At 39.6% G+C, this 57,671-nt stretch carries 53 protein-coding genes and 1 pseudogene (1 of these 54 cut by a window edge); 44 read left to right on the top strand and 10 right to left on the bottom strand.

The genetic code is table 11. The features are described from left to right. Positions 1-45: 45 nt before the first annotated feature. The 11 genes and pseudogenes from K8L98_RS13060 (at position 46) to K8L98_RS13010 (ending at position 14,799) form a co-directional block, all read left to right on the top strand. Positions 46-1,242 (top strand): ROK family transcriptional regulator, encoded by a 1,197-nt coding sequence (locus K8L98_RS13060; protein ID WP_223435300.1) that lies wholly within the window; start codon positions 46-48, stop codon positions 1,240-1,242. A 178-nt stretch (positions 1,243-1,420) separates the two neighbouring features. Beyond that, entirely contained in the window at positions 1,421-7,675 is a 6,255-nt protein-coding gene (locus tag K8L98_RS13055) for a TIM-barrel domain-containing protein (protein WP_223435298.1), read from the top strand. Positions 7,676-8,502: 827 nt separating this feature from the next. Continuing rightward, entirely contained in the window at positions 8,503-8,730 is a 228-nt protein-coding gene (locus K8L98_RS13050; RefSeq protein ID WP_223435295.1) for a hypothetical protein, read from the top strand. A 251-nt stretch (positions 8,731-8,981) separates the two neighbouring features. Next, positions 8,982-9,557, top strand: coding sequence for a bifunctional transcriptional activator/DNA repair enzyme AdaA (locus tag K8L98_RS13045; RefSeq protein WP_223443399.1), 576 nt, complete (start codon positions 8,982-8,984; stop codon positions 9,555-9,557). A gap of 6 nt (positions 9,558-9,563) precedes the next feature. Further along, positions 9,564-10,097 carry a methylated-DNA--[protein]-cysteine S-methyltransferase gene (locus tag K8L98_RS13040; protein WP_223435293.1) on the top strand — a complete coding sequence of 178 codons (534 nt, stop codon included), beginning with the start codon at positions 9,564-9,566 and terminating at the stop codon, positions 10,095-10,097. Next, positions 10,090-10,803, top strand: coding sequence for a 2OG-Fe(II) oxygenase (locus tag K8L98_RS13035; protein ID WP_223435291.1), 714 nt, complete (start codon positions 10,090-10,092; stop codon positions 10,801-10,803). Before K8L98_RS13040 ends, K8L98_RS13035 begins: the two co-directional genes overlap by 8 nt. A gap of 12 nt (positions 10,804-10,815) precedes the next feature. Continuing rightward, a pseudogene (locus tag K8L98_RS13030) lies at positions 10,816-10,974 on the top strand (radical SAM protein); the annotation flags it as partial. Positions 10,975-11,132: 158 nt separating this feature from the next. Then, positions 11,133-11,831 (top strand): ribose-5-phosphate isomerase RpiA, encoded by a 699-nt coding sequence (gene rpiA, locus K8L98_RS13025; protein WP_223435287.1) that lies wholly within the window; start codon positions 11,133-11,135, stop codon positions 11,829-11,831. 104 nt (positions 11,832-11,935) lie between these two features. After that, a complete protein-coding gene (locus K8L98_RS13020) occupies positions 11,936-12,658 on the top strand; it encodes a (Fe-S)-binding protein (RefSeq protein WP_223435286.1) in 723 nt (240 codons plus the stop codon). A 1-nt stretch (position 12,659) separates the two neighbouring features. Continuing rightward, positions 12,660-14,093, top strand: coding sequence for a LutB/LldF family L-lactate oxidation iron-sulfur protein (locus tag K8L98_RS13015; RefSeq protein WP_223435285.1), 1,434 nt, complete (start codon positions 12,660-12,662; stop codon positions 14,091-14,093). Beyond that, positions 14,080-14,799, top strand: a complete 720-nt coding sequence (locus tag K8L98_RS13010; RefSeq protein ID WP_223435283.1) for a LutC/YkgG family protein — start codon at positions 14,080-14,082, stop codon at positions 14,797-14,799. The genes K8L98_RS13015 and K8L98_RS13010 overlap by 14 nt, the downstream gene beginning before the upstream one ends. Positions 14,800-14,841: 42 nt before the next feature. Here the strand turns inward: K8L98_RS13010 and K8L98_RS13005 are convergent, their stop codons facing one another. Further along, positions 14,842-16,143, bottom strand: a complete 1,302-nt coding sequence (locus tag K8L98_RS13005; protein ID WP_223435281.1) for a nucleotide sugar dehydrogenase — start codon at positions 16,141-16,143, stop codon at positions 14,842-14,844. Positions 16,144-16,452: 309 nt separating this feature from the next. On the opposite strand from K8L98_RS13005, the gene K8L98_RS13000 reads away from it, so the two are divergent. From K8L98_RS13000 to K8L98_RS12985, 4 genes are read left to right on the top strand one after another with little or no spacing between them, the layout of a single operon-like run. Next, the gene (locus K8L98_RS13000) at positions 16,453-17,565 is read left to right on the top strand and encodes a DegT/DnrJ/EryC1/StrS family aminotransferase (protein WP_223435276.1); all 1,113 of its coding nucleotides are present in this window, start codon (positions 16,453-16,455) and stop codon (positions 17,563-17,565) included. Continuing rightward, on the top strand, positions 17,562-18,638 hold the full coding sequence (locus K8L98_RS12995; RefSeq protein ID WP_223435275.1) for a Gfo/Idh/MocA family protein: 1,077 nt from the start codon (positions 17,562-17,564) through the stop codon (positions 18,636-18,638). The genes K8L98_RS13000 and K8L98_RS12995 overlap by 4 nt, the downstream gene beginning before the upstream one ends. A gap of 1 nt (position 18,639) precedes the next feature. Further along, positions 18,640-19,578 (top strand): NAD-dependent epimerase/dehydratase family protein, encoded by a 939-nt coding sequence (locus K8L98_RS12990; RefSeq protein ID WP_223435274.1) that lies wholly within the window; start codon positions 18,640-18,642, stop codon positions 19,576-19,578. Positions 19,579-19,581: 3 nt separating this feature from the next. Then, positions 19,582-20,577: a glycosyltransferase family 4 protein gene (locus K8L98_RS12985; protein WP_223435273.1), complete on the top strand. Its 996-nt coding sequence runs from the start codon at positions 19,582-19,584 to the stop codon at positions 20,575-20,577. Positions 20,578-20,691: 114 nt separating this feature from the next. Here the strand turns inward: K8L98_RS12985 and K8L98_RS12980 are convergent, their stop codons facing one another. After that, complete coding sequence (locus K8L98_RS12980; RefSeq protein WP_223435272.1) at positions 20,692-21,687, bottom strand: DUF4855 domain-containing protein; 996 nt, start codon at positions 21,685-21,687, stop codon at positions 20,692-20,694. A 134-nt stretch (positions 21,688-21,821) separates the two neighbouring features. On the opposite strand from K8L98_RS12980, the gene K8L98_RS12975 reads away from it, so the two are divergent. The 4 genes from K8L98_RS12975 (at position 21,822) to K8L98_RS12960 (ending at position 26,080) form a co-directional block, all read left to right on the top strand. Then, positions 21,822-22,805: a glycosyltransferase family protein gene (locus K8L98_RS12975; RefSeq protein ID WP_223435271.1), complete on the top strand. Its 984-nt coding sequence runs from the start codon at positions 21,822-21,824 to the stop codon at positions 22,803-22,805. A gap of 11 nt (positions 22,806-22,816) precedes the next feature. Then, positions 22,817-23,839 carry a glycosyltransferase gene (locus K8L98_RS12970; protein WP_223435269.1) on the top strand — a complete coding sequence of 341 codons (1,023 nt, stop codon included), beginning with the start codon at positions 22,817-22,819 and terminating at the stop codon, positions 23,837-23,839. 13 nt (positions 23,840-23,852) lie between these two features. Beyond that, positions 23,853-24,545 carry an acyltransferase gene (locus K8L98_RS12965; protein ID WP_223435268.1) on the top strand — a complete coding sequence of 231 codons (693 nt, stop codon included), beginning with the start codon at positions 23,853-23,855 and terminating at the stop codon, positions 24,543-24,545. A gap of 452 nt (positions 24,546-24,997) precedes the next feature. Then, positions 24,998-26,080, top strand: a complete 1,083-nt coding sequence (locus K8L98_RS12960; RefSeq protein ID WP_223435266.1) for a glycosyltransferase — start codon at positions 24,998-25,000, stop codon at positions 26,078-26,080. Positions 26,081-26,113: 33 nt separating this feature from the next. On the opposite strand, the gene K8L98_RS12955 is transcribed toward K8L98_RS12960, so the two are convergent. Genes K8L98_RS12955 through pxpB form a run of 4 tightly spaced genes read right to left on the bottom strand, consistent with a single transcriptional unit; the run spans position 26,114 to position 29,808 of the window. Next, entirely contained in the window at positions 26,114-27,304 is a 1,191-nt protein-coding gene (locus K8L98_RS12955) for an NRAMP family divalent metal transporter (protein WP_223435265.1), read from the bottom strand. A gap of 21 nt (positions 27,305-27,325) precedes the next feature. After that, positions 27,326-28,096 carry a LamB/YcsF family protein gene (locus K8L98_RS12950; protein WP_223435264.1) on the bottom strand — a complete coding sequence of 257 codons (771 nt, stop codon included), beginning with the start codon at positions 28,094-28,096 and terminating at the stop codon, positions 27,326-27,328. 13 nt (positions 28,097-28,109) lie between these two features. Further along, complete coding sequence (locus tag K8L98_RS12945) at positions 28,110-29,105, bottom strand: 5-oxoprolinase subunit C family protein (RefSeq protein ID WP_275976707.1); 996 nt, start codon at positions 29,103-29,105, stop codon at positions 28,110-28,112. Between the two features lies 1 nt (position 29,106). Then, entirely contained in the window at positions 29,107-29,808 is a 702-nt protein-coding gene (pxpB, locus tag K8L98_RS12940; RefSeq protein ID WP_223435263.1) for a 5-oxoprolinase subunit PxpB, read from the bottom strand. Between the two features lie 486 nt (positions 29,809-30,294). Here pxpB and K8L98_RS12935 point away from each other — a divergent pair, with 486 nt between their 5' ends. After that, on the top strand, positions 30,295-32,217 hold the full coding sequence (locus K8L98_RS12935) for an endonuclease MutS2 (protein WP_223435262.1): 1,923 nt from the start codon (positions 30,295-30,297) through the stop codon (positions 32,215-32,217). 402 nt (positions 32,218-32,619) lie between these two features. Here K8L98_RS12935 and K8L98_RS12930 read toward each other — a convergent pair whose 3' ends face one another. Further along, entirely contained in the window at positions 32,620-33,249 is a 630-nt protein-coding gene (locus tag K8L98_RS12930) for a homoserine/threonine efflux transporter (RefSeq protein ID WP_223435260.1), read from the bottom strand. Positions 33,250-33,458: 209 nt separating this feature from the next. On the opposite strand from K8L98_RS12930, the gene K8L98_RS12925 reads away from it, so the two are divergent. The 3 genes from K8L98_RS12925 to K8L98_RS12915 all read left to right on the top strand — a co-directional run bounded on the left by K8L98_RS12925 (position 33,459) and on the right by K8L98_RS12915 (position 35,738). Next, positions 33,459-34,286 (top strand): TrmB family transcriptional regulator, encoded by an 828-nt coding sequence (locus K8L98_RS12925; RefSeq protein ID WP_223435258.1) that lies wholly within the window; start codon positions 33,459-33,461, stop codon positions 34,284-34,286. A 240-nt stretch (positions 34,287-34,526) separates the two neighbouring features. Beyond that, on the top strand, positions 34,527-35,075 hold the full coding sequence (locus K8L98_RS12920) for a dihydrofolate reductase family protein (RefSeq protein WP_223435257.1): 549 nt from the start codon (positions 34,527-34,529) through the stop codon (positions 35,073-35,075). A gap of 75 nt (positions 35,076-35,150) precedes the next feature. After that, positions 35,151-35,738, top strand: coding sequence for an NAD(P)H-dependent oxidoreductase (locus K8L98_RS12915; protein WP_223435256.1), 588 nt, complete (start codon positions 35,151-35,153; stop codon positions 35,736-35,738). A 249-nt stretch (positions 35,739-35,987) separates the two neighbouring features. On the opposite strand, the gene K8L98_RS12910 is transcribed toward K8L98_RS12915, so the two are convergent. Next, positions 35,988-37,526: an MDR family MFS transporter gene (locus tag K8L98_RS12910; protein ID WP_223435254.1), complete on the bottom strand. Its 1,539-nt coding sequence runs from the start codon at positions 37,524-37,526 to the stop codon at positions 35,988-35,990. A gap of 557 nt (positions 37,527-38,083) precedes the next feature. Between K8L98_RS12910 and K8L98_RS12905 the strand changes: the two genes are divergently transcribed. From K8L98_RS12905 to K8L98_RS12825, 17 genes are all read left to right on the top strand, one after another. Continuing rightward, entirely contained in the window at positions 38,084-38,731 is a 648-nt protein-coding gene (locus tag K8L98_RS12905) for a pentapeptide repeat-containing protein (protein ID WP_223443392.1), read from the top strand. A 361-nt stretch (positions 38,732-39,092) separates the two neighbouring features. After that, positions 39,093-41,075, top strand: a complete 1,983-nt coding sequence (locus K8L98_RS12900) for a WD40 repeat domain-containing protein (RefSeq protein WP_223435252.1) — start codon at positions 39,093-39,095, stop codon at positions 41,073-41,075. Positions 41,076-41,246: 171 nt separating this feature from the next. After that, complete coding sequence (locus tag K8L98_RS12895) at positions 41,247-41,501, top strand: hypothetical protein (protein ID WP_223435250.1); 255 nt, start codon at positions 41,247-41,249, stop codon at positions 41,499-41,501. Between the two features lie 25 nt (positions 41,502-41,526). Next, positions 41,527-42,543 carry an NAD-dependent epimerase/dehydratase family protein gene (locus tag K8L98_RS12890; protein WP_223435248.1) on the top strand — a complete coding sequence of 339 codons (1,017 nt, stop codon included), beginning with the start codon at positions 41,527-41,529 and terminating at the stop codon, positions 42,541-42,543. Then, positions 42,543-43,607 carry a dihydrodipicolinate synthase family protein gene (locus tag K8L98_RS12885; RefSeq protein ID WP_223435247.1) on the top strand — a complete coding sequence of 355 codons (1,065 nt, stop codon included), beginning with the start codon at positions 42,543-42,545 and terminating at the stop codon, positions 43,605-43,607. Before K8L98_RS12890 ends, K8L98_RS12885 begins: the two co-directional genes overlap by 1 nt. Positions 43,608-43,613: 6 nt before the next feature. Next, entirely contained in the window at positions 43,614-44,474 is an 861-nt protein-coding gene (locus K8L98_RS12880; RefSeq protein WP_243550966.1) for a Gfo/Idh/MocA family oxidoreductase, read from the top strand. Between the two features lie 103 nt (positions 44,475-44,577). Then, positions 44,578-45,849 (top strand): sugar ABC transporter substrate-binding protein, encoded by a 1,272-nt coding sequence (locus tag K8L98_RS12875; RefSeq protein WP_223435245.1) that lies wholly within the window; start codon positions 44,578-44,580, stop codon positions 45,847-45,849. Positions 45,850-45,988: 139 nt separating this feature from the next. Continuing rightward, complete coding sequence (locus tag K8L98_RS12870; RefSeq protein WP_223435244.1) at positions 45,989-46,933, top strand: carbohydrate ABC transporter permease; 945 nt, start codon at positions 45,989-45,991, stop codon at positions 46,931-46,933. A 17-nt stretch (positions 46,934-46,950) separates the two neighbouring features. Continuing rightward, on the top strand, positions 46,951-47,769 hold the full coding sequence (locus K8L98_RS12865) for a carbohydrate ABC transporter permease (RefSeq protein ID WP_223435242.1): 819 nt from the start codon (positions 46,951-46,953) through the stop codon (positions 47,767-47,769). A 26-nt stretch (positions 47,770-47,795) separates the two neighbouring features. Then, positions 47,796-49,223 carry an extracellular solute-binding protein gene (locus K8L98_RS12860; protein ID WP_223435240.1) on the top strand — a complete coding sequence of 476 codons (1,428 nt, stop codon included), beginning with the start codon at positions 47,796-47,798 and terminating at the stop codon, positions 49,221-49,223. 2 nt (positions 49,224-49,225) lie between these two features. Beyond that, a complete protein-coding gene (locus K8L98_RS12855; protein WP_223435238.1) occupies positions 49,226-50,227 on the top strand; it encodes a zinc-dependent alcohol dehydrogenase in 1,002 nt (333 codons plus the stop codon). Between the two features lie 252 nt (positions 50,228-50,479). Beyond that, complete coding sequence (locus K8L98_RS12850) at positions 50,480-50,863, top strand: VOC family protein (protein WP_223435237.1); 384 nt, start codon at positions 50,480-50,482, stop codon at positions 50,861-50,863. 319 nt (positions 50,864-51,182) lie between these two features. Then, entirely contained in the window at positions 51,183-51,359 is a 177-nt protein-coding gene (locus tag K8L98_RS12845) for a VanZ family protein (protein WP_223443389.1), read from the top strand. Between the two features lie 132 nt (positions 51,360-51,491). Further along, positions 51,492-52,004, top strand: coding sequence for a DinB family protein (locus tag K8L98_RS12840; protein WP_223435235.1), 513 nt, complete (start codon positions 51,492-51,494; stop codon positions 52,002-52,004). A 132-nt stretch (positions 52,005-52,136) separates the two neighbouring features. Then, entirely contained in the window at positions 52,137-52,508 is a 372-nt protein-coding gene (locus K8L98_RS12835) for a hypothetical protein (protein ID WP_223435234.1), read from the top strand. A 196-nt stretch (positions 52,509-52,704) separates the two neighbouring features. Further along, positions 52,705-53,025 carry a hypothetical protein gene (locus tag K8L98_RS12830; RefSeq protein WP_223435232.1) on the top strand — a complete coding sequence of 107 codons (321 nt, stop codon included), beginning with the start codon at positions 52,705-52,707 and terminating at the stop codon, positions 53,023-53,025. 41 nt (positions 53,026-53,066) lie between these two features. Beyond that, positions 53,067-53,303, top strand: coding sequence for a hypothetical protein (locus K8L98_RS12825; protein WP_223435230.1), 237 nt, complete (start codon positions 53,067-53,069; stop codon positions 53,301-53,303). Positions 53,304-53,343: 40 nt separating this feature from the next. Here the strand turns inward: K8L98_RS12825 and K8L98_RS12820 are convergent, their stop codons facing one another. Further along, positions 53,344-53,904: a DUF6944 family repetitive protein gene (locus K8L98_RS12820; RefSeq protein WP_223435227.1), complete on the bottom strand. Its 561-nt coding sequence runs from the start codon at positions 53,902-53,904 to the stop codon at positions 53,344-53,346. A gap of 90 nt (positions 53,905-53,994) precedes the next feature. Beyond that, positions 53,995-54,279: a phospholipase A2 family protein gene (locus K8L98_RS12815; protein WP_223435225.1), complete on the bottom strand. Its 285-nt coding sequence runs from the start codon at positions 54,277-54,279 to the stop codon at positions 53,995-53,997. Between the two features lie 240 nt (positions 54,280-54,519). Here K8L98_RS12815 and speD point away from each other — a divergent pair, with 240 nt between their 5' ends. The 4 genes from speD to K8L98_RS12795 form a co-directional block, all read left to right on the top strand. Then, a complete protein-coding gene (gene speD, locus K8L98_RS12810) occupies positions 54,520-55,338 on the top strand; it encodes an adenosylmethionine decarboxylase (protein ID WP_223435223.1) in 819 nt (272 codons plus the stop codon). A gap of 120 nt (positions 55,339-55,458) precedes the next feature. After that, positions 55,459-56,262, top strand: a complete 804-nt coding sequence (fdhD, locus tag K8L98_RS12805; protein WP_223435221.1) for a formate dehydrogenase accessory sulfurtransferase FdhD — start codon at positions 55,459-55,461, stop codon at positions 56,260-56,262. Between the two features lie 68 nt (positions 56,263-56,330). After that, on the top strand, positions 56,331-57,341 hold the full coding sequence (gene moaA, locus K8L98_RS12800) for a GTP 3',8-cyclase MoaA (protein WP_223435219.1): 1,011 nt from the start codon (positions 56,331-56,333) through the stop codon (positions 57,339-57,341). Between the two features lie 22 nt (positions 57,342-57,363). Then, positions 57,364-57,671, top strand: the start of a protein-coding gene (locus tag K8L98_RS12795) for a molybdopterin molybdotransferase MoeA (RefSeq protein WP_223435217.1). It continues 982 nt past the right edge of the window; 308 of the gene's 1,290 nt are visible here — the first part of the coding sequence; its start codon is at positions 57,364-57,366; its stop codon lies off the right edge, out of view.

Genomic DNA, 57,671 nt, shown 5'->3' with positions numbered 1-57,671 from the left:
ATGTTAAATTTACCATATGAAATGAGGGCAGGGGAGAAGTGTGAGATGAATTTATTTAGAATAGGAAATAAGGAACTTATTAAAGAACTGAACCGTTCCCTCGTAATTGATAGGGTTCGCCTGAAAGGAAATATCTCCCGCACTGAAATAGCTAAAGAAACTGGACTAGGTTTATCAACAATTACTAATATTATAGATGAACTTATTAAGGGAAATCTTGTTTCTGAGATTGGAACTGGAGATTCACATGGTGGCAGGAAGCCAGTGTTATTAAAATTCAACGGAGATTTTGGCGTTGTTGTTGGTATGAAAATCGAACAACAACAGGTAAAGATGTGCCTATCTAATTTGGAAGGGGAAATTTTACACAAACATCGATTTTCATACACCCTCAAGGAAGCGAACAGATTAGCAACGGTTATTATTGAACAACTTGATTCTTTTATCAAACAAAATGAATGCGCTGCCAAATTAGTGGGGATTGGCATTGCTACGCCGGGGTTAGTAGATCGAGAAAGTAATGAAGTGGTCTATTCACCTATATTAAAAGTGGATCATGGGGATTTGAAGCCAATTGGCAGGCACTTTGATGTTCCGTTGATGATCGATAATGATGCGAATGTATTTGCACTCGCTGAGAAGTGGATAGGCCAAGGGAGAGACTATAGAAACTTCATTGGTGTTACGGTTGGAGCTGGTGTGGGGGCAGGAATTGTAATTGATAATATGTTGTTTCGAGGAGACTTCGGTGGAGCTGGAGAGTTAGGGCATATCACTATTTATCAGGGAGACCGCCTTTGTTATTGCGGACAGCGAGGTTGTTTAGAATTATATGCTTCTGATGCGTACCTTGTGAATGAGGCTGAGCGTATGGTCTCGATTGGTGTTCCAACATTGTTAGCGTCGTTTACTCCCATTACACCTGAGTGTATCGTAAAAGCAGCACAAAGTGGAGATACGTATGCACAAGAATTGTTGGTAAAGCAAGGAGAAAATCTGGCATTAGGTATTAAGAATATGGTCCATCTATTTAATCCGGAAGCAGTGATTTTAGGTGGGGAAGGATTAAGAGAAAATGAATTTCTGTTAAAAGGAATTCAAAAGGAGCTGGCCGTCCACTTTTTCGTCAAGCATCCTCGAAAACTTCAGTTCCAAACCTCACAGCTAGGTGAGGAAGTATGGTTAATTGGGGCGTGCGCACTAGTCGTTAGCCATTTATTTAAAGTCCCTATTTACAAATAACAAAGGAAACGACTATTGTTGTATCCTTTGGAATAATTACTTTATTCACTGAATAAAGTATCTGTATATTGCACTGGATTGACTGTGATTATATTTAAAGGGGGTGTTAATATAAGTATTTTCGAAAGAAAGATATAGAAAGTAATATTAAATGAGCGAAAAAATAGGGAGGGTAAACATGCAAAGAAGTAAACACAGACTATTTCTGAAAGCCATGATCCTATCAATTATGATTTCGATGGTTTTATCTGTTTTTAACGTTCGTTCTGGGGTTGCAAGAGATAGTGAGTTTACTAGACAGGGTGCAGGGCCGATGTACTGGATTACATATGAGCATCAATTTGGAAAAGACGTGTTCATGCCAGAACATCGTTTAAAAGATAACGTTGATTGGATGGCCAAAAATTTCCTTCCATACGGTTATGACATGATTAGTACGGATGGATGGATCGAGGGTGCTACACTATTAAATGAAAGCGGTTACGTAGTGTCGCATAATGATCGATGGATGAGTGACCCGATTTATATGGATGGCCGCGATAAACCATATCTTAAACCAGGAACATTATTTAACGGTGACTTTGAATACGCGACTACTGAAGGCTGGGATATCAAGGGAAATGCTGATTCTGGAGTTGATAAGTCCGGTGCCCGTAATAACTTTAAGTTTTACTTTTATAAAAATGCCCCTTTTAATGCTAACACGAGTCAAACAGTGACAGGGCTCGATAAGGATAAAACATATCGATTATCCGCGTGGGCAACTCTTCAAGATTTTAGCGGGTCCAATCAGTTTACTGATGATGCTATTGGCAGCAGTGCTGAAATGCGAATCAGCCAGAATGGAGAAGTAGTAGAGAAGGTACCAATCGAGATAAGTTCGAGTTATAAAAACTATTCTTTTGATGTGAAATCGATTGGAACAGAAATGACTGTAGAATTTTTCATTGATTCTAAAAAAGGAAACGCTTCATTGCAGCTTGATGATGTTACCTTTGCAGCTGTAGATTCGGATCAACCTCCAATTCCAGAGGGAAATATTGTAGTAAATGGTGGCTTTGAGCAAGCCGAAACAGAAGGATGGACGTTTGAAGGTGACTTTGCTCACGGCCGAAATGATGACCCTGAAGGAGACAAGTCGTTATGGACTTATAGTGAAAATCCGAACAAACAAATTATTACTCAAACGATAAAGGATTTGCCAAATGGAAACTACCGTGTCAATTCTAATGCTAAAGGGAAAAATGGTTTTGTCGACAAAGGTGTGGCTGTAGAAATGAAAATTTCTGGATACGATAAAGCTAATCCTGAAGCTAATGTAAAAAAGCCAATGACTTCAGAAAATTGGTCAGCGTATACAGAAACTGTTAATGTGACTTCAGGTCAATTAAAAATTGAATTTATTGTCGATCCTACGGAAAAACAAGTGCGCGATGCTGGAATTGATATCGATGATGTCTCTGTCGTCTACGACAATTGGCAGGGTTATCCGGACCAGCGTTATCCAGAAGGACATACATGGAAATACTGGGCAGATTATGTGAAAAGCAAAGGGATGAAATTCGGCATCTATTATAATCCGCTTTGGATCAGTCCAGAGGTTGTTAAAAATCCGGATAAATACAAAGTGAAAGGGACAGATACACCTGTCGCAGATCTTGTTATTACAGAGCCGCAAGACATTGGCGGCGGAAAAACGCTTCAAGGTGACCGGTTTGATGGCGGGCAAGGGGGAGAAAGAGCCCTTTATTGGTTAAATGTGGACCATCCTGATGCCGAGAAATTTTTGAAAGGATATGTCGACTTTTTTGCAGAACAAGGAGCTTCCTATTTACGTGTTGACTTTTTATCTTGGTATGAAAGCGGATATGATAAAGGGCTGGGCCAAATCGGAACAGGTCACACAAGAGAACAATATCGTAAAGCACTTCAATGGATGAATGAAGCGACTGAAAAGAATAACATATTCCTCAGCTTAGTTATGCCTGATTTAAACAACCACGGTGAATATGAACAAAAATACGGCGATATGATCCGAATTGATGAGGATGCATTCAGTGGCGGCTGGGAGCATATAAGCGGCCGGAGACAAGAGTGGACAAAAAATTGGTCACAATGGGCCAATCCATTTCAAGGATTTACTGGATTTGCGGATATTTCGGGACGCGGATCAATGATTAATGACGGTGACTTCTTAAAGCTAAATACGTTTAAAGGCCGTTATGCCGAGGACGAAAAGAAATCAGCTATCTCTTTATTCACCATGGCTGGTTCACCAATTACCATTGCCGATCAATATGACACAATCGGAGATAATTACAAATATTATCAAAACCCTGAATTGATCGAATTGAACAAACTTGGTTTTGCAGGAAAACCAATCTTTTATTCAAATCAGCATTATAAAAACAATGTAAGCCGCGACAGTGAAAGATGGGCTGGTCAATTACCAGATGGATCTTGGGTCGTAGCACTCTTTAACCGCAGTGATACAAGCAAAGGGCTATCAATGGATTTCAAAAAAGATCTTGGAATCAAGGAGGAAGCTTTTGCCCGCAACCTATGGGAGCATAAGGATCTCGGCTACCGTTCGATGTATTCAGAAATGCTCGAGCCTCATGATACGACAGTATTGAAACTCATTCCAAAAAACAACAAGAAAGTATATCAAACCGAAGTAGCTTCATATCAAGGAGGAGCCATCTTTGGTAATGAACAAATGGGATACGATGGATTTGGCTATCTCACAGGGTTGAACAAAAAAGGCTCAAAAGTAACAATTGCCGTTGAAATGGCTGAAGCAGGGCAGTTCCCGCTAGCAATAAAATACGCAAATGAACAGGCAGAAGCTAGTACCTTATCACTTTCCGTAGAAGATAAAAAGAAAAATGTCATTGATGAGCCGACGAAAGTGTCGTTTCCAAGTACTGGAGATAAATGGGCAACAATCCAACAATCTGTCCAACTGAATAAAGGGGTGAATTTAATCACCTTGGAATTTACAGGAGAAGATACAGGTTCGACATTACTTGATTCTATCCAGTTTGGAGCAAGTACAGGACAGCTCGTTAACGGCGATTTTGAAATGGGCAATGAAACTGGCTGGACAATCGAAACCTTTGGCACAACTGTATGGCATGGTGTCGATAAAAACGATGCTTATGAAGGGTATAAGCAATACTTGTATTCTCCTAATGAGAGAGGAAAAGCTTCTTCTAAGCAAACAATTGTGGGTTTAAAGGACGGCGAGTATACGGTTTCAGCGATGGCGAAACTAATGCCGCACTTGGATCCATCATTTGCCGGCGGGGTTGCTAAAATGATTGTTTCCCAGCCTGGTAAAGAGAAGATAGAGGTGAAAATTGAACCAAATCTAAAGGATCCGAATGGTCCTGTAAAGCAGAAATGGTCCGCGGATGAGTTTGAGTATAAAAAATTCAGCACAGACACGATCAATGTCACAGAAGGTGAATTAACTCTAGAATTTTATATGGAAGCACCTAAAGCAGATACATCCTTGCAGCTTGATAATGTGATGCTTCAATCAGCAAACAATGAAGTGCCTGAAGAGGTAGAAGTCAGCCTGTATAACAAAGGTTTTGAGCAAGGATTCACTGGGTGGAGCCGTACAAATATGGTTAACCAATCGATTGAATCAGCAGATGAAAAGTCATTTGTCAAAATCACGGGTAAGGAAGCTTATTCATCTGATCTATGGCAATTTGGTAATGCTCCTGCTGATGGAACCTATCAATTATCAATTACCACTCGTAAATCTGGAAATTTTGACAAGGCTTCACTTTATGTCAAATACTCTGGTGGCACAAAAGAAGTACCGATCCCGGCAAGTGGTGATTGGAAAGAAGTCAAAGTCCCAAATATCCAGCTAATGGCTGATGAAGTGGTAAAGGTTGGCGTGATCGCAGAAGGCCAGGCTGAAAGTGTTCTTGAACTCGATGACGTTAAAATGATAAAAAAAGATCCAGCCGATCATCAAAATGTTTCATATGTTGAAAGTTTAGATGCCGGCAATCCATATACTGTATCAGATGATGGTAAATCGATCGTATTGCATTCTGCTAACCAGGAAAAAGTGAAAGTCGAATTCATTCAAGAGGATATAGCTAAAGTATGGATGGAACCTACTGGAACATTTAAGAAAAAAGCTTCTTTTGTTGTTGATGATGAGGGGGCAAGTGTAGTCCCTAAGGTAACGGATAAAAATGATTATATCTTAATTCAAACAGAAAAAATGAGTTTGAGAGCTTATAAGTCTCCATTTAAGCTTGCATACTATGATACAGCAAATACGGAGATATTAACGGAACAAAGTGAGGGTAAAGGATTAGGGTATGACGGGGATACAGGTATTTATGCTGCCATGAACCTTGATCCAAAAGAGCAATTCTTTGGTCTTGGTATGGATCGTGACTCCCAATCTTTTAACCGCAGAGGCCATAAGATTGTAATGAACAATGGTATGAAAGGCGGATATGGCGGAAACACGTCAGATATTTCTGGAACATTCTTTATGAGTACAAAGGGCTATGGACTTTACTTTGATAACACCTATGAAAATGTCACGTTTGATATGGGTGCCACAGACAGTGGGAAGTATTCTTTCAGTTCACCAAACGGGGAAATGATTTACTACTTTATGTCAGGTGAAAAGAAAAATACTCTAACAGATATCATGGAAAGTTATGCAGAATTAACTGGCAAGGCGCCGATGCCGCCACAATGGGCACTGGGTTATATCCAATCAAAATATGGATATAAGAGCTGGGAAGAAGTAAATAAGGTTGTTGACACGTTCCGCCAAAAACAAATTCCCTTAGACGGTATGATTCTTGATGCCTATTGGGCCAAAGAAAATCATTATTTTGATATGACTTGGTCAGAGGCTTTTGCAAATCCAAAACAAAGCATGGAGGAGCTGGCCAGGAAAGGAATCAAGACGGTACCGCTAGTCGATCCGTATATTCAAGTAACAGCGAACAATTTTAACGAAGGAGATCGCAGTGGATATTTTGTTCAAGACGCTTCAGGAAATACCGTTATTTATGAAGCTTGGTATGGAAAAGCAGGATTAGTGGATTTCACCAATCCAAAAGCTGTCGATTGGTTCAATGCACAGGTTAAAACATTGCATGATGCGGGAGTAAAAGGGTATTGGATCGATTTAAATGAACCAGAGAAGCCAACGGACTCATTAAGACACCACTTTTCTAAAGGCAGTGCAGCAGAGATTAGAAATGTGTACGCCTTAAACGAAGCGAAAGCGTTCTATAAAGGCCATCGAAGCTACAGTGATAACCGTTTATGGAGCCTGTCACGTTCCGGTTTTTCTGGGATTCAAGAATACGGAACGACCGTATGGAGCGGAGATATTGATGCAAGCTGGGAGGCCTTTAGGCATAATTTACAATTGGGGTTAAGCTCATCGATGTCTGGTATCCCTTATTATACAACGGATATAGGTGGCTTTTACGGAAAACCGTCAGCAGAACTCTATACACGTTGGATGCAGGCTGGATCCTTTATGCCAATCTTCCGAGCTCATAATTGCGAATGTGGTGATCCAACGAATACAAGAGAGCCTTGGGCGTTTGGTGCGGAAGCAGAAGGCATCGTAAAACAAAGCATCGAACAGCGTTACAAACTGCTGCCTTACATCTATTCAGCAACAAAGCAAACAACTGTTGAAAATGTCTCATTAATGAGACCGCTTGTCATGGATTACACAACTGATGAAAAAGTATATGAAATTGAAGACCAATGGATGTTTGGTCCAAATATGCTTGTAGCGCCGATATCATTGGAAGGTATTTCGAAGAGAAGTATTTATTTACCAGACGGTACATGGTATGACTGGAGCACCCAGAAATCATTTACGGGAGGGCAAACCATTGAGTATGAGGCAGATTTGTCAAAGATTCCGGTATTTGTAAAAGAAGGGGCAATTATTCCACAGCGTGAGATTCAAAACTATACAAATGAAAAACCAGCATCAACGATAGCATTAAACGTCTATCCAAAACAAAATGGAGAAGCTTCAAGCTTTACGTTATATGAAGATGATGGTCAAACCTACAAATATGAAAACGGTCAATCGGCTGAGACAAAGATTGCCGCTGCATCTGATGAGGGGAATGTGACACTTGAAATTTCAGCAATTAAAGGCAGCTTCGACGGAGAGATTAAAAACAGAACATGGTCTGCTGAAATAAAAGCGAATGCGGGAGATAGAAGACTTAGTTCTGTGAAACGAAACGGCAAAAAGTTAAGATTAGTTGATTCCAAAGATGCGGTCGAAAAAGGGAACGATGTTTGGTACTACGAATCAAAAGCAGATATGATATTTGTGAAAACATCAGAGGTATCAACAGATGAGGCACAAGTGATTACGTCTGATCTAAAAGGAAAACGATAAGAGAAGGTAAGAGGAAAGTTGAAAATAAAGGAAGAGAGCAAGATGTCAAGCATTAGTATGAAACTACGATATTGAAAATAAAACATACTACAGAACCTCATGGAAAGTTTAAGTGTTAATTAGTATAAGTGAAACAGTTCAACAGGTACTGGTACAGTTTAAGAAGCTAGTGTTTATAGCTTAATATAATAACAAAGCTACGTATGCCCTCTAAACGGTTTGAACGATGATTCAATCTGTTTAAGGGGCAATTTTTATGGAATGTTCTATACTCCTACTCAACATTAGCCATAAATTTTATCTTTGGAACCCAATCAAATAACGATATTTTATTAATCTCTGTTTATCCCATACTATTAAGTTAAGGAAACACAATCACAAATAGGAGGGGTAAATATGAATCGTGTGAAAATGATTGTAAATTTAATGGGAGAGATGACTGCTAAAGCCTGTCGTGACCTTAAATTCAAATTTGGGGTATTTTTCTTTGAAGAGCTTCAATAGATTGGGAAGCTATAAACAATTCATTAGGCCACTTTGTTCAAAGGCTTGTCCAAGCAGCAAAGCCATTTCTTTCATTTTCTCCTTTTATTCCTTATCTGTCTGTAATTGATGATAAAAGTTCTCCTTAATTCACTCTTCTTTCACATCATCAAACGTGACATTTCCACCACGATTGAAGACTTCAATAGTTTTCTGGATTTTTGGAAACTCTGGATGTGGAATCCAACGGCCAGTGGTTCGTTTATCAAATTCAATTAAGCCTTTATCACACCTAAGGGGAAAGTGCGCCTTTTTCTTTTGTCTTACAGAAAGGAAGAAAAGCTATGTTGGTAGCAGGAAGAATTGAAAACTTCAAAGAGTACAGCAAGTTTAGCAGCATAAAAGAGTTTAACAATACCATTGAAATGTTCCTAGCCGAACATAAAAAGGATTTCACCATAGGGGAATTATTCGCGTTCAAACGCCTAGTCCGGTTTTCTGCAAAATATGCAGGTGTGGCCAACGCCAAGATTGGAACGCCAGTAAAAGTCATCAATGAAAAATTGAAGTGATTTGGCGTAAGCCTATCCACGTTAGAACGGATGCTAAGAAAAGCGAAAGATTTAGGTATCGTATCCATCGTTCACACATAATTGAATTTAATAAAAGAAGGTATAGTTGAAAGAAGCATCATTCTGAATCATATAAAATCTGCTTTTAATACTATTATTATTAAATTACTTTATCTTGCTATTATATTGAGTAAGTGTTTGGTTCCCAACGTTATAAGTATATACTGAAAACGGAGGTGAACGAGGTGGATATGAAAAAACCGAACATTTCTGATGTTTACTGGAAGGCTATTACGGAATGTGACTCAGAGTATGATGACAAGTTTTATTATGGAGTAGAAACGACTGGCATCTTTTGCCGTCCTTCCTGTAAATCAAGGAAGCCTAATAAAGAAAATGTACGCATCTTCAAAAATGCATACATGGCATTAGAAGAAAAATTCAGACCATGTAAGCGATGTAAACCTGACGGCTTGCGTTTGCCTGCTGAGGAATGGATCGAACAAATTGTTCATTGGATTGATCAGCATTATTTTGAGTCTCTAACATTGCAAATATTGGCGGAAGTATCCCATGGCAGTCCTTATCACCTGCAGCGTTTGTTTAAACGTGTTAAAGGCATAACACCATCTGAATATGTTCAGCAAATTCGTATGGAAAAAGCAATCGATCTGCTTGAGACATCCGGATTATCGATATCTGACATCGGCCTTGCTGTGGGATTCTCAAGCACACCATATTTTATTACGCTATTTAAAAAGAAGTTGGGATATACACCCTCAGGCTATCGAATAGCTTACCGCCAAAACCTTAAGAAGGAGCTATGAATAGAGATGAACACGGAAAAACAAATCATTAAATGGGGCATTCTGGAATACGGCCAGTGGCAATTATATGTAGCAACGACGGAAAAAGGACTTTGTTATATAGGTTCACCAGGCCAATCGTTTGAAGAGCTTAAAGCCTGGATGCAAAAACGCTTTCCTTATGCAAGCCTTATCGTAAATGAAGAAGCATTAATGCCGTATATAAATGAACTGCAAGAATATTTTGAAGGAACTCGGCAATCTTTTTCATTAAGAATAGATGTAAAAGGCACACCATTTCAAGAAGAGATTTGGGAAGCCTTAAAGCAAATTCCTTATGGGAAAACATGTTCTTATTCAGATATAGCTTCGCTCGTTCAAAGACCTGCAGCGGTTCGTGCTGTTGGAACAGCGATTGGTGCCAATCCGGTTTTGATTACTGTTCCGTGCCACCGTGTAATTGGAAAGAATGGAGCTATAACAGGTTACCGGGGAGGCACGGAAATGAAACAATATCTGCTCCAATTAGAATCTCAAAATGGAGGGATGCCAAATGCATGATGAAGTGAGTTCTAAAATTCATTCACTCAGCTGGGACAAAATTCATCAGGAATTAGACAAAGCGGGGTATGTAAAATTGCCCCCTCTCCTTAATCCTGAACAATGTCAAGAGTTTATGAGGCTCTATGAACAAGAAGGGCTGTATCGCAGCACAATAAATATGAGTCGCTATCGCTTCGGTGAAGGGGAATATAAATATTTTGATTCTCCATTACCTTCATTATTGCAGGTGCTGCGTACTTCATTCTACCCTGAACTGGCAAAAGCAGCCAATCGGTGGTTAGTGCTGTTGGGCAAGGAAGCTTTTTACCCAGATACACTGTCTGCATTTTTAGAAGTCTGCCATAAAAAAGGTCAGAACCGCCCAACTCCTTTAATCCTGAAGTATGTAGAAGGCGGTTATAACTGTCTGCATCAAGATTTATATGGGGATGTATTTTTTCCGTTTCAAGTTCTGATTACATTAAGCAAGCGCGGAGAGGATTACACTGGAGGCGAATCAATTCTTGTGGAACAGCGTCCCCGCGCACAGAGCAGGGGGCATGTGATTACATTAGAACAAGGGGAAGCGCTTATTTTCCCTGCAAGCCACCGGCCGGTAGAAGGAAAGCGGGGCTATTACAAAAATACGGTACGACACGGGGTCAGCACTTTGTTTTCTGGAACGCGATATGGAATGGGAATTATTTTTCACGATGCAAAGTAAAGGCGATGTAAGATGAGAAAAACAATTCTTAGCAAAGGCACAGGTTTTTTATCTGACTACAGCCACTCATTAAATCCTTATACCAGGTGTTCATTTGGCTGTTCATACTGTTATGTAAGGAGAATGCCCGTTTTAATCTTCAGGAAAGATGAATGGGAGACCTGGGTTGAAAAATGTACTGATAATCTATCTGCCCTCGGCTTGCTTTTCTGCTTGCTCTCCAATAACATTCAGTTAACATCACTTACTTAATTGTAAATAATCATTTTAGAAAACAGGGATTTAAAAGAAATGAGATATTATTATTTCAAATATTTAAGGAGAAACCAATGAATGAAAAAAAACTAGTCGGTGAAAAAGCTGCTGAATTCGTTAAAGACGGCATGATCGTGGGTCTTGGTACTGGCTCAACTGTCTACTACACGCTTGAGAAGATTGGTCAGATGGTTAAAGAAGGACTCCAGATTAAAGGGATCCCTACTTCAATGGCCACAGAAAAACTTGCACATGAATTCGGAATACCTCTTACAAGTTTTAAAGAAGTCACTTATCTTGATGTAGCCATCGATGGAGCGGATGAAGTGGATCCAGACCTGAATCTGATAAAAGGAGGCGGTGGAGCCCTATTAAGGGAAAAAATCATTGCTGCAGCAGCTAATACCTTTATAGTTGTAGCAGATTCATCTAAATTGTCAGCAAAACTGGGTTCATTTCGGCTTCCCGTTGAAGTAATTCCATTTGGATATGAGCGGACTGCAAAGCAAATAAGCTCAATTGGCTGTGTCCCTGAAATGCGGCTCTCGAATGGGAATCCTTATATAACAGATAATCACAACTATATCTTCGACTGTGAGATTCCTGAAAATTCACAGCCTCATAAATTGGAAACCGTTCTTAATATGATCCCTGGTGTAGTCGAAAATGGTTTGTTTACAAAAATGGCTGATGTCATCATTACTTTAGATGCAAATAAAAAAACAGTCTTAATGAAGGAAAAAAATAAAAATAGAATCAGGGAAACTGAATAATAAAGATAAAAGGTTCTATATCATTATAGGACCTTTTTAAAATATCTAAATATTCAAATAGTGTATAATAAAAGAATAGACTCTAAAGAATAGGAGGAGTTTTTTTGAAAGTATCCTTGTTCATTACATGTTTAGCAGATGTATTCTATTCAAATGTAGGAAAAAGCACGGTTGAATTGCTTGAAAAGCTAGGCTGTGAGGTTGATTTCCCAAAAACTCAGACTTGTTGCGGCCAGCCTGCCTATAATAGCGGCTATCATAAGGAAACGAGAGAAGTGGCAAAGCATATGATCACAGCTTTTGAACACTCTGATTATGTTGTAGGGCCATCCGGTTCATGTGTGGCCATGCTGCATGAATATAAGGGGCTGTTTGCAAATGATCCTGACTGGAGGGAAAAGGCGCATCAGCTTGCTGAAAAATCATATGAGCTAACACAATTTTTAACTGAAGTTCTAAATGTTGAACATGTAAATGCGTCTCTTCAGGCACATGCTACTTTTCATAAATCGTGTCACATGACTAGGCTTCTCGGTGTGACGGATGCTCCTGAAACATTACTTCGGAATGTAAGCGGTTTAAATATTACGCCTCTTCCTAACAGTCATGATTGCTGCGGATTTGGCGGAACGTTTTCCGTTAAAATGGTTTCCATTTCAGAGCAGATGGTAGACGAGAAGGTCAAGCATATCCAAGATACAGATGCAGAAATATTAATCGGTGCCGACTGCGGCTGTTTAATGAACATCGGCGGGAGAATCAATCGCAAAGGGATTCCTATTAAAGTCATGCATATTGCAGAAGTGCTGAATAGCGGGGTGAAATAACATGCCAATGAAAATAGGAAACGAACCTTTTTTCGACCGGGTTGAAAAAGGAGTAAATAATCCGTTCATGAGAAATGCCGTTGCTTCTGCACAAGAACGAATGCAGGGAAGGCGCCTGCAAGCAACGGAAGAGCTTGGAAACTGGGAAGAGTGGCGGAAGCTTGGGGAAGAAATCCGGACACATACGATGGAAAATCTGGATTATTATTTGGAGCAGTTAAGCGAAAGTGTGGCAAAACGCGGCGGTCATGTATTTTTTGCCGCAACAAAAGAAGAAGCTAACAAATACATAACAGGAGTTGCCATACAAAAACAGGCGAAAAAGGTCGTCAAATCAAAGTCAATGGTAACAGAAGAAATCCACTTAAATGAAGCTTTAGATAAAGCAGGCTGTGAAGTGATCGAGACAGATCTTGGGGAATATATTCTGCAGCTTGATGACCACGATCCACCATCGCACATTGTTGTTCCTGCTCTTCATAAAAACAAAGAACAAATTCGTGATACATTTAAAGAAAAACGGGGCTACGAAAAATCAGAAATGCCAGAAGAGCTCGCTTTATTCGCCAGAGAACAGCTTCGCAAGGATTTCCTGAGTGCAGATCTTGGTATTACAGGGTGCAACTTTGCAGTAGCAGAATCCGGCTCGATCTGTTTGGTTACGAATGAAGGAAATGCTGGACTTGTCACAGCATTGCCAAAAACGCAAATAACGGTGATGGGGATGGAGCGCATCGTTCCTTCATGGGAAGAGCTTGATGTATTAGTCAGTTTGCTGTGCAGAAGTGCAGTAGGACAAAAGTTAACAAGCTACATCACAGGATTAACAGGTCCGAAAGATGATGGGGATGCTGACGGTCCTGAAGAATTTCATCTTGTTATCGTAGATAACGGCCGTTCAAAAATTTTAGGCACTGAGTTTCAAAGCGCGCTTCACTGCATCCGCTGCGCAGCATGTGTAAATGTATGTCCGGTTTATCGTCATATTGGAGGTCATTCCTACGGATCGATCTATGCGGGTCCAATTGGCGCTGTCCTTTCGCCTCTGCTTGGAGGCTATGAAGATTACAAAGAGCTTCCATATGCTTCATCATTATGTGCAGCATGTACTGATGCCTGTCCTGTGAAAATTCCTTTGCACGAATTATTAATAAAGCATCGCCGTAAAATTGTCGAAGATGAAGGGAAATCCACATTTGGGGAAAAGCTTGCCATGAAAGGCTATCAATTGGCTGCAAGCTCTCCGCATTTATACGGCGCAGGAACCAAATCAGCATCAGCGGTTATGTCCCCATTTACAAGCGCAGGCAGCATCAAAAAAGGACCTGGTCCTATCAAGCCGTGGACAGATGTACGAGACTTTCCTGCTCCAAGTAAAGAGAGATTCAGAGATTGGATGAAGGGAAGAGAGGAGAGCGGAAATGATAAAGGGTAAGATACATAATCGGGAACCTTTTCTTGAAACAGTTGCAGCACAACTAGCACGTGAGAGAAGAAAGTCAGTTACTAAACCCCATTGGTCCTTTTCTCCTCAATGGGAAGTATTAATGAATGCGGATGCGGATGAACTTGTAGAAGTTTTAAAAAAACAGTGCCTGTTAATTCATACACAAATTATTGAAACGACTTCTTCTCTGCTCTCTGATAAAATCATGCATGTCTTTAACGAGTATGATGTTAAAACAGCAGTAATCGCTAAAGACGAACGCTTTCAAGAATTTCGTTTGACCAATGATATCTTGAAAGCATGGCGGGTGGCAGGCATACAAGTTCACGAATGGGATCCAGCTTTAAAAGAGAAAAATATCGAAGCTTCTGAGAAAGCTGACATTGGGATCACTTTTAGTGATTTGACCCTTGCTGAATCAGGAACCGTTGTGGTGTACAGTGACGAAAACAAAGGGAGGTCCATTAATCTGCTTCCAAAAACTTATCTCTGCATCATTCCAAAAAGTACGATTGTACCAAGGTTGACTCAAGCTGCAGAGAACATAAGCGCCCAATTCAAAAAGGGAAATCATGTTTCATCATGTATTGATTTTATTACCGGACCAAGCAACAGTGCTGATATCGAGCTGAATTTAGTTGTTGGCGTTCACGGGCCGATTAAAGCTACATATATCGTTGTTCATGATAAATAAGCAAAAAAACCGGCTGCTCATCTATGCAGCCGGTTTTTGCGCTTACTGAACTTTTTTCCCGTCACCTAAGCGGAAAAGTTTATCAGAATCAGTCAGTTTTCTAGTTGCATTTCTTGTATCAAATATCAGAACTGCGTGTTCTTCAATCAGACTGAGCGGAATCTGCGTATGATCTGTTAAAATTACAACACAATCCATTTCTTTTAGAAGCTCCTCTGTTAAATCTGCGCTTTTATATGTTATTCCATTCATTTTCATCTCATGTATGAGCGGATCGTGATAGTATACGTCTGTTCCTCTATCAAGAAATTCCTCAAACACTTCGACCGCTGTTGAATCACGTATGTCTGCCACATCTTTTTTATACGTTACCCCATAAAGCAGAACTTTAGCTGATTTAACATCTTTTCCTTTTGAAAGCAATTCATTTGTCCGATTTACCACATAGTGAACCATTTTCACATTCACATTATCAGAAAGGGAGATAAAATCACTGCTTTTTTTCGATTGAAGCAGCTTCCACTGAAGATATAAGGGATCAACCGGAATACAATGTCCCCCTATTCCAGGACCCGGATAAAAAGGTGTATATCCGTAGGGCTTTGTAGCTGCAGCATCAATGACTTCCCAAATATTAATGTTCAAATCGTCACATAAAACGGCCATTTCATTCATAAACGAAATATTGACAAAGCGGAAAGTATTTTCCAGCAGCTTTGTTAATTCAGCAGCTTCTGTTGATGATACTAGAACAACTTGATCATAGACTTGCGAATATAAGTCATGTGCAGCTTTTTGACACGCTGCTGTCACGCCGCCGACCACTTTGGGAATTTGCGTTACAGCATACTGTTTATTGCCTGGATCGATCCGCTCAGGTGAATTGGCCAGGAAAAAGTCTATTCCTGCTTGCAGTCCCTGTTTTTCAAGCAACGGAAGCAGCACTTCTTTCGTTGTTCCTGGAAAGGTAGAGCTCTCAAGGATGACAAGCTGGCCTTTTTGCAGATGCTTTGCAATTTCTGCACCTGCACTTTCTACATACTTTAAATCCGGGTTTTTATCTTTAGTAAGCGGTGTAGGTACACATACAATGATGGACTGAACGCTTTTCATGATTTCATAGTCATCAGTTGGAATAAATGACTGATTTTCCACTGCATGTTCTAATCTTTCTTGACTTATGTCATCAATGTAACTGATTTTTTGATTTAAAGAAGCTATCTTCCTGACGTCTACATCGATGCCGTACACTTGAAATCCTTTTTCTGCCAGTGTAACAGATAGGGGAAGGCCGACGAAACCTAAACCTATGACTGCAAGTTTACCTTTATATTTATCTGCCACTTTGAAATCTCCTCGCATTATCTTGGTAGTTTAGTCTCGTTATGTTATGCCGGAACTGATCAGGGGACATAGACAATAAACTAGTAATTTGAAAATGGGCAGGATTTTTAGTAAAGAGGAAAGCAGAAGAAGCAAAATTCTGCATCTTAGAATAATAAATAATCCTATATAGTCAGGACCATTTCATAATCCTGTCATATAAATAATGAATGAAATGGTCACATGCCGTCTCGAGGGAAATAGAGTTTTCATACATTAATGGTGGTGTATTTATATAGATTTTTCATCACGAGTGAAAAGGAGCAAATTATGATTAATTTAGTAGATTTGCAAAGGCAATTTCAGTCCATTAAGAATGAAGTGCTGAAAGCAATTGAACATGTTTACGATTCAGGTCAGTACATTTTAGGTCCGAAAGTAAATGAACTTGAAACGAAAATTGCAGGAAAGCTTGGAGTAACGGACGCAATTGCAGTAGGCAATGGTACAGATGCACTTGTTATGGTACTCGACGCACTTGACATAGGACCAGGCGATGAGGTCATCACGACTCCCTTTACTTTTTTTGCAAGTGCAGAAGCCATCTCGAGAGTTGGGGCAACACCGGTCTTTGCAGATGTTGATCCTGAAACATTCAACATAGATCCAGTGAAAATTGATGCTGTGATTACGGAAAAAACGAAAGCCATTATACCTGTGCACCTTTTCGGACAGCCGGCAGATATGGATGAGATCAATGAATTGGCCAGCAATCATGGTTTGTATGTCATTGAAGATGCATGTCAGGCCTTTGGTGCCACATATAAAAAGAAAAGAGTCGGAAGCTTGGCAGATGTTGCTTGTTTTTCATTTTTTCCTACCAAAAATCTTGGAACAATTGGAGATGGAGGCATTATCACAACTTCAAATCATGAGCTTGCATTAAAATTAAAGAAACTCCGCATGCATGGAAGCTCTAAAAAATATTATCATGACACGATTGGATACAATAGCCGCTTGGACGAAATCCATGCAGCCATCCTGCTTGTTGTACTCGAGAAAATCGATGATTGGAATGAACGAAGACGTGCCTGCGCAAAAATCTATCGTGAAGAGCTGAATGCCGTTTTAGGAATCACATCGCCTGCTGAAGCAGCTGACCGGACACATATCTATCATCTCTTCTGTGCCCAGTCTAAAGAAAGAGATTTCTATTTAAATTTGCTGCAGAGCAATCAGATTCAAGCAGGAGTATATTACCCGCAATGTCTGCACCTCCAGGAAGTTTATAAGAATCTGAGTTATCAAGAAGGAGATTTCCCGGTTGCAGAACAGCTTTCCCAAACTCTTTTTGCCATTCCGATGCATCCTTTCCTATATAAAGAAGAACAAGAGAAAATTATTTCTATCCTTCGCACTTCATCGGGAGGAAAAAAGAAATGATCATTCGATTCGGACTCATTGGCTGCGGATTTATCTCAAAGCGCCACATTAAAGCCATTGCAGATTGCAGGCAAGCTGAATTGTCTGCAGTAAGTGACCTTAAGGAAGACAGAATGCAGGAAGCAATCGCGGACTTCAAAAAGCATGCAGGAGATAACCGCGAGGTCTCTGCTTACTTGAATTATCAGGAGATGCTTCAAAATGAGAACATTGATGTCATTGTTATTACAACGATTTCAAGTCTGCATGCAAAAATGACTATAGAGGCTTTAAACGCAAATAAACACGTCATATTAGAAAAACCAATGGCATTATCTATAGAAGAAGCAAATGAAATCATTGCACTGAGTGCAGTAAAGCAAAAAAAAGTGATGGTCTGCCACCAGCTCAGATTTCTTCCTCTGTTAAGCAAAATGAAAGAGGTCATAGCGAGCGGGAAAATTGGAGCTCCTTATTATGCGATCGCGTCGATTCGCATTAATCGTTCTGCACACTATTATGAAACCGCACCCTGGAGAGGAACATGGAAACATGACGGGGGCATGCTCCTTAATCAGGGTATTCATTTGGTTGACTTAATGCAGTGGTTTTTAGGAGATGCAGAAAAAGTTTCCGGTGAAATTCTTCAAAAGAACAAATCCAAAGAAACAGAGGATGCCGCGCTTGGCATTGTAACTTTTAAAAATGGAGCAAGAGGCATCATTGAAGCTAACGTAATTTCACAGCCAAATAATATAGGGTATGCACTTTCTGTTTTTGGTGAAAAGGGGACACTCTCTGTTGAAGGTCCATCACTGAGCAAGGTCTCACGCTGGCACATTAATGGTGAAATAATGGAAATTGAAAAGCTTGAGCAGTTTTCCCGCGCTGCTGACGAACAGCTTGCCATGTATGAAAACTTTATTTGCTCATTAGGAGAAAAGAATGCTGAACTTTTACTTTCAGAAATTGAAGGGAAAAAAGCGTTGGAAATTATCTTTGCTATGTACCAATCTGCTTTGACAAATCAGTCTGTCCAGCTGCCGATGAAAGAATTCTCGACAGTAAATATGCTTAAAGAAGAGAGGGATTAACTTGTTCGGAAACGTGTTGGTCACAGGCGGAGCAGGTTTTCTAGGATCACAGCTCGTTAAAACATTAATACCCACATCAGACCATATCTTTATCCTTGATAATTTATCAACCGGTACAAAAGCAGCTATACCTCCATCAGATAAAATCACATTCTATCAAGGCTGCATTACAGACGAAGCTGTATTAAATGAAATCCTGCCGAAAGTTGATTATATCTTCCACTTTGCGTGCAAAAATCTCGTACTCTCTGTTGATAATGTTTATGCTGATTTTCATACGAATGTCTTGGGAGGATTTACGCTGCTGCGCAAAGCAAAAGAATTATCCCCGCGCCTAAAACGATTTGTCTATGCATCTACTGCTTCCGTCTATGGAAATGCTGAAATTCTTCCTACTCCTGAATCTTACTATAATATTAAACTGCCATATTCAGCGAGTAAATTTACGACAGAGCATTACTGTGATGTTTATTTCAATATGTACCAGCTGCCCGTCACAACGTTAAGGTTCTCAAACGTATACGGTCCGGGACAGCTCATTTCAAATCCTTATTGCGGGGTTATCGCAAAATTTTTTGATTCAGCAGAAAACGGTCTGCCGCTGCAAATTTTCGGGGACGGAAAACAAACCAGGGACTTTACCTATGTAGAAGATGCGATGGATGCGACAATTCTCGCGGCAGTATCAGATATTGCAATAGGAGAGAAATACAATGTTGGAACCGGTAAAGAAACAAGCATTTTACAATTAGCGTCGAGCATCAAACAAGTAACAGGCACTCATACACTTGCAAATGACTTTCATCCAAAGCGCAGTGTAGATGTTGTGCAGAGAAGATGCATGAATACGGCTAAAATTGAGCAGGAGCTGAACTGGAAAAAAAATCATACTCTGCTTGAAGGACTTAAGAAAACTAAACAATGGCTGAAGGGATTGTAAAAAATGAGAATCTTTCATGGAACTACTGAGATAGCCGGTCAAATGGGTATTTTAAGTTCAGCCTTAGTAGATAAAGGACATCATTCTCTTGGCTACAATACGTTTCACTCCTATTTGGGCTATAAAGATTTTTTAGTCAACACGGATGAACAATTTCTGGAAGAGAATCAAACGAAATTAATTGATGAGTACGATCTCTTTCATTTTCACTATAATACAACGATGTGCAGAGAGTTTTCGGATCTTGAAAAAATTCATGCAAAACAGAAGAAAATGATTATGCATCATTGGGGAAATGATGTCAGGTTTCATGAGCAGGCGAAAATAAACAACCCTTACGCATACACAGGAGACTCGCCGCCTAATGAGACCATGCATGATAGACTGACAAAGGTCACTGCCTATATTTCAGAAGCGATCGTACAGGATTATGAAGTCTATGAGTATGTGAAAAATTATTATAAAAAAGTTCACGTACTTCCAATCGCCATTGACCTTAAATTTTTCAAACCGGACTTTCCTTCAAAAGATAAAAAAGTGCCTTTAATTCTCCATGCTCCTACAAATCCCGCTTTTAAAGGAACAGAGCATGTAGAAGCTGCAATTGAAAAGCTAAAAGAAAAATATGAATTCACATATAAGAGAATTGAGAAAATGAATCATGATGAAGTAATTGCCCTTTATAAAGAGGCAGACATTATTGTTGACCAGATCCTTTGCGGTTCCTATGGATTGTTGAGCGTTGAGTCTATGGCTCTCGGCAAGCCTGTCGTGACATTCATAAGACCTGATTTAGTAGCCACTTTTCCAGATCAGCTTCCTATTGTGAATGCAAACCCTGATACAGTTTACGATCAGGTTGAACAATTGCTGAAGAATCCTGAGCTCCGTGAATCTCTTGGCAAACAAGGCCGAAAATATGTTGAATCTACTCATTGCAAGCATGTGGTTGTAGATAAATTACTTGATATTTATAGTCAAATCGAAAAAAATAACTAAATTAAGCATCCAAAAAAAATAATAGAAAAACCCGGCCGATCAGGGCCGGGTTCTCTTTGTTCTGCAGATTGAAGGAATAAAGCCGCTCTGACTTTATCAAAGCGGCTTTAGCTCTTACTTATATGGCATTCCAGGGTAAACAGTCCACTGATACGTTTTATTTAAAAAGTTGGCAATATATCCATATTCTGTTCGGTGGTTATGAAACACATCTTTCATCGTTTGATTTGGAAATTGATAGGTAACTAAGGCGTTGTTTGTCATATAAAGAGCACGTATACCCCAGTTTAAGTAATCCAGTATGTGTGTATCGTTAAACGTAATCCCTTTTCCAAAAATGATCTGCACTCCAGTGTGATAAAATTGTGAAAAATTGCTTGAATGAATGATCCAGTTATAATCCAAATGTGTGTTACCATAGTAGTTTGCATGTATACACGACGCATCAAATCCAAGTTCTTTGCATTTAATTGCTCCGTAGGATCCTAAAAAAGGCAGCCAAAATGAGTAAACACTTTTCTCTTTTGTATAGCCTGTAAAACCTTGAACCAACTCCTCATCATTTTCCTGAATAGAACCTCTTTGCCAGACAAAACCCTTAAAATCAAGCTTATCAAGAAGCTGCTTTTCCTTGTCCCAACGAATAAGGAATTGATCCATCCACCATTTCACACCAGTTAACCGGTCCTCATTAAGCGAAAAATCCAAGTTTTTTCCATCAACTGCACCAAAGTTTCTTTGTTGTGGAGCAGGATAAGGAACACCCATCCAAACCTCTGTTCTTTCCGCTGCATTTGCATTTAGTGCGTAAAAATTCATATCTTTCATAAAAACATGCTCAATAGCAAGTTCCCAATCATGAATATCCGTCTTCTCGCCAAAACCTGAAAACATAGGGTGGATATAATGGTCTTTTCTAAAGGAAATAGGATTAAAGATAAAACTTTTGAATAAAGATTGAACAGCAGCAGGATTTTCCTGATTGATCTGATAGTATTTTAAATCTTCGGCCGACCAGTCAGTGATGTCTTTATCTGTCATACCTCCGCAGGGCAGCATACAGATTGAATTGTGAATGTTAAGCTCACTGGCTAATAAATATCCAGACAACGTCCCATCACTCCTTTTTTTTGTCTTTCCTGTACAGCATATGGAAGTTCCCTTTAAATGTTATGTGTGAAAAGCTTATTTTTATAACCTTTCTGCAAAGAACTGAATAATATAACCGCGAAGGAGTGTTGCAGATGAAGATTATCCATTGCCCAACTGAAATAGCCGGACAGATGGGTACACTTTGTAATGAACTGAAAAAGAAGGGGTATGACGCGTCAGGTTTTAATTGGTTTCACAGCTATATTAAATACAACTATAATCATGTAGTGAATACTGATTTATTTGAATTGAAAAATGTCATTTCTACGATTGTCCCGCATGGAGATATCCTGCATTTTCATAACGGAAATACCTTTTTAACAGGAAATTATGATCTTCCTTTAATAGCTGAAACGGGGAAAAAACTCGTTATGCATCATTGGGGCTCAGATGTCCGAACTGTAAAAAATGTGAAGGAACTAAATCCTTATCCGCTTCCGCCAGGCTATCATACGGATGAGCAAATCCATGAAAATTTATTATTTTCTTCAAAATATATTAAATCAGCCATCGTACAGGATGCTGAAATGGCAAACCATGTTAAAGATTACTATGAATATGTTTATATACTCCCGCTTGCATGCAGCATCAGTAATTTTACGCCTGACTATCCAGGGAAAAATGAAGTCCCGGTCATTATCCATGCCCCAACTAACCGGGAATTTAAAGGTTCCGAGCAAATTGAAGCAGCGATAGAGAAAATAAAAGATACAAACAGCTTTACTTATCAAGTTGTTGAGAAAAAAAGCCATAAAGAAGCACTTGCCATGTACAGCAGCTCCGATATTATAATTGATCAAATTTTATGCGGATCTTACGGAATGCTTAGTGTAGAGGCGATGGCAATGGGAAAAGTCGTTGTCGCATATATAAGAGATGATGTAAAGAAAAACTTTCCTAAAGACCTGCCGATTGTCATTGCTTCACCTGATAACCTTGCGGAAGTATTAAATGATTTGCTGAAAGACAAAAAAAGAATGTCTGAAATAGGCAAGGCAGGCAGAAGGTATGTTGAGAAATATCATGCCAGTGAAGTTGTCGCAGATTACTTAATCAAGATTTACGATAAACTTTAGGAGTGAACGGCATGCTTGATAAAAATACAAAGATTATCCACGCACCAATTGAGGTTGCAGGTCAGGTCGGATTAATCAGCGAGCAGCTGAGAAAATTAGGATACCAATCAAATGCTTATAATTTTTTTATAAATTATTTAAATTATAAAAACAATTACAATACAGATGCGTTTGAATTAGTAGCTATTTTTCAGCTTTCGCTTGATTACTACGACATCTTCCATTTTCACAATAGCTTAACGTTTATGGAACAATTCAAAGATTTGGAGATGATAAAAAAAGCGGGAAAAAAAATCATTATGCATCACAGAGGGAATGATGTGAGATCTTTTTCAGCTGCCCGTAAAGGGGAAAATTATGAGAACCCTTATGTCAATACCAAAAGCTCTTTAAGCGATGATGTCATTCATTCAAATTTGAGTTATTTTTCAGAAATAGCAGATGCTGCGATTGTTCAGGATTTTGAGCTGTACAATTATGTGAAAGATTATTATCATGCGAAACAGAAAAAAGTGTACATTCTCCCAAGATTAATTGAAACAGGTAAATATACGCCTGTATATCCTGAAGGCAATAAAAAGCCATTAATTGTTCATGCTCCGACTCTCCCTGAATTTAAAGGAACAAAAATCATTGAAGAGACGATTGATAAATTAAAGGATAAGATAACATTTGACTACATTCGAGTAGAAAACATGAGTCATGAAGAAGCGACTGCCATCTATAAAAAAGCAGATATCGTCATTGACCAAATTTTATGCGGGGCGTACGGAAATCTCAGCGTTGAAGCCATGGCTCTTGGAAAGCCGGTAGTCTGCTACGTTCGCCCTGACGTGCAGGCAAGTCTGCCAAGTTGTCTTCCGATCGTATCAGCAAACCCGGATACCCTATACAAAGTGCTGAAGATATTGCTGGAAGACACTGATATACAAAAGGAGCTTGGTATTGCAGGCAGAAAATACGTAGAAGAATATCATGAGGCCTCTGTTGTTATGGAGTATTTGCTGAATATTTATAAAGAAGTATTATCTTAAAGGGAGGGGCAGCATGATCCATTCTTCTGCAAAAATAGGCAATAATGTCGTTTTGGGTGAGCATGTAGTAATTGAAGAAAACGTTGAAATTGGGGACGATGCGGAAATCGGCCACCATGTCATTATTAAAAAAGATACAAAAATCGGGAACCGTGTGCAGGTGGGTGATTTATCCGTACTTGGAAAAACGACTTCCAAGAATAAAAAAATGGCCCGTAAACCAGGAGCAGCTCTCACTCCATTAGTTATTGAAGATGATGTGCGAATTGGCTGCAGTACTGTATTGTATCGTAATCTGCTTTTGAAACAGGGTGCTTTTGTAGGCGACTTAACAAGTATTCGTGAAAAAGTGGAAGTAGGGGAAGACTCGATCATCGGAAGAAATGTCATTGTCGAAACAAACACGATCATAGGCAGAAGGGTGACAGTTCAGACTGGATGTTATGTAACGGCTGATATGATCATTGAGGATGAGGTATTTATTGGTCCATGCGTTTCGACGTCAAATGATAAATACATGGGTGCAGGTAATTATCAATATCAGGGTCCTATAATCAAAAGAGGGGCAAAAATAGGCAATAATGCTACACTTCTCCCTGGCATTACGATTTATGAGGATGCAATTATCGGTGCTGGAGCTGTAGTGACAAAAGATGTTGCTGCACAAAGGACTGCAGTTGGAAATCCTGCGAGAATAATAAAATAAGAGAAAGCCCCTGATCACAGAACAGGGGCTTTTTGCCTATCAAAGAATTTGGCAGATATCCCGAATAAGCAAGCCTGTACAAGCTTAAATTGGAATTCATGCCTGGTTATAAGTTTCTCCACTGCTTCCTGTATATATTTCGTGCCTTTTATGAAGGACGAGAACTAGCCAATTCAATAATTCAGTTATTGTTGATTCAGCAGCAGAAGACACAATTTCTCTTCAGCTTTTTGGTCTGGCGACAGCCGCCGCTTTAATTGGCTGAGGAGCAAGGTGCAGCTTTAACAATTGTTCGAATTGAATAAGTCAGGTTTAAGAGATTCATGTTGAATCATGAGTCTCTTTTTTTATGCTTTCTGCTGAGAGCTAGGTAATGGTACAAACAAAGTGAAAGAAAGATTAATACACTATTAGGAATTTATTAAAATATTGGTGGATAAAGGAGTCAGAAAATGGTATCAATCAGCTTATGTATGATCGTAAAAAATGAAGAAGCTGTTCTGGCCAGATGCCTTGATTGTGTGAAGGATATTGTGGATGAAATCAATATTGTCGATACAGGCTCAACGGACAGAACCATAGAAATTGCCAATGAGTATACTGACCGAATTTTTCATCATGAATGGTCGGGATTTGCACCTGCGAGGAATGAATCGTTTAAACATGCAACAAAGGAATATATCTTGTATTTGGATGCAGATGATATTCTTTTGGAAGAAGACCAAAAGAAATTAAAGGACCTTAAAGAAACTCTTGATCCTTCAGTCGATTCTGTATCCATGTTTTATAATGCAGGAACAGATGAGTTTGGAAACGTTACGCTGCGCTACAGAAGAAACCGTTTGGTAAAAACGTCCAAGAACTATAGGTGGGAGGGAGACGTTCACAATTATTTAAATGTGTCTGGTAAGATTATTAATTCCGATATTTCTATTACTCACAAGAAAATTGGCCATTCAGTGGGAAGGAACTTAACTATCTATCAAATGAAAATCGACAGAGGAGATGTCTTTGGCGCGAGGGACTATTTCTACTACGGCAATGAATTAAGAGAAAATGGCCATTATGAACAAGCAATTGAGGCCTATACCAAAAATATTGAAATGAAAGAAGGGTGGATTGAAGATAAGGTATATGCATGTATTAACAGAGGGGATTGCTATCGGTTTTTAGGGGATCTGAACAATGAACTGAAATCTTTATTTCAATCCTTTGTTTTCTCAAAAACACCCAGAGCAGAAACGTGCAGCCGAATCGGCTATAACTTTCAGAGAAAAAAAGAGTTTCAATCAGCTATTTACTGGTATACATTGGCAACTCAGCTCGTGCCGGATGAAAACCGCTGGAGCTTCAGCTATCCTGCTTATTATACATGGTATCCTCATCTTCAGATGTGTGTATGCTACGACAGGCTTGGTGAGACGGAAAAAGCCTTCTACCATAACGAAGAGGCAGGAAAATATCGTCCCGATGATCCATCCATTCTCAGCAATAAAGCTTATTTTGAAAAAAAACTTGGGCCATCTAATAAATAAAAAGAAGCCGGTGCAGTCCGGCTTCTTTCGTTTTTATTCAAATAATTTCGGAATTCCATTAATAAGGGAATATCCTCCCATAATTGCCATGGCTATGACGATCAATATCCCAAAAATAGTTAACCATATTGGATGCTTATAATCACCGACAATTTTCTTTTTATGCGCAGCAATCAGCATAACTCCAAGGGCGACAGGTAAAATTAATCCGTTGAGTGATCCTACCAGAATAAGGATTTTAACAGGTTCCCCAATTACAGCAAATAAAAAGGTGGAGACTGCAATAAATCCGACAATAAACCATTTATGATATTTCTCAATCATTGGGTTGAAGGTTCGTATGAATGAAACAGATGTATAAGCTGCACCTACTACAGACGTTACCGCAGCTGCCCACATTATGACTCCAAACATTTTGTAGCCTGCATTTCCCGCAGCATGTTTAAAAACAGAAGCAGGAGGATTAGCAGGATCTAAAGCTAATCCTTGAGCGACTATTCCTAAAGCAGCCAAGAATAAGAATATACGCATGATGGATGCAATGCCAATTGCGGAGATGGAGCTTTTCGTAACTTGAGGCAGGGCTGCTTGTCCTTTAATGCCAGCTTCAAGCAATCGGTGTCCTCCTGCAAATGTGATATATCCTCCAACAGTTCCCCCTACAAGGGTGACAATCGCGAGATAATCAATCGTGTCAGGCATACCCGTTTTTATAACTGCTTCAGCAAAAGGCGGCTGGGCTGAAACCATGACGTAAACAGTTAGAGCGATCATGACAAAACCCATAACTTGTGCAAAACGGTCCATCACTTTACCGGCTTCTTTTACAAGAAATATCCCAATTGCGACGATGCCGCTTAGGATGGCTCCTGTTTGAGAAGACATCCCGAACATTACATTTGTGCCTAGACCAGCTCCCCCGATATTTCCAATATTAAATGCAAGTCCTCCAAGTACGATTAAGATAGAAATAAAATACCCAAGACCAGGGAGGACAGCATTCGCTATATCCTGTGCTGGTTTCTCAGCCACTGCAATGATGCGCCATATATTCAGCTGTGCACCAATATCAATAAGGACAGACATTAAAATCACAAACCCGAAACTTGCAGCCAGGACCTGTGTGAAATGAGTGGTTTGTGTTAAAAAACCAGGGCCGATGGCAGAAGTTGCCATCAAAAATGCAGCTCCAAGCAGCAGGCTGAAGTTTGATTGTTTTTTCATGGTGATTCCTCCTGAAGGTTTTTAAGCAAGAACCATGCTCGCTTTTTTAATGCTGATTCCTGCATGCTGCAGGGCATCGGATATGTATTTTGCAAATTGAAGGGCATGTGGACCATCTCCGTGTATGCAAATAGTATCTGCTTTAATGGAAAGATTCTTTCCTGAAAGCGAAGTGACTTCCCCATCTTTCACCATTCGAATCACTTGTGCTACTGCCGTTTCGTGATCCTCAATCAAAGCACGGCGGTCTCTTCTTGAGGTTAACGTTCCATTATCCTGATAAGTTCTATCAGAAAAGACTTCACTTGCGGTTTTTAAACCTAATTTCTCTCCAGCTTTAATTAACTCGCTGCCGGCAAGACCAAAGAGAATCAGCCTGGAATCGACATTATAGACCGCCTCAGCAATGGCTTCTGAAATTTGTCTGCTTATTGAAGCTATATTATAAAGGGCACCATGGGGTTTCACATGCTGGAGAGAGCCTCCTTCAGATGAAGCGAAGCCAGATAATGCTCCAATTTGATAGACAACCAGGTCATATACTTCTCTTGGTGTGAGGTCAATATTTCTTCTTCCAAACCCGGATAAATCATTAAAACCAGGATGGACCCCGATTCCAACGCCCTTATCAATTGCAAGTTTAACTGTATTTCTCATGGTTGAGGGGTCACCGGCATGAAAGCCGCAGGCAATATTAGCCGAAGAAACGTAATTCAATATTTCTTCGTCATTTCCCATTTTATAAGCGCCAAAGCTTTCTCCCATATCACAGTTTAAATCAACTTTATGCATCTTAATCATCTCCTTAACTCGTTTTTAGGAGCAGCCCCTGTTTTAAGTGCTTCAACCTTCTTTCTCTATCAATCAGCAGCTTTTGAGCTTCGTCGAGCGATACTTCCTTAAATTGAACAACTTCTCCAGGTTTGAATTGAGAAAGGTAGGGCAAATCGACAGATGCTACCTGTGCGATCTTCGGATACCCTCCCGTTGTTTGCCTGTCAGCAAGCAGAATAATCGGGTTCCCGTCCGCAGGAACTTGAATAGTTCCAAAGGTGACAGCTTCTGAAATCATTTCTGCTTTGATTTCTAATGAAAGCTTGGGGCCTTCCATCCGGTAGCCCATGCGGTCAGATTGAGGCGTGATTTTAAACGGTTCAGAAAAGATCATGGATTTGCTTTTCTCTGTAAAGTCATCAAATTGTCTACCTTTAATAACACGTACGCTTTCATCCGCTCTTAAGAAAGGAATAAATTCCGGCGATGCAAACCATTCTATTTCCGAATAAGACGAGGAGTCAAAAAAACGTTCAAATAATCTGCTGGACTGCTCAGACATCTTTCCAAATGATAGTCTGTCCCCACTTTCGATGGCTCTGCCTTCATATCCGCCAATCCCTGCTCTTAAATAGGTTGATTTGCTTCCCATCACCTCAGGGACATCAAATCCGCCAGCGGCTGCAAGATATGCCCTGCAGCCTTTCTTAGCTCCTCCAAATGTAAGAAGACTGCCTTTTTTCACAAATAACGGCCGCCACATTTTTGCGGGACGGTCATTCAGAACGGGTGATAAATCTCCGCCGCAAATAGAGATCAGAGAATCTGCCTGAAATTCAAAATGGGCTCCCAGCATCGTCATTTCAACTGTTGCCTCGTTCTCAGAATTTCCTACTAGCATGTTGGCGATTCTGTGGGAGAGGATATCCATCGCACCGCTTGCGATTACACCATACTTTTGGGACCCATATCTGCCAAGATCTTGAATAGATGTCAGAAGTCCTGATTTTTTGACTTTTATCGTCATATCATTTTCTCCTTTCAAGAAATTGATCATATGAGATCGGTTTGAATTGAATAACATCCCCGGCTTTTAATAGACTGGGAGATTTACTTTCAGGCTGAAACAGTTTTAAAGGCGTTTGTCCAATTAATTGCCAGCCGCCTGGTGTCTCAATCGGATAGATCCCTGTCTGGCTTCCTGCAATTCCTACTGAGCCAGCGGGTATCTTTAATCTCGGTGAACTTCTTCTTGGTGCTGCAATTTTATCAGACATTCCGCCAATGTAAGGAAAACCGGGAGCAAAGCCAATCATATACACTAAATATTCACTTGCTGAATGAATGCCTATCACTTCTTCAGCAGATAACTTGTTATGTTCTGCTACAAATTCCAGATCCGGACCGAGCTCTCCGCCATAGCAAACTGGGATTTCAATTGTTCTTCCAAACTTCGATTGTGTTTTATCCAAGGTTTTCAATGTTTCTGTTATGTATTCTGAAACAATCTGATAGGGAAGGGAATGCTTGTTGACCCTGACTGTTTTTATAGGATCATAAATAAGCGTGACTGTTGTGAACGCAGGAATGCATTCAATCACCCAATCTGGCGAATGATGATCAAAATAGGAGAAAACATGCTGAACGTTTTCATGAATATTCATTTCAATTGTCTTTCCAAGTTCGATAATTATTGCGGCATCACCTAAGGGACTCAGGGTAAACTCCATTTCAGCACCTCCTAAAATTGATGTATAAACATGAATATGCTATTCATAATTGATGTAGTTCATCTTATAATAAGAGCGCTCAGAATTCAAATAAGACTATTTATAAATTGGGTTTGACAAGAAAAGGAAAGTAAAGTAAATTTGAGGTAAGCTTTTTATCAATCTCCATACAATCATCCTTAAAAAGGGGTTTTGTTCTATGTTAGGTGTCGTTCTTAACTAATCCGTAATTTCATACGGTCATCTCTGTGCCAGCGTGCAAAATATGATTTTTGTCTCGCTTATTTAACTATGCACAGATAGATGAGTTAAGAACAAATCATAGCATATGAGAGGTGCCTGCTCAGCTGTGTTTTTATGCACAGTTTTTTATTTGTCCAAAAAAGGATGAGGGCAGTATGGAGAAAAAGCGCTCTATAAACCATTTCAGCCGCAATGAACATTTGTTCACTGCGGCTTTTTTTCGTTACTAAGGAGGATATTCAAATGAACGACAATACTTTTAACATTTTAGATTACTCTACTATAAAAGAAACAATCAGCTCTTATGCAATGACAGATTCAGGCAAGCAGCGTGTTTTAGCCATAATGCCGCTTAATCATGTAAAGCAAATACAGGCACTTTTATCCGAGACAGACGAAGCAAAAGCAATTTTAGAGAAAAGTTCCAGTGTTCCTATTTCAGGACTTGAGGGCATTGAAGCCATCATAAAGCAGTTCAATAAAGGTGTTGCTTTAAGACCGCATCACTTTTCCCAGCTCCTGTCATTTATAGAAGATGGGTTAAAAATGAAACGTTTCATGAAAGATAAAGAAATGCTTGCACCTCGTGTTTCTTCGTATGTATTTGGGATTGAAGAGCTTCCGGAGATCGCTGCTGAAATCACCAGATGCATACGCAATGGAAGAGTTGACGACATGGCGAATAAAGAACTGTCAAAAGTAAGAAAGCAATTGGCGATTGCAAATGAACGTTTGAAAGAAAAACTGAATTCCATCATTAAGTCTTCAAAGTATAAGAGCTATCTGCAGGATGCAATTATAAGTGAACGCGGCGGCCGCTTTTGTGTTTCTGTTAAAAAAGAATATAAAGGAAAAATCAAAGGAGCTGTTCTTGATGCATCAGCCTCAGGTTCAACACTTTATGTTGAACCTGAAGATGCAGCTGCCATTCAGGATCAGATCAATCTTTTAGTTTCACAGGAAGAGATGGAGACGGAAAAGATTTTGAGCTATTTAACAGGCTTGGCAGAGTCGCATGAAAAACAGCTTCTTCAATCAATAGAAGTGATGGTGCACTACGATGTCTTATTTGCAAAAGCAAAATACAGCCGCGTCATTGGAGGATCCGCACCGGCTGTTCATAATCAAAAAATGATCCATCTTAAAAATGCCAAGCATCCGCTCTTAGGCAGCAAAGCCGTTCCTCTGACATTGGAAATCGGGAAGGATTTTCAGGCTCTCGTCATTACCGGTCCAAATACAGGCGGAAAAACAGTGGTTTTAAAAACGGTAGGTTTACTTGTTCTGATGGCGCAATCAGGTTTTCATATACCTGCTGATAAGGAAAGTTATATCGGCATCTATCAGCAGATTTTGCTGGATATAGGCGATGGTCAAAGCATTGAACAAAACTTGAGCACGTTTAGTTCTCACATGACGAATATTATTTCAATCTTAAAGAAAACAAATGAATACAGCCTTGTTTTGCTCGACGAATTAGGTTCAGGAACAGATCCGGGTGAAGGAATGGGGCTTGCAAGTGTCATCCTTGAGAAAATTCATCAAAAAGGCGCCACCTTGCTTGCCACCACACATTACAGTGAAATAAAGGATTTTGCTGAAAGTGAAGAAGGATTCATAAACGGATCGATGGATTTTGATTTAGAGACTCTCCAGCCCACATATAAGCTGAAGATAGGCGAAGGCGGAGAGAGTCAGGCATTTTCAATCGCACTGCGCTTAGGAATGCATCCCGAATTAATTGAAAAAGCCCATGCTATCACTTACAAAGAGTCAAAAAAGTATGGAAAAGATCAATATGATTTATTTGAAAAAAAGGAACTGGATAAACAAATCTCCATTAATCGCTACAAGACGAAACAGTCAAAAGGAATAGAGGCGGAGGAGGTTCAGACTTTTATAAAAGGAGATAACGTGCTTATAAAAGCAACAAATGAGCATGCTATCGTTTATACTGGTCCAGATAAAGGCGGAAATTACACGGTTTTTGTGAAAGGGACAAAACGAACCGTTAATCATAAACGAATTCAGCTTCATATTTCCGCTAAAGACCTTTATCCCGAGGATTACGATTTTGACATCATTTTCGAATCAGCCGAAAATCGAAAAAAAGCAGCGCAAATGAATAAAAGACATTCTGATGTAGTCATTGACCGAGATGTATAGAAAAGCGAAAGCGCCCTATTAGTTCAAGTATTACAATAGCGGGATCCTTACTTTTTACGGATGCTTTGGCCTGGAGCTGGAAGATGGCGCTAGACAACAATGCTTCAGAAATTTTAATTTCATAAAAAAGAGAAGGACATTATTGTCTAACGGGTTCAGTTCAGAGGTGTAAAACAATAAAACGCACATTAAAAAGCACACCATGTAGCAATATAATTGGTGTGTTTTTTAATGTTAAAATGAAGTGGTGATTTGAATGGCTGTGATAAAAATGGAAATATCAGATATTCCATTAAACGTCAGTAAGAAGGATGTTAGTTGCGCTTTAAGTATTAAAACTAATAGAAAGAAAAATCCGTTCAATTTTTGAACGGAGAAAATCAAATTATGTATCTATATAAATTAAATTCCTGTTTTGATGCCAAAACCTACTAAAATTACGCCAGTTGATTTTTGGAAAGCCTTCTGAAACTTTGAGTTTTTCAGCCATTTTTTTGCGTAATCAATTAGATAAACAAGGATTAGGAACCAGCCTACAGCGAGTAAGGTAAGGATTAAAGCTAATACAATCAATTGCTGATTCACATTTTCGTTCAAGTTGATAAATTGAGGCATTATTGTTATATAAACCAAAACTGTCTTAGGATTAAGAATGTTACTAAGCAACGCTTGCATTAAGGAATCTTTATTATGTCTGTTTGCAGGCTTTGCAGGTGTATTTGCCTGTTCTTGAATTTCCTCTAAAGAAAATATGCTTTTAGCAAAAAAACTTTTTATTCCTAAATAAATTAAGTATGCGGCTCCCAAATATTTGATTGTACTGAAAAGTATCACAGACTTTGCAATGACAACGGATAATCCAAGAATAGCAATAAGTGTCCAGAAAGAAAGCCCCATTGCCATTCCTAGAACTGTATAACGCCCGGCTTTTGGACCATAGCTAAGTGTGTTTTTCACAAGCAGCATAGTATCTGCTCCTGGAATAATAACCATCATTGCAGCAATTGATATGTAAGTTAGCAGGCTGTCCATACTATTTTTCCCTCCAAAGGATTATTATTTATATACTACTTATATAATTTTAGTTAAATAACATTTTTAGTTTTCATCATTAAAATCTAAATAGTGACTACCTTAGTGACTACCTATAATAATAGTATCAGATGATCTTGGAAAAAATCAACAGATTTTGCTAATATATTTGTTACAATGATAGCGACTAAGTTTAAGTTGGAGGATACATGAAAGAAAACATTTTAGATACATTAAAAAATCTGAATTTTACCGAATATGAAGCAAAAGCATATCTTACCTTATTGGAAGCATCGCCGTTAACAGGTTATGCAGTAGCAAAAAATTCCGGTGTACCACGTTCAAAAATATATGAAGTTCTGGACAGTCTCACAATAAGAGGAGATATTTTGGTTAGTCCAGGAAACACACCGCAATATACTCCAGTTCCAGCAAAGGAGCTAATTAAAAACCGTCGAATGAAAGCAGATGAACATTTTGAACAGGCAGAAATACTTTTAGAGAAATTCGAACATTCCGCAAATGACCGTGAAAATATCTGGAATATCACGGGGCGCAGTGAAATACTAGATAAGGTAAAAGCTTGTATTATATCTGCTAAAAATAGAATTCTATTAGAAATTTGGAAGGAGGATTTCAAAGAATTGGAGCCTGAACTAAAACAGGCGGCAATTAGAGGAGTCAGTGTAACCATAATCGCTTATGGGGAAATCATATCTGATTTCGCAAATGTTTATCTCCATGATATGAGTGATGAAATTACTGAAGAGTATGGTGGACGCTGGCTTGTAATTAGCGGAGATGATTCAGAAGTTGTAGCAGGTATTGTATCGCTTGGGAAGGATAGCCGCGCAGCATGGACAATGCATGTAGGTTTAGTCATGCCTATTACAGAAGTTATGATTCATGATTTATATCTCATGGAAATCATGAAAAAACATAGAGAAATTTTGGAAGAAAGCTTTGGAAAAAACCTCATCAATTTACGTCATAAATTTGCTATCCACCCGGATTATAAAAAACATTACGTGAAATAGATTGGGACTTTTCGTGAATTTTATACAGGATATTATGAAAATAGAAGCGGGCATTACTTCATAGCAAGTAATGCTTTTCTTATTTTATTAACGAGTCATGTAATCGAAAAAGGCTTATTGAGATTATCGGATAAAATAGCGAAATGAGAATAATATTATTGCAATTAAAGGGAATGAAAGGAAATGAAAGAATATTATAGAAGTAATTACTAAATTCATCGAAAGGTGGCATGCAGCTGGATGGTTTTAATTTATCATGTTGCAGTTTCATTAGACAACTTTATTGCAGATCAAGGTATGTTAGATGGGAATATTAATAAATCTCTCTTTTTATTTGATGGCGATCATGTTCCGGACTTTTTAACTGATATTCAGCAATATGATTCGGTTTTGATGGGTGGAAAAACATATGAGTTTGGATTTCAATTTGGTGCTAAACCTGGTGAACCTGGGTATAAGGGCTTAAAACATTACATATTTTCAAACTCCATGCACTTTGAATCAAATGATGAAGTCGAACTTGTGAAAGGAGATGCTTTAGAATTTATCGAGAATCTCAAACAGCAGGGCAGTGGTAAGATTTGGCTGTGCGGAGGCGGGGAATTAGCAGGGTCATTGCTGAAAAATAAACTCATTGATCAATTAGTGCTCAAGGTTAACCCTATTATAGTAGGTGATGGAATTCCTCTATTCGGAAATGTTAAATCGGATTTGAAATTAGAGTTAGTGGATATGAAACAATATTCTAACGGGGTCATTAAACCAACTTACAATATTATTTATGATTAGGTCATTATTAATTAAACTTGTTGCAAGCCGGGTAATTTATATTTTCTGAATCAAAACTAAATGGGGGATTGTCTAATGAAACATCTTGTTGTCTATGCACATCCGCATCCCGACAGCTTTAATCATGCAATATTAGAAACGGCTGTTAATGCTTTAGAAGCCAAAGGTCATGAGGTTGTTGTGAGAGATTTGTATGCATTGGATTTTCAGCCTGTTCTGAAACCGCAGGATACGGCTGCTATGAAATCTGGTGATATCCCTGATGATATTAGAACAGAACAAAAATTCATTACGCAAGCAGATATTATCACATTTATATATCCAATTTGGTGGACTGGTCTTCCAGCTATTATTAAGGGTTATGTAGATCGAGTATTTTCCTATGGCTATGCCTATGCATATGGAGAAGAAGGAATTATTCAATTACTCAAAGGGAAGAAAGGTCTAATTATTAATACTCATGGTACTCCTAAAGAGATATATGACCAAATGGGAATGACCGCAGGTTTGAAAATCACATCAGATATTGGGATATTTGATTTTACAGGGATTGAACCATTAGAGCATTTATTATTTGGAAATGTCTCTGAAACCCTTGAAGAAGCAGTGCGGAAGGATATCCTAAGGCAAATTGAAGAGACAATCAATTCTCTTTTTAAGTAGGGGAAGTATACACAGCAACGGCTGACTGTTCTAAAATACGGACAGTCTTTTTTTTGTAAAAATTGATCTAATAGAATGAACGGCTTAGTAAATTGGAGTCAGGAAATGACTTAGTTGAATTTTATGTTTCAATTAAATTGTAATCCTAAACAAACAATAGAAACCTGTTGAATTCAACAGGTTTCTTAACTTAATTTTGTCGTTTTGGAGGTAAAGCAATCATGACTATTTTCTTGCCATTACCCCAGCTTAATTTTCTCTCCTAGCCTGTTGATGTTCTATAGATGAATCCAATCTTTCCCTGCTCATCATCATCGCTACAATAAACGCCAGAGCTGTAGGAATGAGCGCCCACATAAACGTTTGTGTGATGGAATTGGAGAGAGCAGTCGTAATCTTGTTTAAGACATCTGGCGGGATAGCAGCCCGAGCTTCAGGAGCAAGCAGGACACGTGGATCTGCAACCGCTGGATTATTGGACATTTGTCCGTGATCTTGTCCCATGCCTGCAAAAATATCATTCAGTTTAGTAGAAAATTCGTTTCGCTGGATAATCCCGAAAACGGTAATTCCAAGTGTCATGCCCAAAGAGCGTATAAAAGAGACAGTAGAATTAACAGAGCCTCGCTGTGACGGATCAAAATGATGAATAGCCGCGTTGGTTAAGACAGAGAAGGTAGCCCCGATTCCAAGCCCTGTAAGTATCATATAAATAGTAACCAATAAACGTCCGGTATCTGGTTTTAATGTTGTTAACAGGAACATGCCTGCAGTAAAAATCACACTAAAGACAATCATAATCTTACGGTAGCTCCATTTATTCATTAGAAACCCGCCGGCTGTAGCCGAGACGACAGAACCCAGCATCATAGGGAGCAGAACGAGCCCCGAGTTTGTCGCAGTCCCGCCAAGCACACCTTGAATGTATATGGGTATGTATACGGAAGCTGTAATGAATGCCATACCGCTCAATAAGCCTAAAAGATTGCTTGTAGTAAACAGTCGAACCTTGAACATAGGGAATGAAATAATAGGATCTGTTACGTTTCTTTCAATAATGATAAAAGCAACAAACAATACAGCAAAAATTGTAAACAAACCTATGATCATTCCAGAATTCCATTCATATGTATGACCGCCGAGCTCTAACGCAAACATCAAACTGATCACAGCTCCAACTAAAGTCGCGGCGCCCCACCAGTCAATTTTTTGTTTTGAGTGGACAGGTGATTCTTTATAGAAGAATACGATAAACACAAAAGCTAGAAGACCCAATGGAATATTCACGTAAAACACCCATTGCCAGTTTATATAGTCTGTAATATACGCACCCAGCAACGGTCCAAAGATACTTGATAAACCAAACACAGCTCCAAATAATCCGCCCAGTTTTCCGCGCTGCTCAACTGGAACGGTATCAAACATGATCGTAAAAGCGATTGGAATAAGTGCACCGCCTCCGATTCCCTGAATCGCACGATAGATGCTCAGTTGGGTGATGCTTTCGGCAGTGCCGCACAGAATCGATCCTATCAAAAAGACAATTAGACCGAATATAAAAAACTTCTTACGTCCAAACATATCTGACAGTTTACCGAAAATCGGCATTCCCGCCATTTCAGCCACCATATAGGCGGAAGTAACCCATACAAACTTATCGAGCCCTCCAAGCTCTCCGACAATGGTCCCCATAGCTGTAGCGACAATAGTGTTGTCCATAGACGCCATCAAAATCGCCAGTAAGAGACCTGCCAATACAATCTTCAAATTACCTTGTTTTGCTTTCATGTTTCTTAATTCCTCTCTATTAATTCGAATTTCCAGTATTCAATGTATCATAAGTGGCGCAGATGTAATAATTTTTATTAAATAATTCAGCAAAACAGCCGACCAAAATTATGCATGGTATACCTTCTATAAATATAGTCAAATGTATTATGAATTCAGTAAAAAACACCATTTAATACACCTAATGCTTATTTATATTCCCAGAGCATTTTGTATTTTTGTTAAAGTTCAGGCATAACATCACCTTTATTATGATATGCCTGAACTCTTTTCAAATATAAAGGGGCTGGCTGTATTGTACAGAAGTAAAAATACATCTTTTGCTTATCTTGTTGCTCATATTATTTGAAGTAAACACTATCCGGCGGATATGGTGGAAATGAGGAGGCAAACAACTTGTTGAGGCAAATAAGCGGAGAAAAAATAGTTTAAGTCAGTTCGAAGACATAATTCCATAAAAAATTAAAGGCTTATAAATTCTATCCTCTTTATGCTAGAGTACATACGAGTTCATTTCCTATTTATCCGAATAACTTATTGAAGGGTGTTTTTGTATGATGACAAAAAGTTTTAAAATTGAACTTCCAAAAATTCCGCCAGACCTAAAAAGAGCAAATTTTCAAGACATTTATTACGAAGAAGATCCATATTTAGCAAACAGCATTATTACTGACACTGCCATTGATAATGAGGAACTTGATAAATTAGTCCTGTCCAAAGTCACTTTTAAAAATGTAAGATTCATAAATGCTTCATTTAGCAGGATTGATATGACGGATGTGCTTTTTGAAAACTGTGACCTATCTAATGCTAGATTTAGTGAAGGAATTATACATAGAGTAACTTTTAAAGACTGTAAATTAATAGGCTTAAATCTTACAGAAGCCAGTCTGGGAAACGTTTCTTTTGAAAATTGCATTGTCAATATGAGTGACTTTGCAGATGCTCGTTTAAAACAGGTGATATTTGATAATTCATCTTTGCAGAGTGTTAACTATTATGAATGTAAATTTAACAAGGTTAAGTTTAATCGATGCGATATTGACGGCGCTGATTTTACCCAGACTAAACTTAAAGGAATTGATATTAGTACATGTACTTTTGATCGGATCAATGTGGATATAGGAAATTTGGAAGGTTGTGTAGTTTCTCCTGAACAGGCAATTGGATTTGCAGCGTTGTTAGGGTTAAAGGTTAAAAGTTAAAATCTTAATGAATTAAGGGGTGGATTCAGTTTCATTTTTGTTCTTGGATTATCGTGCGCGATTGTTAAGAACGCTTAGATTTAAACAACTTAATTGTTATGTGCATTGCATTGTTTTACATCCATAATTAAACAACTTAAATTTAACCCCGTTCTAAAATGAAGCTCAAGCTGAAGTTAAACCAGCTTGAGCTTTTTTACAGAGTTTTCCAGTTGAACAAAACAGGACTATTATTATTTTACAGAACTTTCTGAAAATATTATTGATATCTCTATTTTTTTATTGTAAAATTTTTTGTGAACCAGTTATAACCCACGAATGATCATCTGTGTTTAAAATTATAAAATGGAGGTAGTATGAAGTGAAAAGTGGGTATTTTAAAATGTTTCTTCTTTTAACTCTGATTTTTGTAATTGCGTTCCCGAAAACGGGATCTGCTTCTCAGCCTGGTACGGTAGAGAAGCTTGGAACCATGCATCATTCAATCGGAATTCTCAGTGCCGTTTTTGGAAAAGGACCGAATGGAGAGCAGGCAATGTATGCAGTATCAAGCGGCAGTCCTGCAGTGCTGAATGTAATCAATGTAGATTCAGGCGAGAAAATATCTTCTCATAAGCTTGTAGGAGCCGCACAAGGATGGGGATCTGTTATTGCTCCTGACGGCAGGGTTTATGTAGCCGGCAGCGCAAATCTTTATCGCTACTCCCCGGAAACGGACACTGTTGAAAATCTGGGACGGGCCGTATCGACCGAATCGACTTTATGGCGTTTAAAGTCCGATAGTGAAGGGAGAATTTACGGAGGATCATTTCCAAATGGAAAGCTATACATGTATGATCCAGAAAAAGACCAGTTCACAGATTTCGGTCCCATGGCAGAAGGGGAACAATATTTGAGAAGTCATGATCTCTATAAAGATAAAGTCTATATCGGTATGGGGTCTCGTGCAAAGCTGATTGAGTTTACACCTAAAACAGGAGAAAAGAAAGAAATTTTGCTTCCTGAAGGCTATAAGCATGAAAAGTATGTGTATGACCTAGACATTCGAAAGCATTTCCTATTTGCCAGAGTAACTGATTCAAGTACTCTGCTGGTCTATGATTTGAAGAAAAAAGAATGGATAAATGAAATTACAGGGGTAAAAGGGGGAGAAGTCTCACCTGCCGGGCCGAAAAACAAAATTTATTTTAATAAAGACAACGAACTGCATGCTTATGATCTTAAAAAGCACCTTCTTGAACCGACAGGTTTTAAAGATACATGGAGCGCAAAAGGCTATGGTTGGGCAGATATAGATGATAAGAATTTTGAAGGACCAGACTTGGTCAGCTCGCTTTTCAACGGCCGCTTTTGGGTTTACAACCCTAAAACGGGAGCCTCTAAGTTTATGGAAACTCAAATGGAGGGACAGCCAATACCGCTTCAATCTATTGGGCTTGGACCTGATGGGAATATTTACACCAGCGGGTACTTAAGCGGCGGTTTTGCGCGCTACTCTCCTGCAGAAAACAAGATTACAAGTTTCTCAGGATTCGGACAGGCTGAGAATATGATTTCAACTGATAAATACCTGTATTTAGGGGTTTATTCCGGCGGTTATATTTACAGATATGATCCTGATCTTCCTTATGAACATGACCCTTCCAATGCAGATGCAGCAATAAATCCGAAACGGCTGTTTACTCTTAAACCCCACGGCCAGGATCGACCGTTTGGCTTCGCAGAAGGAGACGGAAAGGTGTTCATCGGCACAGTGCCAGACTATGGACAGCTTGGAGGCGCCCTTACTATCCTCGATGAAGCAAATGATCATTACGAAGTCTTTCGGAATGTTGTCAACAGCCAGAGTGTGATTTCTCTGCAGTACAAAAATAACCTTGTTTATGGAGGAACTTCTGTATCCGGGGGACTTGGTGTCGTTCCTTCTGAAAAGGAAGCGAAGCTGTTTATTTTTGATCCCTCATCAAATCAAAAAATTTACGAAGGTACACCGTTGCCTGGAGAAAAGGCGATCGGCGCCCTTGCGTTTGATAAGGATGGGTTTCTATGGGGAATGAGCCCGGGGAAAATCTTTAAATTTGACCCGAAAACTAAAGAAGTCCTTTTAACAAAAGAACTGTTCCCATATAGTTGGGAAGGAGTCGGCCACTATTGGCGGGGGGCATTCCTGAGTGCTAATGCGGACGGTAAGTTCTACGGAACTTCGCTTGGAAAACTGTTCTCCTTTGATCCTGTTTCACTGGAAATGAAGATTCTTGATTCAGACGCTTCTTTATTCACGATGGATAAAAATGGGGACCTCTATTTTGCCAGAGGGACCGATTTATACAGGTATAATCGTTAACAGATAAATGGCCCCTGTGGTTAAATCAGGGGCCAACTTCGAGGTAAATTAACTAATTTTTCAGAATAATATTGAAATAGACCGATAGATTCGTTACTATTAAATGAACCAGATATAGACTAGAAGCATAAGGAGGGGTTTTAGAGGATGAAAACCTGATATGTTTTCTCAATGGTTCACATCAAGGATTTCTATTACCGCCAAGCACTATCAAAAATGGGAGAGGGCTGGTTCACAACGAAATACGGCAACTGCCTAAAAGGTGCAATTGCCGGCGGCGATTTAAATATGAGGGACATCTTAGAGGTTATCAGGAAATCAGGCTACTCAAGGTATTTGTCTATCGAATTTGAAGGGCTGGAAGATTGCAGGTACGGAAAAAAAACAAGCTTAGGAAACGTGAAAAAAATCCTTCAGGAAATATAAATTAACTATGTCGGGAGTGAAACAAATGCTTACAAATGAAAAAGTAGAGGAAATGATGACATCCCCTTCAAAAGAACTGATTGCGGAGATGAAAATGCTTGACGGCGATCTTCTCATCCTCGGCATCGGAGGAAAGATGGGGCCTACTCTGGCAAAACTTGCTAAGCGGGCCATTGATGAAGCCGGAGTTTCAAAGCGGGTCATTGGAGTATCTCGTTTTTCTTCAGGAAATTTGAGAGAAGAGCTTGAAGCCTGCGGGATTGAAACGATTATAGCAGATCTGCTGAATGATGAGGATCTTCAAAAGCTGCCTCAGGCAGAAAACGTGATTTATATGGCAGGCAATAAGTTCGGTACACAGGGCAATGAGCATTTTACATGGGCAATGAATGCCTATTTGCCTGGGAGAGTTGCAGAAAAGTATCAAAAGAGCCGCATCGTTGTTTTTTCAACCGGAAATGTGTATCCGCTCACATCGGTTGTACAGGGCGAATGTACGGAAGATTATCCTGTCAATCCAGTAGGGGAGTACGCTCAGTCCTGTCTTGGAAGAGAACGCATCATGACCTATTTTTCCCATAAAAATCGAACACCGGCCCTTCTTTTCAGGCTGAATTATGCAATTGACATGAAATATGGCGTACTCCTTGAACTTGGAAAGTGTGTTTATGAAGGCAGGCCGGTTGATGTTACGATGGGGCATGTTAATGTCATTTGGCAGGGAGATGCGAATGAATATGCTCTAAGGTCTATTTCTCTGTGCAGCTCACCTCCAAAAATCCTGAATATAACTGGCCCTGAAAAGATATCTGTGCGTTGGATTTCTGAGCAGTTTGCTTCACGTTTCAACAAAAAAGCAAGTTTTACGGGAGAAGAGCAGTCAACAGCGTTATTAAACAATGCGTCACACTCTCATCAGCTTTTCGGATATCCTAAAGTCTCACTGATGCAGATGATTGATTGGACAGCCGAGTGGATTGAAGCGAAAGGGGAAACACACAACAAGCCGACCCACTTTCAGGAAAGGCAGGGAGCTTATTAATGCTTAAACATGAAATGAAAGAGCTGTTATATGAGGGCACTGTCATACCGGCTCATCCTCTTGCCCTCAATGCGGACAGAACACTTGATGAAGATAGCCAGCGGGCATTAACCCGCTATTATATGGATGCCGGGGCAGGCGGAATAGCTGTCGGGGTACATACTACCCAATTTGAAATCCGCAACCAGGAATTTAATCTTTATGAAAAAGTTCTTGCGATGGCAGCTGAAGAAGCGGAAATGAAGACGGGTTCTACGCCTTTTATTAAAGTTGCAGGAATAGCAGGGCCCACTCAACAGTCAATCAGGGAGGCAAAATTTGCAGCAGGCACAGGCTTTGATCTTGGGCTCGTAAGTATGGGAGGCTTAACAGATCTTACAGAAGAGCAGCATTTAAATAGAATAAAAGAAATTGCAGAGCACATCCCGGTCTTTGGTTTTTATCTGCAGCCTGCAGTAGGAGGAAGGGTGTTCAGCTATGATTTTTGGAGGGAGTTTGCTGACATTGAAAACGTCCATGCGATTAAGATGGCTCCATTTAACAGGTATCAGACCCTTGATGTAGCCAGAGCAGTCTGTCATTCGTCCCGTGCCGATCAAATCGCTTTATATACAGGAAACGACGATAACATTGTGATTGACCTTTTGACAACATTTTCGTTCAATGTAAATGGCTCGATTGTTGAAAAGCAGATTGCAGGCGGACTTCTCGGACAATGGTCCATCTGGACAAAGATTGCCGTTGAACTGTTCGGAAGAATCAAGGAAGCAAGAAAAACAGCAAGCATTCCGTCTGAATTGCTTCTCCTGAATCAGCAGGTAACGGATGCAAATGCAGCTGTTTTTGATGCAGCCAATGGGTTTAAGGGCTGTATAGCTGGCATTAATGAAGTTCTCTCCCGGCAGGGTCTTCTTAAAGGGCGCTGGTGCCTTCTTCCGGATGAAGAGCTGAGTCCGGGGCAGGGAGAAGAAATTACGAGGGTATACCGTGATTATCCTCAACTGAACGATGATGCATTTGTTGCTGGACATCTTGAAAAATGGAAAGCTATTGGAAGTATGTGATAGTTTATGATGAAAATCGGCATTATCGGATGCGACAGCAGCCACTCCTTGTCCTTTACAAAAGTGATCAACAGCGGCAGGTTTAAACAGACTGCTGTTACGGCATTTGCTCCCGTCTTTTCAGAAGACATCCCTCTCAGTGCAAAGCGGAAGGACCGTATACAGACTCTGCTGATTCAGGAGCAGGGACTTGCCGAACTTTCTCTAGAAAAACTGTGCGAAGAATGTGATGCGTTCCTTTTGCTTGCCTTAGATCCTTACAAACGTCTTTCTTTTTTCTCTGAATTAAGCAAATGGGGAAAGCCGGTCTTTATTGATAAACCTCTTTCCATCACTCTTGCTGAGTCAAAAGAGATTGCTGATATCAGCATAAAAACCGGAACACCGTTTATGAGTGCATCTGCCCTCAGGTTTGAATCTGGTTTTCAGAGATGGGCAAATACGATGGAACATCCCCCTTTATCATTGACGGTTAAAGGGCCATTGTTATTTGAAAAGACGTTCCCGGGGTATTTTTGGTATGGAATTCATCTGACGGAGATGATTATGGCAGTCATGGGGGGAATGCCAGACGATGTGCATGCGGAACTAAAACCCGGAGTTGAGATAATCAGCATGCACTTTCAAAACGGAACAAAAGCGGTTTTGCAGGGAGATCTGGCGGGCGAGCAGCCTTTTTCAGCAGAAGCAACACTCAGAGATGGCTCGTCAATCATATGGAAAAACCTCGAACCAGGCACGTTGTTTGAAGGAATTGCAAATGCGTCTGTTCACTTCTTTATGACGGGAAAAAGCTCTGTCACTCAGCGGGAGATGCTGCAGTCCATTGAACTGGTAGAAAGGATCAATCACAAGAGAAAACGTTAAACAAATAATTTTCTGAATAATCAATAAAAAATGTTGACTACGGAATTAGGCTCTCGTAATATAAACTTAAGTACCAGATGTGAACCAATGAGGGGGGAGAAGGATGAAGGGGAAACATATTGTTCAGATTCTGATGTCACTGGTTTTAGTTATTATGCTGGCATCCTGCAGCAATGAGGCATCTACTGATGGGAAAACAGCTGACGGCAAGTTCAAAGGGGAACTCACAGTATGGATTCATCCGTACGTAGGAAATGAACTGAAGTCAAAGCAAAATGAAGTATTCGAGAACATGGCTGCTGAATTTAAGAAAGAATACCCTGATTTAAAGATTAAATTTGAAGAAATCCCGTGGGCAAACAGGGAGCAAAAAATTCTGACGGCACTTGCAGCCAATCAAGGACCGGATGTTTTCTACCTCATTCCTGATATGATGGGACAGTTTGCAGACAGAGGAGTCCTTACGCCGATCACAGATTTGCTGAGCGGAAATTTTGACCGGTCCGATTTTCCGGAGAGTTCTTTGGAAGCGGTCACTTATAAAGACGAACTTTACGGACTTCCTATTCTCCATGAAGTAGTTGCAAATGTCTACAATACAAAAGTTCTTGAAGATATTGGCGCAAGTAAAGAAGATGTGCCGGAGACTTGGGAGGAATTTAACGCACTGGCGGAAAAAGCTGTAGCTAAAGGATATTATGCAAGAGGCTTTGAAGGAGGAAATACGCTAAATGGAACCTTGTATCCGATCCTCTGGCAGGCAGGCGGAGATGTCATTGATGAGAATGGAAAAGTTGTCATTAATAACAAAAAAGGAATCAAAGCTTTTCAAACAGTCAACGACTGGTATAAAAAAGGATGGATTCCTAAGGATTCCATCAGTACAATCGATCAATTCTCTCTTTTTGCAGAAGGAAAGATGCTTGCTGCAAATGCTACAGGAATTACAATCAGTACATTAAAGGAAAGAGGCATGACAGACTATGTTCTGGGTCCGCCGCTTAAAGGAGAGAAACAAGTAACGTTCGGCACTACAGGCATGTTCGTTGTGCCGACAAGCAGCAAAAATAAAGAAGCGGCTGCTAAGCTGATTGAAGTGATGACAAGCTCAGAAAATACAAGAGCCTTTAATGAAGTGACAAAGTATATACCGCCGCGCAAATCGGCTTCTGATATGTATAATAATGATCCAGATATGAAGCAGATGACTGAATGGCTTCCTCTCACAAAGCCTGGCGTCATTCACCCTGTAGCACGTGATGTGATGCCCAAAGTGCAGGCGGAGCTGCAGATGATGCTTGAAGGCAGCAAATCTCCAAAACAAGCAGCGGATGCAGCTGCGGAAGTAATACAGGCGGAAATCGATAAGCAATAGAACCTGAAGGTGAAAAGGGAGGTGCATCTAATGGATCTTCCTTTTTCTTCTAAAATACTCCCAAGGAGAAACAAATCGCTTCTCCCAGCATACGGAGGAGCGATTTGTTTCTCTTTTAATCACGAAAGGAGCGGGAAAAATGGAGCCTGTCCATGTTAACACAGCTACACAGCCTCTATCATATAGGCATAGCAGAAAACAAAAAGTTAAACGCCATTGGGATAAGTACGGTCTAATCTATATCTTTCTAGTGCCGATTCTGATCCACTTTGCCATCTTTCAGCTGTTCCCGATTCTTTTCAGTCTTGTGCTGACGTTTACAAACTGGCCTGTTATTGGGGAACCGCAATTTATTGGGCTAAAAAACTGGATGGCCTTGTTTAAAGATCAGCTGGCCCTGAAAGCCATCTGGAATACAGTTCTTTTTTCCTTTTATTATATTGTTCCGACAATGGCTCTCGGTCTTATTCTTGCTCTTTTAATCAACAGCGGAAAGCGGGGAACAGGATTTTTCAAAGGCCTGTTCTTTCTCCCGGTTGTTACATCGTTTGTTGTCATTTCAGGAATATGGGCGTGGATTTTCAAAGGTACAAATGAAGGATTTATCAATACGCTGCTCACCGCACTTGGCATGGATCCCCAGCTGTTTCTATCGGATTCCAAGCAGGCGCTGATTGTTTTAGCCGGTCTGTCTATTTTTAAAGTCTGCGGAAGCACAATGATTTATTACTATGCCGGGCTGCAATCGATGCCTGGTGAGCTGTATGAAGCGGCGAAAATCGATGGTGCTTCTTCCTGGAAAATATTTTGGAAAATTACGTTTCCGCTTTTATTGCCCATTCACTTTTATGTGGCCATCATTACAACCATTGGCTCCTTCCAGATCTTTGACTCGGCCTTTATCCTGACATCAGGCGGTCCGAGCCAGTCAACGACTACAATCGTTTATTACTTGTACCAGGAAGGGTTTACATCACTTCGGCTCGGCTATGCGAGTGTGCTTGCCTACGTGCTGTTTGTTATAATCCTTGGCATCTCACTGCTTCAGAAAAAATATATGGGAAAAGAAATTTCCTATAAATAAGGAGGGGACTCGGCCAGATGAAAACGGCTGTTCGTTCAAATTGGATTTATGCACCCTTGCTGCTGATGGGAATTTTGTTTATTATGCCCTTTTTCATAATGATTGTCGGTTCTCTTCTTGAAATGAGGTCGCCGATTGGGAATCCCTTTAATTGGCTTTTTGGGGAAAAGGTGTCGATGGCAAACTTCGGCTATATTCTCGAAAGCGGCCAGTTTATAAAATGGGTTGGAAATTCTTTTATTATTACGATTATTCCTGTAATAACGAATATGTTTTTTTCAGCTATACTTGGTTATATATTTGCAAGAAAAGTATTTCCTTTCAGAGAATTTATTTTTTGGGTGATGATGGGAGTCGTCATGCTTCCAAATCAGCTTCTGATAATTCCCCGCTATATTATGTTCAGTGAATTTGGATGGATCAACACCTATCTGCCGCTGATTGTGCCTGAAATTTGGGGAATCATGGGAGTATTCTTTGTCCGGCAGTATATGATGACGCTGCCGAAAGACCTGGAAGAAGCAGCCCATATTGACGGAGCAAACGATTTTACCGTCTTTTTCAGAATTTATCTGCCGCTTGCAAAGCCGGTAATTGCAACTGTTGGAACGTTCTCTTTCATTTCAAATTGGAACGATCTACTGACACCCCTTATCTTTACAACAAGTTCGGATATGTACCCGGTAACAGTCGGTTTAGCGTCGCTGTTGACAAAGGAAGGGAATTTCGGGGTGGAAATGGCGGGATCTGTTCTTTCATTTATCCCAACCTTTCTAATTTTCCTTTTCTTTCAGCGCTACTTTGTAAAAGGAATTGCACTCTCAGGCATCAAATAATTTTTTCCAGAAGGGGTTAGACAATCATGAGCGGAAAGATCAGTCGCGAAGAATTTAAAGTAAAGCTGAATCATTTGCTAACGAGTTTAAGAAAACAAATCAGCGAAGGAGAATATAAGGTGGGGGAGTATCTCCCGTCGGAGCTCATCCTGGCTGAACAATACGGGCTCAGTAAAAATTCTGTCAGAAAAGGTCTTGAAGAACTAGTTTCTGAAGGACTGATTGTAAAAAAGTCAAGGATCGGAAATCAGGTCATTTCAAGTCAGCCTTTTGACCAGACAATCCTAAGAGTCGGTTATTACCCGAATCTGCTGAAAGATGCTGTCTTTCAAAAGCTGATCAAACAATTCGAAGAAGAAAACCCATCCGTGAAAATCCAGACGATTTCGCTTCCGTACGATCACTATCAGCAGACCGTTCAGGACTTTATGGAAAACGAAATGCTCGATGCGGTCACAATTAATTATAAAGATTACTCTGATTTTGATACGGAATTTCGAAATGTGTTTGAGCCTATGAATAAAAACGATAGTATTTATCCATTTCTTCAAAAGCCATTTGAGACACGAGAATATCAGGATGAAGTTTACGTCCGTCCTTTCGTCTTCTCTCCAATTGTTCTTTGCTATAACAAGGATCATTTTGATGCTTCAGGCATCAGCTATCCGGACAGCGGCTGGAAATGGGATGAGGCGCTTTCCGCTGCAGGCAGGCTCATGAATTTTTCAAAAGAAGAAGGCACCTGCGGCTTATATTTTCATCCCCTGTCGTTAAACAGGTGGCCGATCTTTCTACTTCAAAACCGCGTTGCTGCAGAATACAGCGCGGATGGGGAGGTGGCCATGAATGGCCTGCTTGAGAGCGTCAATCTCATTCGGAAAATTTTTGATGAGCAGGGAATTATGCAGACGTTTCTATCAGACAGCAATAAAGATGCCGAAACGCTTTTTGTCGATCAAAAGGCTTCCATGATCATGTCATCGTATTTCAGCCTGAATGAAATAGCCAGTCATGAAGTTTCCTATGATATAGCTCCGCTCCCTTATTTAAAAGATCCTAAAACTCTTCTGCTTATTATCGGTCTTGCGGTAAACAAACACTCGAAAAAGAAAAAAGCCGCGCAATCGTTTGTTGATTTTATTTCGAGCGAAGAAACCCAGGAGAGGATCCGAATTGAGACATTGAGCATTCCAGCCGTTAAAAAAGTAGCAGAGCGGCAAGGAGGCGAGAAAGTCTATAAACCGTCCCGCTATTTTCTTTTCAGAGAGATCATTCCGACCTTCAGTTTGTATACAGATCTTGGACTCTATTCAAAAGAATTAAACGAACTAAGAAAAGAGCTGCGGATTTATTTGTCTGATTTAATGGACGATAAAATTTTTTATCAGCGCATCAGCAAAAACCTCTCGAAAAAAGACTCAGTTGACTCAAGAAGAATAAAGGGCGGTGAATAAAGATGAAAACAGTTGCGGCGAAAAATCATCAGATTCAGCTTTTGCATGTAGAAAAGCCCGAGGATGTCCCAAAGACTTCCCTCTTAATAAGAACCCTGTACTCGGTCATCAGTCCGGGTACAGAGATTTCGGCGCTTAAACTGAGCACGGATCGCTGCATTTACCTTGGTTACAGCGCAGTCGGCATTGTAGAAAAGTGTGGGGATCATAATTCCGGCTTCAAAGAGGGAGATCTTGTTGCATGTTATGGGGCGCCTTACGTCCGGCATGCAGAGTATTTGCTTGTCCCACATACACTGTGCGGTAAAGTGCCGGATCACGTGAAGCCTGAAGAAGCTGCCTTATCCGGTCTTGGTGCCATTGCGATACACGCTTTAAGGGTTGCAGAGCTGCAATTTGGAGATAAGGCTGTAGTAGCAGGTCTGGGTATCATCGGACAGCTGATTGCACAGATCGCAGATGCTGCCGCTTATGAAGTATATGCTTACGACCTGTCCTTAAAGAGGACAGAAATGTTCTGCAGCAGACCTAACATTACCTGCTTTTCAGATCATAAGAAAATGGAAGAAGAGCTGAAAAAAGACGGATATGGACACGGAGCGGATGCTGTACTTTTATGTGCTGGAGGCAAACAGTCTCCTCTTACTGCCCAAAGCCTTAAATGGATCAGGGACAAAGGCAAAGTAGTCATCGTCGGTGATATAGAACCTAATTTTCCAAGAAGCGATATGTTCGCTAAAGAGGCACAGATAAGAATTTCCCGTGCTGGGGGGCCAGGCCGCTACGATCCGAAATACGAGCGTGAAGCAAGCGACTATCCCATCGGGTTTGTCAGATGGACAGAAGGACGCAATATAGATGAATTTTTGCGGCTGCTGAAAGATAAGAGAATTGATGTTTCCGAGTATGTAAAGGAAGTTGTCCATATTGACCAAATTTTATCTGCCTATGAGAGTCTTCTTGATAAGCAGTCATCTGTTTTAACGAAAGTCATCCAATATTAAAAAGGAGAGTGAGAGAATCAACACTCTGTGAATCGATGTCAATGAAGCGGATAGCAGTCAGAAAAGCTTCTTCAACAATCGTTGGCGTTAATTATGGGAAGGATAACGTCTTTTTTTGTTGAATAATAACAATTGGGCAGGATCGATTCCATTAGGAATCAGAATTTAAAGTTTTTTCATCATTTTAAACTGGAAAGTATTGTTCTAAGGTGTGAAAGCTTTCAGCAAAGCGAATTTAAGGAGTGAATAGGAATGATTAATCAGGTTGGACAAATCATGGTATATGTAAATAACCAAGATAAGGCAGTAAAATTTTGGACAGAAAAAGTTGGGTTCACGGTTATTTCCGAAGAGGAAAACGGTCAAGGAATGAGATGGATTGAAATAGCCCCAGCAAATGATGTTGAAACAAGTATTATTCTTCACAACAAAGAATTAATCGCAAAAATGCAGCCTGAACTAAATCTTGGTACACCTTCCTTAATGTTTTTCACACAGAATCTCGATCAATTACACAGCCACTTAGTAAATGAAAATGTCATCGTCGGAGAAATCGTAAATATGCCTTCTGGGAGAGTATTTAACTTTGCCGATAGTGAAGAGAATTATTTTGCAGTGATGGAGAAAAGTGAATAACAAACAGTAAAAAGCAACTACTGTTTCAAAAAACGTACGGTCGATTCCAATTGGGATCGGCTTTTTGATTGACCATTGGTATTCTCCAAGTAATGAATCTTCTCTAACTAAAGGTGCCATTCCATTACTATGTGATCACTTTATACATATCAAGGTATCAGAAAGGTTCGATAATGAACTTTCTCGGTTTGGTGATAACGTCACTCTTAAGTGAAAATACAGTTATTCAAAAAGGGAAGTGTTATGAAAGGCTGTTAAAGTGGATTCATTTTATCATTAATAGTGTCGAGAAAAATCTAGTAATTAAACGTTTTTTGCTATCATTTTTATAGAAGTTATACAATATTCTTTTCCGATTGGACGATCAACTGACATAGATGATTTACTATTAAATACATTTGGAGCATTGTTAGGGACTATAACTTGGAAACTCTTTATATTCTCAAATAAGACTTTGAATAGTAAACCGACAGAGAGAAATAACGTTATTTTTTAATCAGTAAAAAGGGGCGATTGCAGCAATGTGATTGCTTTTATTTGTTGAGAGTATAGTCAGGATTATCGAACAAATAATGGGAATATATGGTAAAATAGATTGACAGCATAACAAGAACTTAGGAGTGATTGGATGATTTTAGATTTAAAAGGCGAACCTGATATGGAACCTGTTGCAGGAATTCTTTATTCAATGGTGGACGGAAATTATAAACGTTTAAAATCTATTGTTGCTGGAATGTCACAAGAGGAATTAGATTATAAAGGTCCTAACCAGAAATATAACAGTACAGCCCAATTACTAAGGCATTTAGCTTACTTAGACCTCAACTGGGTGTTTAGAATAAAGGGTGAGGTAATGCCATTAGAACTTGAAGAGAAATTTGGACCGATGTTAGATGAAAAAAATCAATTACCGCAGCATAAAGGCATTTCTCTGGATGTGCTCACTAATGATTATGATGATGTTTTAAGTATGATTAAAACTTTATGCTGCCAGTTAACAGATAAACAATTAAATCAAACAGTTGAATATGAAAATGGTGTCGAAGCCACAATCCAATGGGGTATTTGGCACATAGCAGACCATAATAGATATCATCAAGCTCATATTAACCAACTGCGTAAATGGTTTAGCCAAAGTTGAAATGTTCGTTATCTATCTTGTTCAACTGAAGGGGGCGATTGCTGCACATAGTGATCGTCCCCTTTTTGAAGAAGGATTAACCATAAAACAGAAGCATAAGGTAATAGCAGGACAGTATCAAAGGAGGTTAGTATGAAAAAAACAATCTTATTAATTTCTTTGGTAATTTTCTTGGTTGGCTGTGGTAATAAATTTATCCGTTTTAATGGAGAAAGTGACAACTGGAAAGGCGAATACTCTACAAATATCGATGGTACAAGAGAAAATGGAGAATATACTTTCAGTTTCAAAAATGCAAAAAATGATACAGCATTTGAGAATCTTCAGATTGTTATTAATGATGATGAAACTCGGCTGATTGAAGATATTCATAAAGGGTCAACTGTTAAAATATCCTCTTCTTGTTCAGGATGTTCGGTTACATCTGAAGATGAAATTATAAAAGTTAATATTAAATGGGATGTTCAAAATGAAGAAACGTTTTTCTTAGAACTAGAAAAGTAAGATAGTATAACAACTAAAATATTTACTTTATGATTTTGGCTGCCATATGCGTCGGTATTGGACTTATGGTCAGCAATGTTTAATAAATACTTTTAATAACTAGATTATTCATTATTGATGAAACCTTTTACATAAATTACCGTATTATTTTAGAAGGACAAATATTACAAACAAACCACAAGGAGGGAAAAGGAAAATGGAGAAAGAACAATATCTAGAATGGTTAAATACCTTACAAGTTGGAGATGAAGTTGGAGTCATCGAGGAGATTGAAGGAATTGGACACACAATCAATTATTCTAATGCAAAAATTTCTAAAATTAAAGAAAATCGAGCTTTTGTTCTGTCGACTGGAACGAACTTTAACACTATGGGTGAATACCGTTACCAGGAACAATCTTTGGGAAACATTTTTCAATATAAAATGATTCCTTTAACAGAAGACATCCAGAAAAAGAGCCGATTTTATCACATTAATAAAATGATTGGCCTGCTGACTGGCGGAGGTCCCTTATAAAAAAATCAAGATAATTATATCTCTTTAAGGAGATTAAATAAATGGGAAATACGGATAAAAGAAATAAGTTAAATGAAGAGGTTTTTAGCTATCAAACAACAAAAGATAAAACGGTATTCATTTATTGGACTGGAAAACTAATAAAAGTTTTGAAAGGCAAGGCAGCAGCTAAATTCCTTGCAAATGCAGACTCTGCAGAAACAGAGGAAGATATTCAGCTTCTTTTAGCTAAGGCAACAGGGAATTTTAAGAGAGGAAACGAGAAGAGAAGCCTCTAATGTAGGCTTCACTATCTTTGCATGCAAAATGCGATAATCGTTAACTCGTACCTTCTGATGTTATGGCATCTGCTGCCAGCAGTGCACCTACTGCCTGAAGATATGCACCAAACCATGCAAGCGCTCTCCCTTCTGCATGATGTTCCTTTAAAAAATAAATGCCGCTTAGACCATCGACAGCAGAGCCGCTTGCAATTAAAAGATTTCCTGCAGTCAGCTGTTCACGATCCTTCTGTGCAGCAGTTCCGATTGCTTCTGCAGACGCCCCCAGTGACTGAATCACATTTCCAATAACATCAAGATAATGGCCATCTTTCTTTCGACCATCAAGAAGATATACCCTCGATGCAGCGTTTGCCGAATTTCCTGCTGCCTGCAGCCAGCTTCCGAATTCACTCACTTTTTTTTCGTGATGACCTGATTTCCCGATTGCCTGAAGCGAATTTCCTGCTGCTTCAATCGCATTGCCCGGGCCAGTCAATTTATAAGAAAGTTCTTCTTCACCAATTAAATTTATGCTTTCTCCGGATGCATTAATGAATGTGCCCGCCACAATAAGCCAAGCGCCGATGACTTCTAATTCATATTCAGTTTCTTTCATGCAGGCACCTCGCACCATATAAAAAATTTAATTATTACAGCATATGCGATATTTAATGGTTGTTGATTTGGGAAGATATCTTAAATTGAATCAGCCGCCGCAAGTAAAGAATGTTTTTAATTTCATTACTTTGTACATTAGTGAAGCGTTTCGTCCTTTTTGTGTATGATTGTTGATTTTCGGGCGAAGACACTCTATAAACGCATGATCGCATTCGCAAGACGAAATTCCACGGTCTAAACAGCGGTCATGTCTTTGACAGCAGGCATCAACATCATTGATAGGAAATCCGGGGCCGCTGCAGCCGGGACCGCACCATCTATAATCAGGGAAAATACAGCGTGGTCTTCTCTTGTTATTCTTCCTTCCTGTCATAAAAAGATCTCCTTTTTAGCTCGTATGCTCTATTTATATGAACGAGCATAGGTATTTGAATTGGCGAAAAACCCCATGCCATTATAAAAAAATAAGCCTTATTTTTAAGGAATTGTTTTTCTGAATTCAGATCGATCCGTTTCTTCCTTTCTAAAGTGGGTAATATATTAACAAAATGACCTGTTAAAAACTTAGCATCTTAAGAGAGATTTTTTCTAAATCGAAGGGAGAACAAGAATCTTGAAACTAACTTCTGAACAGAGGATTCAACTGCACGAATTTAATAACCTGACAAAATCGCTGAGCTTCAATATGTATGATGTTTGTTACACGAAAACAAAAGAAGAACGTGAAGCTTATATCCAATATATTGATGAGCAGTACAATGCTGAGCGTTTAACCAAAATCTTAAAAAATGTTACGGATATTATCGGTGCGCATGTACTGAATGTGGCACAGCAAAACTATGTGCCGCAGGGGGCAAGCGTGACAATTCTAGTATCCGAGGGTCCAGTTGTAGAAGTTCCTAATGAATCGTACGAAGAATCACCAGGTCCGCTTCCCGATTCGGTCGTTATGCAGCTTGATAAAAGCCATATTACCGTCCATACATATCCTGAATACCACCCGAATGAAGGAATCAGCACCTTCAGAGCGGATATTGATGTGTCAACTTGCGGGGAAATCTCACCCCTCAAAGCACTAAATTATTTAATCCATTCCTTTGATACAGATATAATGACAATGGATTACCGGGTGCGGGGTTTCACGAGGGATATTAACGGCGAAAAGCTGTTTATTGACCACGACATCAATTCTATTCAAAATTACATCCCTGAACAGGTGAAAGACGCATATGACATGATCGATGTTAATGTGTACCCTCAGAACATCTTTCATACTAAATGCAAACTGAAGGAATTTGATTTAAATAATTATTTATTCGGTTATACGAAGGACAAGCTCAGTAAAAATGAAAGAAACGAAATTACAGACCGGTTAAAAATTGAAATGGATGAAATTTTTTACGGAAAGAATATGAAGCCATTTTCAGGATGAAGAATGGGGGCTTTCTCACTATATGTGGGAGAGCCTTTATATTTGCTCCTTTCAAAAAAACAAAAGTTGGATTATCATAATGTAAATATGGGAGAAAAAAGGGGTAAAGGAGCAGGCATTTTGAAACCAGTCGAAGTAAAACGCAAAATACTCCGCATTTCAGACGGAAGCGCTATTGGGGAAGTGGATTCAATCGTTACTGAATATCCGGTAACCATAAAGGTTAACGGGGAAGAATTTGTCACGATGATCTGCTCGCCTGAATTTATTGAAGACATGGTGATCGGGTATCTGGCGTCAGAAGGAATCATTCAGGACTGTGATGATATAAAAGAAATCTGGATTCAGGAAAAAGCAGGGTTTGTACACGTAAACACCCGGAAAGACAATCCTTATTTTCAGCATTTTCAAAATAAACGCTATGTCACATCATGCTGCGGGATGAGCCGGCAGGGCTTTGTCTTTGCAAGTGATGCAAGGACAGCAAAAAAAATTGACGGTATACATGTTCAAATTACCTCAGATAAATGTTTTTCACTTATGAATGATATGCAGAGCCGGGCTGGTGTTTTTCATCAAACAGGAGGTGTGCATAATGCAGCCCTTTGTGATGAAAATGGGGTGATCCTTTGCAGAATGGATATTGGAAGACATAATGCGCTGGATAAGATTTATGGACACTGCCTTAAAAATAATATTTCCGTTCATAATAAAATCCTTGTTTTCAGCGGGAGAATCTCTTCAGAAATTCTCATAAAAACCGCTAAAATCGGATGTGAAATCGTATTGTCTAAATCAGCTCCAACTGAATTAGCGCTGAAGCTTGCTGAAGAACTTGGAATTACAGTGGTCGGATTTATTAGGGATTCATCCTTGAATGTCTATACATATCCTCAAAGAATCATTCCGGAACGAAATATCTGATTGTTTCATTTAGTTAGCATATTCTGAAGCTTACATGTAAAATACATAACAGAAAAGAGGCGAAGGATATGAAAAATTCTGAACTGGATTCATGGGACCGTCCGCTCCGAGATTTAAGAATCTCAGTCACAGACCGGTGTAATTTCCGCTGCCGGTACTGCATGCCGGAGGAGTTATTCGGCCCAGATTATTCTTTCTTGTCATCTGAGAAAATCTTATCTTTTGAGGAGATTGAGAGATTAGCTGTCATCTTTTCATCTTTAGGTGTAAAAAAACTCCGTCTGACTGGAGGGGAACCTCTGCTCAGAAAAGAGCTTCCTGTCTTAATAAGGATGCTAAAAAAGGTCGATGGGATTGACGACATCGGGTTAACGACAAATGGATCGCTTTTAAAAGGGTTTGCTGCTGAACTGTATGAGGCAGGTTTAAGACGCGTCACGGTAAGTTTGGATTCTTTAAATGAAGAGCGTTTTGCCGAGATGAATGGCCGCCGCAGCAAGGTGAAAAACATCCTGCAAGGAATTGAGGCAGCTGCCTTTGCCGGCTTGCAGGTCAAGATTAATATGGTTGTTCAAAAAGGGGTAAATGATGAGGACGTTCTTCCGATGGCCGATTATTTCAAAGCTCAAGGGCAGACCCTCAGATTTATTGAATATATGGATGTGGGAAACTCTAATGGCTGGAAGCTTGACCATGTTGTTTCAAAAAGTGAAATTTTAAGTTTGATAGGAGAACGTCATCCTTTAAACAAGATTCCTCCAAACTATACCGGAGAAGTCGCTGAAAGATATGAGTATCAAGATCAATCTGCTGAAATCGGGATCATCTCGTCAGTGACCGATTCTTTTTGCTCCACTTGTTCACGGGCCCGCATATCTGCTGAAGGCAAGCTATACACCTGCCTCTTTGCATCAAAAGGGACAGAGCTTAGACAACTGCTTCGTTCTGGAAAAAGCGATATGGAGCTGAAAGCGATCATTCGGGAAATATGGAATCAACGAAGCGACCGGTACTCAGATGAACGGACAAGTGAGACTGGCCAGAGGAATAAAGTAGAGATGTCTCATATCGGGGGATAATCAATAGAGAGGAGATGGCAGTTTGGTTGAAAAAAGGACACCTATTGCAGTTTCTGACGCTGTTCAAAAAGTCATGGACTTTGCTATTAGAGGAAAAGTGGAATTTGTGGCGCTTGAAAACTCATATGGGCGATTTTTAGCAGAAGATTTAATCGCAGACCATGATGTGCCGTCTTTTGACAGGTCCCCATATGATGGATTTGCTGTCCGTTCTGAAGATACTGCTCAAATCACGAGGATGAATCCAGGCGTGTTTGAAGTCATAGGAGAAATTGGAGCAGGTTCTGTCTTTCATACCGTTGTTGGACGGAATCAGGCTGTAAGAATTAT

This window comes from Metabacillus dongyingensis (genome assembly GCF_019933155.2).
In the GTDB taxonomy this organism is placed as follows: Bacteria; Bacillota; Bacilli; order Bacillales; family Bacillaceae; genus Bacillus_P; species Bacillus_P dongyingensis.
Note: the sequence above shows the minus strand (reverse complement) of the source record. Positions and strands in the feature narration are given on the sequence as shown.

Coding starts and splice junctions, on each gene's coding strand:
- K8L98_RS12865 (WP_223435242.1), top strand. CDS start 46,951: ATGAAAACGGCTGTTCGTTCAAATTGGATTTATGCACCCTTGCTGCTG.
- K8L98_RS13045 (WP_223443399.1), top strand. CDS start 8,982: ATGAAAAAACCGAACATTTCTGATGTTTACTGGAAGGCTATTACGGAA.
- K8L98_RS12920 (WP_223435257.1), top strand. CDS start 34,527: ATGGTTTTAATTTATCATGTTGCAGTTTCATTAGACAACTTTATTGCA.
- K8L98_RS13035 (WP_223435291.1), top strand. CDS start 10,090: ATGCATGATGAAGTGAGTTCTAAAATTCATTCACTCAGCTGGGACAAA.
- K8L98_RS13050 (WP_223435295.1), top strand. CDS start 8,503: ATGTTGGTAGCAGGAAGAATTGAAAACTTCAAAGAGTACAGCAAGTTT.
- K8L98_RS13010 (WP_223435283.1), top strand. CDS start 14,080: ATGATAAAGGGTAAGATACATAATCGGGAACCTTTTCTTGAAACAGTT.
- K8L98_RS12860 (WP_223435240.1), top strand. CDS start 47,796: ATGAGCGGAAAGATCAGTCGCGAAGAATTTAAAGTAAAGCTGAATCAT.
- K8L98_RS13040 (WP_223435293.1), top strand. CDS start 9,564: ATGAACACGGAAAAACAAATCATTAAATGGGGCATTCTGGAATACGGC.
- K8L98_RS12825 (WP_223435230.1), top strand. CDS start 53,067: ATGGGAAATACGGATAAAAGAAATAAGTTAAATGAAGAGGTTTTTAGC.
- K8L98_RS12960 (WP_223435266.1), top strand. CDS start 24,998: ATGGTATCAATCAGCTTATGTATGATCGTAAAAAATGAAGAAGCTGTT.
- K8L98_RS12880 (WP_243550966.1), top strand. CDS start 43,614: ATGATGAAAATCGGCATTATCGGATGCGACAGCAGCCACTCCTTGTCC.
- K8L98_RS12870 (WP_223435244.1), top strand. CDS start 45,989: ATGGAGCCTGTCCATGTTAACACAGCTACACAGCCTCTATCATATAGG.
- K8L98_RS12965 (WP_223435268.1), top strand. CDS start 23,853: ATGATCCATTCTTCTGCAAAAATAGGCAATAATGTCGTTTTGGGTGAG.
- K8L98_RS12815 (WP_223435225.1), bottom strand. CDS start 54,279: ATGACAGGAAGGAAGAATAACAAGAGAAGACCACGCTGTATTTTCCCT.
- K8L98_RS13000 (WP_223435276.1), top strand. CDS start 16,453: ATGATTAATTTAGTAGATTTGCAAAGGCAATTTCAGTCCATTAAGAAT.
- K8L98_RS12975 (WP_223435271.1), top strand. CDS start 21,822: ATGAAGATTATCCATTGCCCAACTGAAATAGCCGGACAGATGGGTACA.
- K8L98_RS12875 (WP_223435245.1), top strand. CDS start 44,578: ATGAAGGGGAAACATATTGTTCAGATTCTGATGTCACTGGTTTTAGTT.
- K8L98_RS12855 (WP_223435238.1), top strand. CDS start 49,226: ATGAAAACAGTTGCGGCGAAAAATCATCAGATTCAGCTTTTGCATGTA.
- K8L98_RS12910 (WP_223435254.1), bottom strand. CDS start 37,526: ATGAAAGCAAAACAAGGTAATTTGAAGATTGTATTGGCAGGTCTCTTA.
- K8L98_RS12985 (WP_223435273.1), top strand. CDS start 19,582: ATGAGAATCTTTCATGGAACTACTGAGATAGCCGGTCAAATGGGTATT.
- K8L98_RS12905 (WP_223443392.1), top strand. CDS start 38,084: ATGACAAAAAGTTTTAAAATTGAACTTCCAAAAATTCCGCCAGACCTA.
- K8L98_RS12925 (WP_223435258.1), top strand. CDS start 33,459: ATGAAAGAAAACATTTTAGATACATTAAAAAATCTGAATTTTACCGAA.
- K8L98_RS12915 (WP_223435256.1), top strand. CDS start 35,151: ATGAAACATCTTGTTGTCTATGCACATCCGCATCCCGACAGCTTTAAT.
- K8L98_RS12890 (WP_223435248.1), top strand. CDS start 41,527: ATGCTTACAAATGAAAAAGTAGAGGAAATGATGACATCCCCTTCAAAA.
- K8L98_RS12850 (WP_223435237.1), top strand. CDS start 50,480: ATGATTAATCAGGTTGGACAAATCATGGTATATGTAAATAACCAAGAT.
- K8L98_RS12830 (WP_223435232.1), top strand. CDS start 52,705: ATGGAGAAAGAACAATATCTAGAATGGTTAAATACCTTACAAGTTGGA.
- K8L98_RS12835 (WP_223435234.1), top strand. CDS start 52,137: ATGAAAAAAACAATCTTATTAATTTCTTTGGTAATTTTCTTGGTTGGC.
- K8L98_RS12930 (WP_223435260.1), bottom strand. CDS start 33,249: ATGGACAGCCTGCTAACTTACATATCAATTGCTGCAATGATGGTTATT.
- K8L98_RS12955 (WP_223435265.1), bottom strand. CDS start 27,304: ATGAAAAAACAATCAAACTTCAGCCTGCTGCTTGGAGCTGCATTTTTG.
- K8L98_RS12995 (WP_223435275.1), top strand. CDS start 17,562: ATGATCATTCGATTCGGACTCATTGGCTGCGGATTTATCTCAAAGCGC.
- K8L98_RS12885 (WP_223435247.1), top strand. CDS start 42,543: ATGCTTAAACATGAAATGAAAGAGCTGTTATATGAGGGCACTGTCATA.
- K8L98_RS12840 (WP_223435235.1), top strand. CDS start 51,492: ATGATTTTAGATTTAAAAGGCGAACCTGATATGGAACCTGTTGCAGGA.
- K8L98_RS12935 (WP_223435262.1), top strand. CDS start 30,295: ATGAACGACAATACTTTTAACATTTTAGATTACTCTACTATAAAAGAA.
- rpiA (WP_223435287.1), top strand. CDS start 11,133: ATGAATGAAAAAAAACTAGTCGGTGAAAAAGCTGCTGAATTCGTTAAA.
- K8L98_RS12945 (WP_275976707.1), bottom strand. CDS start 29,105: ATGACGATAAAAGTCAAAAAATCAGGACTTCTGACATCTATTCAAGAT.
- K8L98_RS12970 (WP_223435269.1), top strand. CDS start 22,817: ATGCTTGATAAAAATACAAAGATTATCCACGCACCAATTGAGGTTGCA.
- K8L98_RS12820 (WP_223435227.1), bottom strand. CDS start 53,904: ATGAAAGAAACTGAATATGAATTAGAAGTCATCGGCGCTTGGCTTATT.
- K8L98_RS13015 (WP_223435285.1), top strand. CDS start 12,660: ATGCCAATGAAAATAGGAAACGAACCTTTTTTCGACCGGGTTGAAAAA.
- K8L98_RS12950 (WP_223435264.1), bottom strand. CDS start 28,096: ATGCATAAAGTTGATTTAAACTGTGATATGGGAGAAAGCTTTGGCGCT.
- K8L98_RS13055 (WP_223435298.1), top strand. CDS start 1,421: ATGCAAAGAAGTAAACACAGACTATTTCTGAAAGCCATGATCCTATCA.
- K8L98_RS13060 (WP_223435300.1), top strand. CDS start 46: ATGAATTTATTTAGAATAGGAAATAAGGAACTTATTAAAGAACTGAAC.
- K8L98_RS12895 (WP_223435250.1), top strand. CDS start 41,247: ATGGTTCACATCAAGGATTTCTATTACCGCCAAGCACTATCAAAAATG.
- moaA (WP_223435219.1), top strand. CDS start 56,331: ATGAAAAATTCTGAACTGGATTCATGGGACCGTCCGCTCCGAGATTTA.
- pxpB (WP_223435263.1), bottom strand. CDS start 29,808: ATGGAGTTTACCCTGAGTCCCTTAGGTGATGCCGCAATAATTATCGAA.